This window comes from Lysinibacillus sp. BSL11, from assembly GCF_052928325.1.
In genome coordinates, this window is record NZ_JAVGCX010000001.1 from 461,374 (window position 1) to 519,044 (window position 57,671).

A 57,671-nucleotide genomic window follows, 5' to 3' on the forward strand; every position below is an offset into this window, starting at 1 on the left:
TTCAATACCAAAACGTTGTTCAAACATTTTACGAGGCATTTTACCTTTACGGAAACCTGGTACGTTAATTTGTTTTACAACTTTTTTGAACGCTTGGTCCATTGCTGCGTCGATTTCTGCAGCAGGTACTTCGATTGTAAGAGTACCGATATTACCTTCTTGTTTTTCCCATTTTGCTGACATGTATAAATACCTCCAAATAAATAATCAAGTTTAGATGTTAGACAATTCATTCGTAACTACGATTTTGACAACCATTTTAGTATAACATAGATGTGTATAGTTTCAACTTATTTCATACCTAATGTAGTTCTGTTAACTTTTCTAACATTTGTAAAAAGTCAATGATTTCATAGTCCATTTCTTGTACATTTCCAAGCATCGCTAAGACAAAATCAATATAACTATAGGCAACATCATCTGCTTCGAACGGGTGCCATTCAAATGGATACGTTACAATCGCATGCTTTGCCATTAAATATTGTACCATTTCTAACGTTGATGGGTCTTGTTCTAGCTTCAATTCTAGTATATTTTTTATTTCTCCATACTGCGGTAGCTGGTTAGGCAATACTAATTCAGTAGGATTAACAATTTTGGTTTGATTAAATTTGGCCACTGTAACATTGATAGCTACTTCTTGTTCTACTAATAATATGAGTGCTAGACTTTGGACAAACGGATGGATCGTGGAACATTCAATAATCTCTTTCAATGGCTCTTTTAGTTGTCTTACATTTGTATCCATCAGTCGATGTAAGCGAATGGATTGCTCATTTGGACTAAGTGCCCCAAATTTCTCAAGGTCATATTCCTGTTCTTCTATTAACCGTTGTGCATTTTCTTTTTTTTCTAGATTCTTAGACACTTCACTATTCAAATTTTTTAAACGTTCAAATTTTTCAATTTGATCCTGAGGCAAAACATTTTCTTCAAGTAGGGTTGTAATTAATGACTCTACTTGATGGTATTCTTTTAACTGCATGCATACGGTAATGTACAATTCCATGATTTCTACATAAAATGACGTACCCATTGAAAATAATTGCTCACAAACATTCTTAGTCTTGCTATAGTCCTTTAATTCATACAAGGCAAAAGCATAGGCACTAAGAGCAAGTTCATCTCCAGCTTCGTACACAAATGCCTTTTCAAAACTCGCCACCGCTTTTTCATACTGAAAATTTTCAGCAAACATATGTCCTTCACGTATTAAAGTTTGGACAGCGCCCGGAAAAACAACAACATTGTCATGTTTAATGACATGACGCTTTCTTTTTGTCATTTTTCTCACCTCTTTGTTCTAATTTTTCATTTCTGCTATTTACTAAAAAATCCACAAGTTTCTTGTTTTTAACAAAAAATTATTGCTTTTGCATTCATATTTTGTAATAAATTGTATTATAATTAGAATAGTCTAAAATTTATCACAATTCGCAGACACTCCCCCTTTGTTGTCTGCATCAAGAAAATCAAGTTCTTACACAAGGAGTGGAATCCATGCAATTACTTGATACAATTACAGAGTTTGATCATTGTATCTCATCTACATTCGAGGCATTATCGATTAAAGTCATTTCAATTTCTACAACGGACGGCCCTTTTCAAGATAAGCCGATAGAATTTGAACTTTTAACACGCACCAAAATTGATGTCTTCACACAAGAAGCCAGCACCTATATTTTAAAAATCCAAGGGTGTATTCCTGGATCTATTGCACTTGGTCATCAAAATGAGTCTCTTTCCATTATTCCTCAAAAAGTAAACATTGAATGTAACTACAAGCTGTTACATGTTGATAAAAAAGATATGCAGCAGATTTTACAGCATCCTGAACCAAATCGTCACTATAGTGAATGGCTCATTGATGCAATCAAAAATGCCAATATTCTTGTCGAGTTAAAGACAAATCAACACACGCTCACTGAATGGCCAATTGGCATTAAATCAGCAGTCATTATTTAGCTAGACAAAGACATACTTAAATAGGTATGTCTTTTTTATTGTTCACATTTTAGTTTTACCATTTAATTGCGTTTCTATCATAACAACTTTCTATAGTTTCTGGAAATAATATTGTAAAAATTATGTTTTAAAGAGGACATTCTAACTGTGCTTATTTAAAATGAAGGTTTCAAATTTATCCCTTCGAAATGAGATGGCGCTATAATATATAGTACAAAAATAAGTTGGGGGCTTTTTTAACATGGATATTAAAGAAACATTACAGTCTTTTTCAACAATGACACTGTCTGAGCGTCAGACATTTATGTTCCAGCATAGTGATTGGCTATTACAGGAGATGTTAACCCATATTGGCTCAGTTGATGCCGAATTACGAGACCACCTCATTTATCGCACCTTTGTTGATTTACTAAGTGATAATTTATTGAGTTCTCAACAACTTCAATATTTGTTTGATACAGTTACAGGTGAGGATTTTTTATATTTACATATCGGAGATAAAACAGAGGATAGTGTCTTTACTCGTTCGTTTTCCGCTTTACTAGTTGCAGGTCTTCTTGCAAAGGACGCTGAATTACTCGTTTTAAGAGAGGAAGACCTAGAAGTGTTCTTCAAAAAAATTGGCCGTTATTTGTTATTAGAACAGGATACGAGAGGATATGTTCAGGAAAAAGGTTGGGCACACAGTATTGCACATGGTGCAGATTTAGCTACAACAACAATAAAACATCCAAAATTCGATTTACAGTATGCACCATCCATTTTACATGCATTAAAACTTGTCACTTGGAAAGAAACAGTCTTTGTTAACGATGAAGAGGAACGTTTAATTAATATAGTGGATGCGTTATTACTTCGGAATTACTCAGAGGAAGCACTGATCGAATTTGTTGAGCAGGCTTTTGATAAATTCGAAATGCATTTAATGACACAAGGTTATAATGAGCTCTTCTTTAGTGGCAGAACTTGTACCTTAAACTTTATGAAAACACTGTATTTTTCTTTGAAAATGAATAATAAAGCTCCACAGCTTCAAAATACGATTTATGGACAAGTAGCCAAATGGCTGAAGCTTGGTAATTGACAGGTAATTTTAAAAATGCTGAATTACACCGCTTAATTCTTGATAACATAATTTTTTTCTAAAATACTAGCAAACTAAGAACGGTCTTAGTTTGCTTTTTACTTTTCAGATAAAACAAATGAAGTAAAAATATGGATATTAAAGAAAAACAGTTATTATATTAACATAATTAATATTTCACTCCATTTATTCCCTCCTTACTCATTCCTTTCATTGAAAATTCAACCTATTGTTTCCATAAAACGTCATTGCATCTACTCCTTTTTTGGATAAAAGGCAAATAAAAAATCCCAATAGGACTGGTATGACAATGATTTTATTACAAAACAGCGTCTAAAATGTGAAATACCATTTTTCACATTTTAAATTATTTACTTAGGTAAACATCAGGAATGCAGTATTTTCAACGTTTCCACAGTGTTTAATAAATAAAACCTATAAATACCAATACTAAAATAACGATTTTTGTTCAAAAAATGTTCAAATTCAATACCGCTATACTATCATTTTCATAACAAAATTATGTTTTTTCTTAAAAACAGGGCGTATAATCCAATGTGCAAACAACGAGAGAATGTGGCAATCGTAGTTAACCAAGTACGTATTTAAACGATTGTGCACATCATTGATTTTGCTAACGCTTGCATCAGATCAATCAACACTAGATATTATGTTTCATATTGAACCATGCCATTGTAATTTCTTATGTTGTTGATTGATACGCCAAGATAAAAGAGGTGACCTCAGTATCAACTATTTGTAAATGTGACACTGACAAAAAACACATGAATTTTATGAATAGCCGTTCTATAGAAAGGAGTCAAACATGAAGAAAAAATTAAGTTTAATGTTAGTAGCATTGAGTGCGATTGCTCTTCTTGCTGGATGTGAACCATTAACAGTGTTCAATCCAAAAGGACCTAATGCTGAAACATTATCAAACACAATTATCTTATCCATTATTACAATGGCCTTTATATTGCTAGTCGTGTATGTGCTTTTGGCTTTTATGCTTACAAAATATCGTGCATCAAAAGCTGCTGCAGATTATGAGCCTCCTCATGAAGAAGGAAGCCATCTGCTTGAAATTACATGGACAGTAATTCCAATTATTATCGTAGCATTTTTAGCTGTTGTAACAGTAAGAACAACATCTACAGTAGAAGCTCAACCAGCAGGTTATGACGATAAGGAGCCTTTAGTGATTTATGCATCATCATCAAACTGGAAATGGCATTTTAGTTATCCAGAAGAAGGTGTTGAAACAGTTAACTATGTAAACATTCCGGTGGATCGTCCAATCGAATTTAAGCTTTACTCATTTGGTCCAATTACAAGTTTCTGGATTCCTCAATTAGCAGGTCAAAAATATGCTATGAGTGATATGTTAACAACAATTCACCTTGCAGCAGATGAAGTTGGTTCATTTATGGGACGTAACTCCAACTTTAATGGACGTGGCTTTGCAGAAATGGAATTTGAAGCACAATCTATGACACAAGAAGACTTCGATAAATGGGTTGCTGATGTTAAAGCGAAAGAGGCACCATTAACAGAAGAAAAATTTGATGAGCTTTTAGAGGCAGAACATGTTGGTCGCCAAAGCTTCTCATCTACACACTTAGACTTTAGACCAGCTCCAATGGAACATGGTAAACACATGAATATGGATGAAATGGATCATGGAGATATGTCTGAAGAAGACATGAATAATGAACATTCTGGTCATTAATTTGATTTTAACGTTGAACGAATCGAGACATTAATTTTTAATTCTGAAAGGAGCGCATCCAATGAGTATGGAAGAATTATTCCATCCAATGCAAGAACCGATGATTTTAGCGGCAGCTATTAGTATCGTAGTTGGTGCAGTGGTTATCGTAGCAGGCCTTACTTATTTCAAAAAATGGGGCTATTTCTACAAAAACTGGCTATCAACTGTTGACCATAAAAAAATCGGGATTATGTATATCGCAGTAGCTTTATTAATGCTATTCCGCGGTGGTATCGATGCACTATTAATGCGTGCACAAACAGCCGTTCCAGATAACGGACTTCTTGATGCACAACACTATAATGAAATTTTCACAACACACGGTTTATTAATGATTCTATTTATGGCGATGCCATTTGTTATCGGCTTAATGAACATTGTCATTCCACTTCAAATCGGTGCACGTGACGTTGCTTTCCCACGTCTAAATGCTGTCAGCTTCTGGTTATTTGCAGCAGGTGCTGGTTTATTAAACTTATCATTCATTATCGGTGGTTCACCAGACGCTGGTTGGACAGCCTACTTCCCTCTTGCAAGTACGGAATTTAGTCCGACTGTAGGGAATAACTATTATTCTTTAGCCCTTCAATTATCAGGTATTGGTACTTTAATGACAGGTGTTAACTTTATCACGACGATCATTAAAATGCGTGCCCCTGGTATGACATTAATGAAAATGCCAATGTTTTCTTGGTCTATTTTAATTACAAACATTATTATCGTATTCGCGTTCCCAGTATTAACTGTAGCGCTTGCTCTGATGATGTTTGACCGTCAATTCGGCACAAAATTCTTTGCGATGCAAGACGGTGGTATGGATATGCTTTGGGCCAACCTTTTCTGGGTTTGGGGACATCCTGAGGTTTATATCGTTATCCTACCTGCTTTTGGTATTTTCTCAGAAATCATTGCAACATTCGCACGTAAAAACTTATACGGTTACAAATCAATGGTGATGAGTATGGTGGTCATTTCCCTACTATCATTCGTAGTTTGGGCCCATCACTTCTATACAATGGGTCATGGTGTAATGGTAAACAGTGTTTTCTCTATTACAACAATGGCAATCGCAGTTCCTACTGGGGTTAAAATATTTAACTGGCTACTCACAATGAGGCACGGGAAAATTCAATTTACAACACCGATGCTTTATGCACTTGGCTTCATTCCTATCTTCACAATTGGTGGGGTTACAGGGGTAATGCTAGCGATGGCAAGTGCTGACTACCAATATCATAATACGATGTTCTTAGTTGCCCACTTCCACTATGTATTAATTCCAGGTACAGTATTTGGTGTCCTTGCAGGTTACCACTACTGGTGGCCAAAAATGTTCGGTTTCCGTCTAAATGAAAAATTAGGGAAAGCTGGTTTCTGGTTCATTGCCATCAGCTTCAACGTAACATTCTTCCCATTATTCATTTTAGGTTTAGATGGATATGCTCGTCGTATGTACACTTATTCTGAGTCTACTGGTTATGGTCCATTGAACATGTTATCGTTCGTCGGTGCTCTAGGACTTGCAGTCGGTTTTGCTTTAATCGTCTACAATATTTACTACAGCTGGAAGCATATGCCTCGCAATGAAAAGGCAGATGTTTGGGATGGTCGTACACTTGAGTGGGCTACTCATTCTCCAGTACCAGAATATAACTTTGCCGTAGTGCCTACCGTTACTCGCTTAGATGAGTATTGGTTCGCGAAAAAAGAAGGTCGCGATATTACTGCAGGTACAATCGAAAAAATTCACATGCCAAATAATACAGGCACACCATTCTGGATGAGTGGATTCTTCTTCCTTGCAGCATTCTTCGCTGTATTCAATATGTGGGTGCCAGCCATCATTAGTATGCTTGGTGTATTTGGCTTCATGATCCATCGTTCTTTTGAAAAAGACCATGGTCGTTATATTTCAGTTGAGGAAGTTATGGCAACTGAGAAAAGCTTGAGAGGTGATAAATAATATGAAAATCGATTCTTCACTTCCATTAGAATATAGTACAGAGGAAAATCGCCTAAAAATCTTTGGTTTCTGGATTTTCCTTGGCGCCGAGATCGTGTTATTTGCCACATTGTTTACTGTGTATTTCACACTTCACACACGGACAGGTAGTGGCCCGAATGGTGCTGAAATCTTTGAGTTAACTCCTGTTCTATGGGAAACATTCTTATTATTAACAAGTAGTTTCACAATTGGTCTTGGTGTTCATGCAATGCGTATCGGTCGTAAAAAAGCGATGATGACATTCTTTATCATCACTCTACTACTAGGCCTTGGCTTCTTAGCCATTGAAATTGATGAATTTGTCACATATGTACACGAAGGTGCGACGATCCAAACAAGCGCATTCTTATCGTCCTTAATGACTTTACTTGGAACGCACGGTGCCCACGTAACATTCGGTTTCTTCTGGGGCGTAGCTATTTTAATCCAAGTAGCAAAACGTGGCTTAAACCCACAAACGGCTAATAAAGCGTTTATCTTCTCACTGTACTGGCATTTCCTAGACGTTGTTTGGATTTTCATCTTCAGCTTCGTCTACTTGAAAGGACTGATTAGCTGATGAAGGAATTATTCCCAAAACAACATGTGATGGGCTTCGGCTTCTCACTATTACTAACAATCGTAGCTTTAGCCGTTGTTAAATTTGATATGTCTCTTAATATGGCATTTGGAATTTTACTAGTAACGGCTCTTGCACAGGCAACTGTACAATTAGTATTATTCATGCATATCGGTGAATCTGAAGATAAAAAAACGTTATATACAACCATTTTATACTCAGTATTCGTAGGTGTTGTGACAATCATTGGTACATTATTTGCTATGATCTGGGGTTATAATTGATCCATTACACTACGGTGTAAGCAAAAGGCTGTCTGAACTTATCGTCCTTGTATGATAAGTTCGTGACAGCTTTTTTGTTTTATCCCTATTCATTTGGTAATTATCACGTTTACCACTTACAAAAGTAGGAATAATGTTATTTTTTTAATAAAAAAATAGTTCTTTTCTAACAATTTATGAAACTTTTCCTTTTCTAGTGCGTATAGTAGTAGATAGTGTTTTTTACCAAGAATAGGAGATGAAAGTAATGAAGAAAATTTTTAAAGTATTAGCAGTCGGAACACTAGCGTTGACACTTGCCGCTTGTAATTCAAGCGCTACGCCTACGAAAGACACAACTAATAAAAGCAAACTCACTTTAGAACAAGTGTATGACAAGGCAGTAGATCGCCAGGCTGATATTCAAAGTGCAAGTGCTAAAATGGATATGACACAGGTGACAAAGGTTGGGTCTGGTGAAGAAGCAATGGAGTTTTCAATCGACTCCAAAATGGAGATGGATATCATCGTTGATCCACTTGCAATGCATTTATCAGGATCTATGACAATGCCTGATATGATGAATGAAAGTGAAGAAACAATGGACATGCCAATTGAAATGTATATGAAAAAAGATGCAGGCTTATTTATGAAGGATTCGACAACAGACAGCTGGTTAAAGCTCCCTGATGAGAACTTTGATGCCATATTAGATCAAACGGCGGCTTCTGCTGATGCGAAGGAACAGCTAGAACAATTGAAAAAATTCATTAAGGACTTTACATTTGAACAAACGGATGATGAATATGTCCTTACATTAGATGCAAAAGGCGATAAATTCAAAGAGCTAATCGATTCTGAGATTAATAAGTCTATCCAAGAAATGGGTCTAGAAGAAAACCCAATGGATCAACTATCAATTGAAAAAATTAACTACGTGCTACACATCGATAAAGAGACTTTCGATACGAACAAAATGGATATGAATTTTGACTTAAAAATGGCCGTAGAAGGTGACGAATTGTTAATGAATACAAAATCAGTCGTTACGTATACGGAATTTAATCATCTAAAAACAATTGATATACCTCAAAGCATTATTGATAACGCTCAAACAATCCAATAATAAAAGAACCTGCTTGTCGACTAGCACAAGCAGGTTCTTTTACTCTAAACTATTTAACCACTAACGAACAATCAACACATCACAAAGCGCATGACGTACGACTTTCTCTGCCACAGAGCCTAACATCATTTTTTCCATACGATTTAACCCAGTTGCACCACAAACAATTAAATCAACCTGAGGTAATTGTGTTAAAATACCTTTTGGTGAACCTGTTTCTACAATGGATTCAACCTCTTTGACTCCTGTCTGTAACGCCTCTTTTTCTAGCTTTTCCATTTTAAGAATGTTTTCCTTCTTCAATTGCTCGGCATATTTTAAGTCATATGCTGAAACTGCTCCAAACGATTTTGTATCAATGACATTCACCAATTGCAAAATAGCATTGTGTTCCTTTGCTAATTGACTAGCTCTATCCAATGCTTTTAATGATTGTTCTGAGAAATCAATTGCTACTGCGATCTTAAGATAGTTTGCCATGTTTGTCCTCCCCATTCTTCCTACCATTCCATGTTTTCTCAAATATTATATCACAATGGCGTTCGATATAGTTTATCATCCTGAGGTTGTAGATTTCCACGACCATCTGTATTATTGCTAATAAAATAAAGAAACTTTTCATCCACAAAGACATCACGAATTCTACCAAATTCTGATAGTAATTCATTGTGTATGTTCTTATTTATATCAAAAGCTAGGACTGCTGTACCTCTTAGGGCAGCGACATATAATTGATCATTTACAATAGCAATGCCTGATGGAGCCCATGTGGTAGAAGCACCGGATGTAAAAAGAGGTGTTATCATCCCCTGCTCTTTCTCCATTCCTTCAATAAGAGGCCAGCCATAATTCTTCCCCTTCTCAATGATATTAATTTCGTCATTTGCTGCATTGCCATGTTCACTGGCATACATCGTACCATCAGTAGACCATGTTAAGCCTTGTGGATTTCGGTGTCCATAGCTGTATATATAGGATTGAGGAAAAGGGTTATCATTCGGTATGGAGCCATCCAAATTGATGCGCAAAATTTTTCCTTCTAAAGCCTTCACGTCCTGTGCTAAAGAAGGTTGTGTTGCATCTCCTACCGTTGCATACAGCTTTCCGTCAGGACCTATTTTCAATCGTCCACCATGATGATATGTACCACTCTTTATTCGATCCATAATAAGATCCTGTTCGATCCATTTATTATCGCTAAACGTTAACGTAACAATACGATTAAATTGTTCCTCTTCCTCGACATACGTATAATACGCATAGGCAACTTGACTGGTAGGAAAATTAGGTGCTAATACAAATCCCAACATACCCGCTTCTGGCGCAGTTGATAGCTCCTTTTTCAGGATAATCTGCTGCCTATCAACGCTCCCTTCCGCAATTTTTACAATACTGCCTGGCCTTTCTGCTATATAAAAGACATCTCCAATTTTTTGAATCGACCAAGGTGTCTGCAATTGATCTGCTAGTATTTCAACAGAGGAATTCATACCATCTATCGCGTGATTTCCCTCACTCTCTAACCTTTTATTGGTATTATTCTTCGTTGACGTACAAGCAACACATAGAATCATTGTTAGCAGTAATAAAGGCATGTAACGTCCCATGATTAATCATCCTCTCTTTTGTGAAAAATAGAAAGAGACGCCACCTAGACGCCTCTCTTACTTTTTATACTTTCAAGCAGGATTATTTCACCAAATGTTCTTGTTTTTTCTAACACCTCTAGAAAGGCTTCTTTACGATGGATGAGTCGTTCTTGGTGCAATTTCTGATAGGAATGCTGAAAATCATCTATAGCTATTTTATCCATAAACTCACCTCATATAGTAGTACATGCTAATACCATTATAATGTTGGAAAATTCTTACGACAATTCTATTTGTATTTTTGATTACATGTTCCCAAAATAACAAGGAGAAAAGACATATAATTTCTTGCAGCAGCCATTTAAATTTATCTAGCTAATGAATGAAAAATGGAAGTACTTTTTCTTCCACAGCTTGTTCACCTGCTTGAATCCATCTACTTTTATCATGAATGTATCCATCTTTATCAAGCGGGGTTTGAAATTGGCTAACACCAGTTGCATCTAGTAAGGAGCCCTCATCATAATCTAGACCAATATTCTCAACATGCTTAATGACAAATGGCTTTTGAAAACGAATTTGAGCATCTTCATTATCAAGCTCTCCTGATGTGACGATAAAAGGGACACGTAAATAAATAGTTTCTCCTGCCTCTTTCCATAATACCGAGTCAAAGCTACCTTTATAGTACTCCCAATTCCCGCCAATCGTGAAACCCCGATCGGCAATTTTATCTCGTAAATAGCCAAACCCTATCTCTTTTCCAACAATTTTTGATTCAAATTGTAACATTTTACATTCTCCTCCTTTCACTCGATAAAAGTTTAACCTAAAAGACGCTATTACAAACTAGCTAAAAGATCATTTTGTTTAACAAAAAAATCCCGAAACCTGAGTAAATTATGGTTTCGAGATTTTCGTAAATTTTTTATAAAGGCACTGAAATATTTCGATGTAACACATATTTAGCAGCTTCTACATACTCTTTGACAGCTCTTTGACTGACTGCAGCTGTAGGAACAATACTCTCAAAACCATGATAGCAGCCTGGGTATAAGTGGAATTCAACATCTACTCCAGCCTGACATAGCTTGGTTACATATTGCAAAGTCTCATCACGAAACGGATCAAGTTGACCAACACATGTATAAGTAAATGGTAAACCTGATAAATCATCCGCTCTAGCTGCTGCGGCATATGGTGATACATTGTCGCTACCATTTTCGCCATTCAAATACATTTCCCATCCCTTTTGATTGAGTGAGTGGTTCCAGATCATATGTCCCGTAATTTCTAATGAAGATGGGGTATTATTGCGATCATCAATCATTGGATAGAGCGGCATTTGGAAACTAAGCTTCGGATAATTTCGATCACGCGTAAGTAATGCAAGTGCAGCTGTGAGTCCACCACCAGCGCTTGCTCCAGCAATCCCTAAACGGGTAGGATCTATCCCTAATTCACTCGCATGATCTGCTACCCATTTTAACGCTGCATAGCAATCTTCAAGAGGAGCAGGATAAGGATGTTCAGGTGCAAGCCGATAGTCTACAGATACCACAACACAATTCGCTTCATTGACAAAGCGCTGACAAAGCACATCATCTCCCTCTGGTGCTCCCAAGACATAGCCACCACCATGAATCCATAGCAGGCCTGGGTATATTTCCTTTTGCTCTTTTGACTTATAAATACGAAGACGAAGAGAATGATTATCATCAGGCCCTTGAATGACTTTATTTTCTACTATAATGTGCTCTTCTATTGGAGTGGGTACAGCAACGGCTGCCATTCCTTCTCTTGTAGCTTGTACATTATCCAAATCTAATGAGGGAAAAATTGCTAACGTTTCTTTTAGTTCTGAATCAATACGATGTTCCATTAAAATCCTTCCTCTCTTATTTAAATGTTTTACGATGTTAAACCGCCATCAATTGTGACGACAGCGCCATTCACATAAGAAGCTTCCTGCGAAATTAAGAAAGCGATTACATTTGCGATTTCAGTTGGGTCTGCCAATCTACGTAATGGTCCATTTTCTTCTGGACTCGATGCCAATCCTTTTGTCATGTTTGTCCTCACGCCACCAGGACAAATTGCATTCACTCGAATACCTTTAGGTCCATATTCCATGGCTGCCGTTTTAGTTAATCCAATTACACCTTGCTTACTTGCCGCATAGCCACCTAGATAGGGCTGTCCCTGTATACCGGCTGCTGAGGATGTATTCACAATGACACCTGATTGCTGTTGCTCCATTTCTTTTAATAATTTAAGCCGAGAAATGCCCCTTTAAGATTGACTGAGATTACTCTATCAAACGTCTTCTCTTCTAAATCCCCCAGTAGTGTTGGTGGGCTTAATACACCTGCATTATTGATAAAAGCATCAATCCTGCCAAATGTTTCTTTTGCAGCGTCCACATATTTTTTGACATCATGGCTTTGTGAAACATCTGCTTGGACAAAAATTGCTTGTTGGTGATGCTCCTTAACAGCATGTAGTGTGTCTTGTCCACTTTTTTCATCAAAATCCACTAAAACTAATGCATTTCCCTTAGTGGCAAGCAATTTTGCAGTCTCTCTTCCAATACCACTTCCAGCACCTGTAATAATGACTACTTGTTGCCCCATATTGATATATGCTCCCCTCTCACAAACTATGATAGTATTTTAATTTCATTAACTTAAAGCCTTCATAATTGTTTTGAACCACCTCATTACAATGTTTTGTGTAATAATCAAATCCTCCTAGATAGATTAAAAAACTTCGAGGTTTGCCCTCAATATTGGCCCCGTATACCAAGAATCACCTTTGACGTAGAGTGTTGCATTAGCAACCTCTCGACAATGTATGCTCCAAGCTTCCTCTGCTTCTATAGTTGGTTCCACAAGGTTAATGTCATGCTCATGCAAGTAATTGGATGCACTCGGCAATCCATTCGACATGCTGCTCAATAGCAATCGGCATGTTGACAAGGACAGAAGGGCTTTCTGGTCCCGTAATCATAAATAAATTAGGAAAACCTGCTGCTGTGAGTCCAAGATAGATTTAAACAGCTGCCCCATCCTTCCATTTCTCTTTTAATGACACGCCCTTCCTTCCTCGGATATCAATCTTAAACAATGGCCCTGTCATGCCATCATAGCCTGTCGCAAAAATGATGATTTCTAAATCAAAATGGTTATCCGCCGTTTGAATACCTTCTCCTGTTATTTTTTGAATAGGTGATTCTTTAACATCAACCAATAAAACATTCTCCCTATTATAGGTTTCAAAATAATCGCTATCTAAAACCTGTCTTAGGGGAGCACGCTACTCCCCTTTTTTAGAAATCCACAATTTTCTTCGCTTTAACAACTTTCTTACCCCCAGTAGGCCTTCATTAAATCTATTGACCACGCTGGCTGTTTAACATCCTCTTTAGGTAAAAATTCTTTCATTACAGGCTTTATATCTAGTATAGGTGTGCCATCTATGGCGTCTAGCCCTTTAACGATTAATCCTCTCGATTTGACCTCTAACAATGCAACAATTGTACTTCCTAATTTATTAGGTCTATTCTTACCTCTTTGTGCAAAAATGCCGACCTCAGGATAATCATGATTATTTCTCGGATGTCTTGACTCATATTGAATTTGATCGTCTGTAACCTTATCAAAATAAAAAATAATTTCTAGATGAGAAAAATCTTCTATTCCTTTTAAGGACGCCTCTTGGATATGATCAGCAAGTTCAATAGTTGAAATAATCTCTCCCCAATGATCATATTTTATCATTTGCCGATTGTTACGAACGGTAGCGATTGATTGAATAGTATATTGCATGTCTTTTATCCCCCATCTTTTCGAATATCTACTATATGTCCTTTCATTCCAGTATAGACTAAATGGACAGAAAAAAAGATGATTAACGATGTTAATCACCTGACGTGCCATAATCCTTAATGGAAACATTCACTTCACATGTAATAGGAACCTCACTAAACGTTTGATCCCATTCTTTTTTTCTTTTTTGCCATACTTTCGGGTAATCGATTCTTAGTTTATTACCAAACCCAGAAACATCTGTTTGAAATTCATGTTGCGTTTTATCTAGTGCTTTCCTCACTAATCGTTCTATCTCTTTTTCAAATACTTTCTCTGCTTTTTTCAAAAATTGATTGTCAAATGCTTTATCGGAGAGAACCCAATGTTCAGCAATTCTTCCCTCTGATTGAATTTTTATCGTAAAGGAGATTTGATCGCCTTTTACATGTGGAATAATTTTACTTTTAGCTGAAATAATTTCATACACAATGGGTGCTCCTGACTCCTCATCAAAGCCTTTGACAAGTCCACCTTTCGCATCGCCAGACATCCATGCAATTCCTTCTAAGTCACTCTCATTTAAAAATCCTCGTAGCTTTTTGGTTTTTCCTTCAATGATAGCAGCGCCTGCAAATTTTACTTCTCCATTTTCCGTACTCACATTTTGCAATAAAAAGCTAGAGTCTGAATAAAGCTTCCCCTCTAGTTTGGCTACGGTCATCGGAGGCAAAATTTTAGTCGTCCTTTCATGTCCCTCCATCATTTCTACTAATTGAAAGGCAGGAATTTTAGTTGGTTCATTTGTTTCCAGTGCCTGACTTGCCTGATCCTGAGCAATAAAGAGCAGTCCACTCGGCCGTATTTCTAATTCTCTTAGAAAAAAATCCAACGTTTGCTGGAGATTCATAGTACTAGCTAATTCCTCACCAATAATAATTACTTTGGAATGTTCAGCAAAGGAACGTTTATCAACCTTTAATAGCATATTTCGTAAAGTTGGTAACACCGCATCACCTGTCTCAGAAACATTTTTATACGCTTTTTCTGGCAATGCTCCCTCTTTTGCTCCAGAAACCGTTGTCTCTGACGTAACAAATTGATTAGTAATTGTTAGCAGCAGTCTGTTTGCATACCTAGCATCTTGTTGCTCTTCAGAGGAAACATCACCCGTTTCTAAATCCAATGATGTACCTACAATAAGGCCTAAATCCTCAATCTCTTTACTACTCCAACATCCAGTAAGAAGTAAGGTTACCGTCGCAACTAGAAGTAAATGTACACAACAATGTATTCGCTTCATGCTTTCTTTCCTTTCAATTTCGAAATAAGGAGTAAGGTTATCGGTACTAAACCAAATAAAATTAATGCAGCATGACCAATCTTATCGCCAAATGTAAAAAGATCATTAATATTTTTAGGTGTCATCGCAATAATGTAGATAATTGGCAGTAATCCATATAAGAAAGGATGCATATTTTTCTTAAACAGATGGGCTAAGCCTAAAGTGGCGGCATAATAAGTAATCGTAAAGGTAGCAAAGATTTGCATAATCCAAATTACAAGAAGAAATGACTCAAAGCGTTCAAAAATTAAACCAGGGATTTCAAAACTTCGCATTAATTCAATCGTTGGCCAAGTCCTTGTCATAACACCTTCAATAGATAGAGCACCAATGACCATCACAACTGTGATGACATAAAAGAGCAAAGGTATGGCTATACCCGCCAGTACAACCTTTACGGCTTTTGATTTATCAGATGGGTACATAAATGCCACAAGTAGTAGCATAATTTCAGGCCCTAAAAATGCCAGGGTCGCTGTTTTTATTCCCTTTAACATCGGAACAACGCCCAGACCGAGTACTGGTCTCAAATTATCAATTTCAAAAATCCCTAAGCTTAAAAAAGCCACAAGTAAAAAAATAACAAAGGTAATAGGAAAAATGATTTCAAATAAGCGTGCGATTGTATTGATGCCACCGCTTATTAAGTAAAGCCCAACCCATAAAAAGGGCAAAATAATCGCCCAAGTGGGGGTCCCTTCTAATAAGAAGAGAGAGGTTACTTCAGCCATGATGCGAACTTCAAAGGCAGAAATGGTAAAAAAGTAGGCAATTACACACGCACTTATAAACCAGCCTAACCACTTCCCTATGATATCTTGATTATATTGATAAAATGTTTTGTCAGGGTATTGTTGGCTTAGCTTCACAATGATTACACCTGCAATCATTGCAACGACACCACCTAAAAATACACTAATCCAAACATCTGGCGTTTTTACTTTTTCAACAGATGCACGAGGTAAAGTAAGAATCCCAGTGGCAAGAATATAGTTAATAATAATAACAACTGCTTGTGACGTCGTTATTTTATCTTTCATACTGCTGTTCATGGCTGTTTTGCTCCCTTTCTCTTATTCCCCTTTGCGGACCGAATCTTTTGGCTTTAACAATTTAGGACGATGCTTCATCATCTTTAACGGCATTCGTACCATAAAATCTTTCCAATCACCTGCTCGATACGGAATAGTTGGGCTCAAATATGATACACCGAAGCTCTTTAGCTTTACTAAATGACTGCAAAGGAATAAGAAAAATAGAATGATGCCATATAGTCCAAATAAAGCTGCGGAAAACATCGCGACAAAACGTAACATTCTTAGCGTGATACCAGCATTATATTGAGGGATAGCAAAAGAGGAAATTGCTGTTAATGCAACCACAATGACCATGATTGGACTAACAATTCCTGCCTGTACGGCGGCTTCTCCAATAACAAGCCCCCCAACGATCCCCATTGTCGGACCAATCGGCTTCGGTAGACGAAGTCCTGCTTCTCGTAATATCTCAATAGCGACTTCCATAATGAGGGCTTCAATCAAAGCTGGGAACGGTACTCCCTGCCTTGTTGCCATCATGGACAGCGCTAGTTTAGTGGGAATTAAACCTTGATGAAAAGATACAAAAGCAATGTACAGGGATGGGCCAAATAAAGAGATGCCTGCAGCAAAATAGCGAAGCAAGCGAATAAGAGAGCTCGACAACCAACGTTCATAGTAATCTTCTGGTGATTGCAGTAGCATATTAAACGTGACTGGCACAATTAATACAAAGGGCGTTCCATCTAAAAGAATTGCGACTCGTCCCTCTAGTAACGCAGCAATAACCCGATCAGGACGTTCGGTACTCTGCACTTGCGAAAATGGACTGAGGTAATTATCCTCCATCAATTGCTCAATATATCCCGATTCAGCAACATCATCCAAATGGATTGTTTCAATTCGTTCCTTCACCTCTTTGACGAGATTAGGCTGCACAATTTCATCTATATAGGCTAAAACCAACTCTTTTTTCGTACGTTCGCCTACTTCCATCTCAATAATCGATAAATTTCGATTCTCACCATGCTGCCTTAATAAAGAGGTATTCACACTTAATTTTTCTGTGAAGCCCACCCTTGGTCCACGTACCATTGCTTCAGAAACAGGCTCCTCAAGATTTCGAGTTTTGCCATGTGCCGTGCCAATGATAAATACATTCTGTATGCCATCCACAATTAATACAGTGGAACCAGTTAATACTTTGCCAACAGCTTTCATGACTTTCGATTCCTCTAGCAGATCGCTCACTGGTAGGATTTCATTTCTAATTGATTGTTGTAGTTCATGACCTCTTAAAACAGACGACTTTCCTGTATGTCCATTCATTAATGATTTCAAAATATGTTTGTCAATTAATTCTTTATCGCATAATCCCTTAAGAAAAACGATTGCTGCACGATTATCCGTATTTCCTATTTGAAATTCTCTAAAATGAATATCCCAATTATGGCCAAGTTCTTTCCTCATTTGTAAAAGATCTTTATTATAATCCCCTGTAAATTGCTCTAACGTTTTTTGAACAGGGATGTGTACCCTCTCACCTTGTTCACTTTTTTCTTTCATCTCAATTTTGCCATTGCTCTTATTAATAAATAAAAAAACATGAAACAATTTATAAATTAAATATGGAATAAAAAATGCTAAAAAGCCTTGTAAAAAAACTTGCCAATGTGGCATGTAGGAAATCACCTTTTCCCACATATTGATCACCCTCTTTAGTACACTTGTACAGAGTATCTCTACATGTTTTTATCTTTATCTAAGCAGCAGTATTTTAAACTTCCAATCCTCAACATTCTTTCATAACAAGACACTAACATTCGGTGATCATAAAAAACCAGCCTCAAATGAGTACTGGTACTTATAAAAGCAATCTTTAGCTTATGGTATACTAGCTACTATGAAAAATTAGAAGGTGAAATTTATGCTAGAAGTCAGTGAAAGTAAATTAGCACAATATAGTCTGCATTTTTTGAGTGAGACGCTTATTTTAGGAGAAGAAGTTTTTACACAACCTGAGGTCATGTTAGAAGCAGCCTTTACACAGCTCGCTTTTAGTAAAATTGATTTGGAACAGCAATATGAATTTTTCCATGAAAGCACTATTACACTCAATGAAGTTTTTACGTATTCGAGAGCTATTTTCGAACAGGGAAGTAACTTCCTAGAACATTCACAAAATATTGCCAAGCACTTACATAGTGTGTCACAGCATCCTAACATTAAAAGCGGAGAACTGTTTATTGGCCTCTTTGAAAATTGTTTACTATTAAATGAGGCAAAAAAGATTATCGCTATTGTCAAAATTGATGAAAAAGAAATGTTTTTAGATGTGAAAAATGAACACAATCAAATGATCGTGAACGGCGTGGATGGCATTAACGTTAAGAAAATTAATAATATGGCTATTATTGTTGATATGGGACAGGATCAATCTCCTGCTGTTTATATTAAAACAAAACGTAAGGAAGATATTGTTTATTGGCAAGAACGATTTTTAAAAATTAAGGCAGCGGATGAGCATTATTATAAAACCAATTTAGCATTAACAGAATGCAAAAAATTCATTTTAAAGGAAGAAAATTATACAAGCACAGAAAAACTTGGGCTCTTGAATAAAACACTGGATTACTTTAGAAATGAAGAGGAATTTCAGGTAAATCATTATATTGAAACTGTTTTTGAGCAAGCGGACACTACTCAAAAAGATATCATCATTAATTCGGTCAAACCCTATGAGACTGTCATTTCTGATAGTGCGCTAGAAAAGGCTGAAAAGAAATACAAACGTAAAATCAAACTGGATTCCAATATTGAAATCCAAGTAAATATTCAACATATCGACCAAATAGATGAATTAATTGAAGTTGGCTATGATGAGGCAACAAATCGCAAATTCTATAAAATCTATTTTCAGGATGAGCAGTAGAAGAGCTTGGATTAAACGGATGCGTCTGCAAGCTATCTTACGAGATTAAACATTAGAATGACAGCGTCTCTCCTAAAATCTTCAATTAGGAGAAAAGAGCTTAAAATAGTATAAGCTGCAATAATGGCTATTTTCCAAAGACTTCAGATACTAAAACAGTGAGTCCTTATCATGAATCCTCCACTCTTTAATTTCTTGAAATTTTTTTCAAAAAGTTAAAACTTTTTCAATTGGTAAAGCGTCTAATAATTGGTAACAGAAGTTAACCCAAAGGAGAATTGATAAATATGAAAAAACCTGCTAAAAAAACATGGCTATTAGCTTCAGCATTAACACTTGGGATGGCTGTTTTAACACCGCTTCAAGCTGGTGCAACAGCTGTTGAAACAACAAATAGTGTAACAATTCAAATAGAACAAAAAATAACAGGTACCATTAAATATTTTGATGGCGGCAGCATTACCCTTAAAGGAACAGATGGAAAGAACTATTACATTGGTTTGCACAATTTCTCTGATAAGCAAATCGAGCAATTAAAGCTAGCGGAGGGGCAGGAAATTTTAGTTGAGGGTAGTATTGTGAAAGATTACTCAGATTTCTATACCTTTGACGTGTATAAAAAAAGCTTACCTAAAGAAGTAACAAAAGAAGAATTAGTCCAACTAGAAAAACTTTTTTCTGACATGAAAAAGGCTGAAAAAGAAGAGAATTATGAGGAAATGGAACGAATCTATGAGGCGATGGATAACATCACAAGACCTTATGAATTAGCAAATTGGCAGCCTGAGCCATTTGAAGAGTTTATCAATGAAGCTGCATTCGCTGAGAAAAATATCGTTATCAAAGCGCAAGATAAAGAACAGCTGAAAACACTTTATAGTAACTGGATTAAGTATGTAAAAGAAAATAAAACGGATGAGGCATCAGAAAACATTGATAAAATTTTTACAATTCTTGAACCTTATTACCAAGAATTATATCCACCATTAACTTTTGAAGAGTACATGGCAGATATGAACGTAGATGTAACAAAAGAGGAACTTGCAAAACTTAAAACGCTCTATGAAGAGGCACAAAAAGCTGAAAAAGATAAAGACGAAGAGTTGGCCATGAAGAAATGGGATCAATTCTATGAAATACTTCGCCCACACTTTAAACCTGTTCCCTTCGAGGAATATATGACAGATATCGAATTCAGCATTAGTAATGCGGATTACGCAAAATTAAAACAACACTATGAAGAAGCAGTTGCCCTTGAACAAAAGGGTGAAGATGATAAAGCAGGCGAGCAATGGGAAGCCTTCTACAAAATTTTAGATCCTTACTACGAAGCGAATAGAGAAATTCTCATCTCAGCATCTAAATTAACATTTAACGGCCAAGATTTTATTCCAGAGCCAGAACAAACTAAATAAAATTTCAAGGGCCCTCCTATTGGTTTTAGGAGTGGCCCTTTTTGAAGTGACAATTTTGTCATGTTATCCCTGAAATAGTCATGTTAATCGATGGTTTACCCTTATTTTTCTTGTTACAGTAAATCATGGTCACAAGCACATTACGATCTAAGGAGAAAAACAACATGACATTATTAACGAAGAAAACGGTGATGTTGATGGTAATGTTAGTATTTTTTACTTTCACACCCGAATTTGGACACGCAGCATCAAATGATACAATTAGTAAAATTGATCAGTTTATTGAGGAGCAGCAAACCATTAGTAAAATCCCAGGAATTTCAGTAATTATTGTTGATAAAGGGAAAACCGTCTATCAAAGGGGCTTTGGCTTTGCAGATACAAAAACAAAAACGCCTGTTACCTCTAATACCCTTTTTGAGCTAGGCTCGACGTCTAAAGCATTTACAGGCCTCGCTATTTTACAATTAGAAAAGCAAGGTTTGTTAAAACGATCAGATGATGTCCGAAAGTATATCCCTTGGTTATCATTAACCTATAAAGGCGAAAATCAGGCTGTGACAATACAGCAGCTAATGTCTCATACTAGCGGAATTCCCTCAAATTCCATTACTCGAATCCCAGAAAGCACAGCTGATAATGCCCTTGAATTAACAGTTAAAACACTGCTGGATCAATCTCTAAATCGTCAACCAGGTAGTTCTTTTGAATATGCAACCATCAACTATGATGTCTTAGGACTCGTCATTGAACAAGTGGCAAAACAGCCATTCGATCAGTATATTCAACAGAAAATTTTACAACCTGTTGGTATGAATCAATCTTTTGTAGGGATTCACCAAGTACATTCCAAACATATGGCTTCTGGCTATAAAATAGGTCTAATGAGAGAGCAGCGATACATACCACCTATCTATCGTGGCAATATCCCTGCTGGTTATCTGATCAGTAACGCTAATGATATAGCCAGATGGTTAAAATTACAGTTAGGAAACAGTGATATCTACTCAATCAGTAACAATTTAATTCAAGAATCCCATACTCCAGATCTAACAGTGGAGCCTTTTGATACGAATACTTACTATGCAAACGGTTGGGCCGTTGTGAAAAAGGACACAAAGTCATATATCTACCATGCTGGTGAGAATCCAACCTTTTCCTCATATTTCATTATGCAACCTGACGAACAAATTGGCGTGGCTATTTTAGCCAATATGAATACAAGCTCTACAACAGCGATTGGACAAGGTGTCATGGATTTATGGGAGGGCAAAACGATTGACATGCAACATATCAGCAGCTATCAAAAGCTAGATAAAATTGTGACAATCATCTGTGCTATCATCATCGCAATCAGCATTATTTTCTGTTATCTATTCGTTCAGAATATACGCAACCTCTATAAAAAACAACGTAGTATGGCAAAGCTAAATTACAAAAAAATATTGTTATTATCTGCCCATACTATACTTGTGGCGACAATGCTGACAGCAATATTTATCACACCTAACACAGTACTTGGCGGCTTAAATTGGACATTTATTAACGTATGGGCACCAACTTCTATTACATTCCTGTTGTATAGCTCCATTTCGGCCAGTCTTCTATATTTATTATTAGGCTTTATGATTATTGGTACTAAAAGGAAGAATTAAAATTTAATAGCTTAAAAGATATACAATTAATAGCCTTATCTTGATTGAATACTGCGTGAGATGAGCTAATGGTAAAGATGCTAACCTGTATAATTCATTGAAACTACATCAATGAATTGATTCCTTCAGCCTTTGGAAAGAAGTTGTAGGAACAGACCATATCATTTTAGAGAAATATTAATACTTGGGAGCGGAACAAGCTCTTTCCGCTCTAATGTTTTTTCGTCAACAATTCTTATAGTTGGTGTAATGATTAGCGTTCGAATATCAGAATCAGGTATAAAAACCTCAACATAACCATTTACTCGCCCAGAACCGCTTTTAATAGTTGTTGCTCCTACTTTTTCATATACATTTCCAAGATTATCTTCTATGTCTACCATTAAAAATTCTGTCTCCCAGTCAAGATTTCCCTCAAAATAAAGAGTGGTTATATATTTTCCCTCTGTTATTTGATTATAAAATAGCTGGTATTGATCATTACCAAATGGTATATTTACTTTTCTTGAATAGGCTTGGGTTGGTGTAAGTTCTAATTGAAAGTCCCAATCTCCTTCTACTAGAGTCGTATTTTTCATACCTATAAAATCTTTGGGACGCCAATGTACATTTATCGTTTCATCAATTACTTTGTCTGAAATTCTCGCCGTAAACATACCAATCCAAGTAGCATCATTCTTTTTAATGATTTGATGACTAAGTACGTCTAACTTGTTTCCGTTGACTTCTAAATCACCCTTCCAAAATAGAGGAGGATCATCTATCGATTCTTCATGTTTCATTTCATAACTAACCGATACAACAGTTCCATCGAAAAAAGCTTCAGCTACTTCAATGGAGGTTCCGTTACTTTCGTCTTTTTGATTGATGATTGATGCATGATCACTAAATACTTGTAATTGGGGATTATCATTGCTATTTAATAGTTGCTGTACAATTGGTACTCGATTAGCCACTACAGGTAGCCAAATGCTACTACTAGTAAAAATGAATGTGAGCATGGCGACTATACTAACCCATTTCCATTTTTTAAATACATACTTCTTGTTTGAAGATGACCGTAAAACACTTTTTTCAATATTAAACTTTTCCCAATCAGATAATTCAACTGGTTCAATCTCTTCAACATCTATTCCGATAAAATCCTTTTCGTTCATTTAGATACCTCCCAGCTCTTCTGTTAACTTTAACTTACCTCGATATAAACGATTTTCAACAGCTGATTTAGATAGACCAAATATCTCTGCGATTTCTCCGTTGGAATATCCTAAGTAGTATTTCAATAGAAAAATTTCCTGATCGTTTTTACTTAAATTTAAAATACTGATAAACAGTTGCTCTTTTTGTACTCTTTGTTCTACAATTCTCTCTGGAAGATCCTTGCTATTTGAAATTGATGAAAGTAACTCGACTGTTTTAGGCTTATTTTGAAGACTTCTATATGTATCAATCGCTTTATATTTTGCGATAACACCAATCCATTTTTTAAAATCAATCTCATCGCCAGTAAATTGAATACTCTTTTGCCAAATGGTTAGAAATACATCGTTGATACATTCTTCAATAGCTGTTTGATTGGGCTGTAACACTTTCACTACTATGGCTTTAACATAACCTCCATATTTGTTAATCACTTCTCTTAAAGCTTGTTCTTCCTTTTTTTGTAGCTGATTAATTAATGAATACACGAAGTTAGAAAACCTCCTTTCTTCTCTACAAGTAATAACGAGCGAATGAAAAAAAACTCTCACATTATTTAATAAAAAAATAAATGATTCCTTTCCACAACAGATTGTAGTTAAAAATAGAAACGGATTAACATAGACTTACTGTTTCAAACCTGTTCCACCATCATTCATCAAAAAATTGACAATAATGATGGAGTGGATTGACAACTAACCTTTAGTTTCATTCATATCAAGTGTTTAGTGATACGCATCCTTCACCCAAGATCCCTTTTAAAATTACGTAAATACGATTCATTAGACGAATACCCTTTTCTCTTTCAACGGCATTCATACAATAAACTGAAAGAAAGGAGAGATCTTGATGGGATACTTTGGAAATATGGGTAATTTCAATTGTTGTTATGGAGGCTATGGTAACGACTATAGCGGGGGTTATAACATGAGTTGTGGTATGGACTATGGCGGTAAAAATAATAGTTCAACATTCGTTTTAATCGTTGTGCTATTCATTCTTCTCATTATTGTCGGAGCAGCTTTCGTCCAAAAAGAATATTAATATTTATTGAAAAACATGTAAAAGGGATGATCTTCATTATTGGGAGCGAATAATAATGTCGATACATCATAGCAAAAAGGGTCACTCCCAGTCTAGTGGCCCTTTTTAAATCTGTATACCCTTTGCCTTGTTCAATTTTATATTTCTCATTTCCCACATTTTCTGTAATACACATCGTTAAAGAAATATAATAAGCCAACATTTTTACTCCCAGTTACGCCCCATATCTGCTTTTACATCATAAAATTTTTTAAAAATGAAACCAACTAAAGCCATGAATCGTAAACTTATTTAAGAAAGCCAGCACTTTTTTTGTAAAAGGGGTCGAGTAATGTGAAGAAGTGGTTGCAAGAAAGGAAAAACACAAGAAGAAGAGAGAAGAGACGTAATGATCAATATTCTTTAATTGACTTATTTCTTGACGTACTTGGTTGGATACCAGAATTGCTTTTCCTCCCATTTAGAATCATTTATTGGTTGTTGAGAGGGGTTGGAAGGTTTATTGGAGAAGGTTTTAATTAAAAGCTACTCAAAAGGAAATCATTTGAGTTTTTGAACCAATACGATTGAGGCAAGGGAAAATTTTGTGGAGCATTCAAAAGGGATAAAGTCATTTAGTTGAGGCGCTGACCCTATCCCTCTATAAGTGGCATTCTCCTTTAAAGTAGATTAATTAGAGATAAATGGTGATTTTTGTACATACTTTTGATTTTCTATTTGGTTAATGATGAATGTAGCTATATCCCGATTTGTTATCTTTGTACCTGGCATATCTCTAAGATTTTCCTTTATGAATCCTACTTCATTTCCCTCTACTATAAATGGAAGTCTAATTAGTGTCCATTTGATTACTTGATTATGGCTAAGTAGATGCCATTCTTTTTTCTTATCCATCATCATTTTTGAATAAATAATTGCAAATATCTTTGCACCTATTCTATTTATAATACTCTTTGTATCTCCAGCAATGGTTAGAGATCCACCCGTTACCCCAATATAACGATCCATATGTAAATCAGACATGACTCCCAATATATTTTCCGTTACTTTACTATAAATTGGTTTTTCTTTCATTGGTTGACCAAAAGTATTGATAACGATTTGACAATCTTTTAATAGCTTTTGAAGATCCTCGATATTTTGTACATTTCCTTCTATTACCTCAATCCTACTGTCTCTGAAAACTAACTTTTCTGGGTTTCTAACAAGCATACGTACGTGATATCCTTTCTCTAATGCTTTAGAAGCAATGTAACGCCCCGCTTTACCTGTTCCCCCAATAATTGCAATCTTTTTATAAACGTCCATGATGCCCTCCTGATTATCCTAATAATATGTATACGGGAAAATCATGGTTTAGATTCAATTATTCACGTCTCTTAATCAAACGAGATAAAGGAATAGTAATTTTGTTCATTCTAGCTAGAGCTTTTGTCTATACAAAAGAAAAAGAACCACTCCCTTAAAAGAAAATGGCACTTTCAACGCCTCATCGTACTTACTTGATAATACGCTTTTTAGGTGTATTCAACTTAACTCTTGTGTAAAAATATAGATCAGTGGTTTATATTATTTACTAAGTCTTTATTATAGGCAATCCACTTCTCCATTTCTCTCTCGACAGCTCGATTTTGCCATTCAAACCAAATACCTGTACATTCACTACAGTGACTATCGACACCCTTTTTTTCATGTGTATCTTTACATGTAAACACAGTCTTTTTACGACAACTATAACAGTAAATGACTATGTCTTTATAAAATTCCATCCCGATCAACTCCTCAAATTTACACCTATTTCTTTCCTTTTTTCATCTATATTATTCTTTATAAAGAAATAAGTAAGGATGATGAGTACCATCATGTTTGTTCCTCTCCTTACTAATAAAAGCGATTCAAACCCTTACTATTAGGATTTGAATCGCTTTTTCAGTTAGTCCAATTTTCTATTTGAACCTTAAGGAGAATATAAAATCTTGGTATTGCCATACTTATTCAAAATGACCAATAAAAAAGCAATTCAAGGTAATGGTATGATATCCTATAGACTTTGATATCGTACACAATTCCTTGAACTGCCTTAAATTATTTAGACTCTACATTCTCATCAGGAGAGTAATTATACTGAGAAGGATCAACTGGCGTATAACCTGTTGGCGTATAGAACCTCAATAAGTCACCATTTACGACTCTATCAGATAACGCCAATTTATGATCTACTTCATTTTTAACCGTCTTTGCTTCCTCTAATTGACTCTCGTCTAATGGTAAGCCTGTTTTATTATCATAATATTTTTCATTAATTGAATAAATAGTAGGACTGACAAAATCGCCATTTCTAAATGGAACAATTTCATCATGCTCTTCTGATAATAAGTCTGAACCAAATTGAACAAATTGTTGTGAATCAATTCCTAGTAAATGCAATAACGTTGGCAGTAGGTCTGTTTGGCCACCATAGCTATGGTTGGTACCACCTTGTATGCCTGGAACATGTATAAATAATGGTACACGTTGTAAATTAGCACTTTCATATGGTGTAATCTCTTTTCCAATGACTTGTTCCATCGCTTTATTATGATTATCGGAAATACCGTAATGGTCACCATAAAGCACAATCATTGAATGATCATATAAACCTGATTCTTTTAATTGCTGGAAGACCTGTTGAATTGCTTCGTCTGCATAACGCGCTGTTTGGAAATAATTATCAACGCTTGCATCTCCCGTATTGGCTTTATCAATTGTCACTAAATCTTGATTCATTTTGTATGGATAGTGATTTCCTACCGTAATTAATTTTGTATAAAAAGGTTGTGGTAAGGAGCTTAAAAGACTTTGAGATTGTTCAAAGAATGGTTTATCTAACAAACCATATTCAGCCATGTCCTCGGAAGTACCTGTGTTATAGTAACTAGCATCAAAGAATTTGTCGAATCCAAATGATTTATAAATCACATTTCTATTCCAAAAGCTTCCGTTATTACCATGGAATACAGCTGATGTATAACCATAATCTTTTAAAATACTTGGAGCTGCCTGATACGTATTTTGTGCTTTAGTAATATAAGCTGATCCTTGAGGTAACCCAAATAAAGAGTTTTCAAGCATAAATTCTGCATCAGACGTTTTCCCTTGACCTGTTTGATGGAAGAAATTATCAAAATACAATGTATTCTTATCTTTTGCTAATGAATTTAAAAATGGTGTTACTTCTTCACCGTTTAATTTATAGTCGATTAAAAAGTTTTGGAATGATTCTAAATGTAAATAGATAACATTCATTCCCTTAGCTGCACCAAAATATTGGGCATTCGGCTTGGCATAGTTTGATTTTGTATAGTTAATTACTTCTGTAATATCACTACTATCAGCCAAAGCTCTCTGAGAAGATGCTTTCATCGTTTCAACTGAGTCATAAATCGTATAGTTATACATTCCTAGATATTTCACAATATAGTTTCTATCAAACCCACGTGTTAAAAGTTGAGGACGATTAGATTCAGCTAGTCCTAAATTAAGGACTGATACCGCTAATGCAAAGGCAATGATTGCCATTCCTTTTTTATAGCCAAAACGCTTCGTATCTTTTAGGATTTTTTTAGAGAATAGTAGAAAAAGCATAACAAATACATCCACAAAGAATAAGATATCATAAGGTTTTAGCAAAGAAAGAACACTGCCGCCTAAATCCCCAAAGTTCTGCGTTTGGGAAAGTGTAGGTAATGTAATGAAATCACTAAAGAATCGGTAATAAACAATGTTGGCATATAAGACAATAGACATCAATGTGTAAACTACAACGAGTGATGTGTATTTTCTTTTTCCTTTAAATATAAATGAAAATCCTAGAAATAGCATTGCTGAGCCTAGTGGATTTATTAGTAAAAGGAATTGTTGAATGATTCCTTCTACACCTAAGTCAAATTGTGATAGTTGAGAGATGTATGTTTTAATCCATAACATTAATACTGCTACTATATAAATTCCTAAAAAGTTTTGTAATAGGTTATCTTTTTTATTTACTAGATTTTTCATTTTTGCACCTACCTTTTACTGATTAAATTAAAATCTAGATATATATACTGATAAGTACTGTATTGCACTTTATAAAATGTTACGTTACAATAGCTTTTTTTGCGACCAATGTATAGTACTCCCCATTTAAACTTCTGTCAAGTTGTTAGCTATTCTTCATATAAATATTTCTAATTAACCTAAATATTGTTCAAAAAATACCCAGTAAACATGAGTTTTTAACTAAAATTTACTGGGTATTATAAGCCATAATTAACCTTTATGAAATCTGCCCCGCAATTTTTCTCATTTGGCATCAAAAAATCTTCCATTCAAATGAATTGGAAGATTTTCTGGAACACTATTTAGACTAATAAACAAGATTCTATGACATCGTTTTCTAGCATTTATACATTTCTATAGAATCTTTCTATTTAGACGCTTCAATATTTATTTGAGCACTTACTGAATCTTTCAATGATGAAGAAAGACCTCGTCTGATTAAATTTGCAGAAACAGGCGCTCTCCCCATCTCCCTTGCCCAAATTGATAATTGTCCTATATGATGAATTTCATGTGCAATGGTATGACGAATTATTTCACCCCATGTATGTGTCTCCATACTACCATCGTCTAATGGAATATGAAGTATACGCTCTTCCATACTGTCATCCCATTGGTTTACAAAGCTTTCTACTTCTAAATAAAATGCAGCTTCCAATTTACGAACCTTTTCCAAGCTACTATATTCATCAAAGCTCTCCTGAAAATCAGTTTTCCCTTGCATTAGACGAATCCAACTCCATTCAACATCAATGATATGGAAAAGTGTGTGTAGTATACTGCCCATTCCACCAGTTCGGTTTTGCAAAAGTTCTTCATCAGTCAACTCTTCACACCAACGAAACCAGTCTTCCCTAACTAGCCAATTATATTTAAAAAATGTTTGCAAAAAAGCACCTCCGTAGTTGTTGAATATTATAACTCACAATTTCTTCATATAAAGTGAGGATTCCTTCTTTGCTCTTTTCACATATCTAAATAAGCACTAAAAGTAACATAAGTATAGCAACATTTCTAAGGTCAAAGTCTAGTAATCACCACTTCTGGTTACTATTATGAATTTTTCTATAAACGTAATCTGCGTTATCTAAGTTTTTCCAGCTACTAATAAAATTTAGTATTAGCATAAAAATTCCAAATAAAATAAATGCCACCATATATTTACCTATGAAAAATAAAACAAACGTTGCAACCAAAAGTAATATCATTAAAATTATTACAAGGATTTGTAATTTCCCCCTCTTCTTCTCATCCATCTGTTCAACCTCCAATGAAAGCGCCAGTACTTTTCTAAAATGTTTCCCTTGGTTTATTTTACCATAATATATGTTAATGCTCCATAATTAACCTTATCGAATTCATTTTTTTCTAAATAGTCAATTATCTAATATAACATCCCAACATCAGAATTTCCCTTACAGATTTCCCTTACATAATCTAGGGGTGATCTGAAATTTTAAGGATGAAATAGAAATAAACAAGGGATATTTTATAGGATAAGTTAAATAATATCTTGAGGAGGTGTTGACATGAAACGCGATAAAAAAAATACAGAGTTTGCAACAGACGAGCCAACAAAACAATCATTTGCTAGTGGAGCAGACCCAAAAAAACCTAATGGGCGCAAAGAATCTACTGAAGCCCCACGCCCACAACGAGAAGAAGACCTTATTATGGATGAGAAAAAAGGTAAGTCAACTTCATTATAATGTAAGACAAGTTAGTATTTTTGACCACTCTATTAGAGATGGTCTTTTTTAATTTTCTCCACATCATGTAACCCTATATAAAGATTGAGACCACCCATCATGGAGTGGTCTTTATTAGTTTCTTTAAAGGGCTCTGAAAACTTTAAAATCCACTATGTTGCACCTGGTGATAAAGACCACCCCTATATATTTCCACCAACTTTTGTTCCCATGAATATATTTTGTGGTATATGGCATTAGTAGATAAACTGAAAGATAACACTATTGTCTATTTATCCGCTTACTATAAAGTAAAAATTTTACATAAAAGAAATTATATATAGTGTTTATAGTTGTACTCTCCCCTTATTACTTAGCCATATAATCCCCTTCTTCACCTCTATCCATTTGATAAGCCCATTAGAAAGCTTTGTTTTACCAATGATAATTTTTCATTTTTTTTAAAGTGTAAAGAAAGTATTCCCAATTTTCTAATGTTGAAGGAATACTTAAATGTTCATTCGGCGTATGCACATAAAATATATCAGGACCAATAGAAATAGCATCTAAGTCTGGAATTTTATCTACTAAAATACCACATTCTATCCCGGCATGTACCGCAATGATTTCAATATCTGTACCATATTTTTCTTTATAAGCTTCTTCAAATAAGTTTCTAAGTTTTGATTCAGCACGATATGGCCATTCTGGATAATCTGAATCCGTAGACAAATCACCGCCAAGCATACCAGTGATTATCTGTGCCTGATTAATTATTGAGTCCTTTAGGCTTTTAATAGAACTTCTTGTTTCACTTTCATACTTTATCACTGTGTCGTATGTATTAACGACTCCTAAATTTGTTGAACTCTCAACTAGACCTTCAACTTCCGTACTTCTACTTTGAACACCATTTGGTATTAACATGAGAGCAGCAATAGCTTTCTCCTTTGTTGTTTTTGAAAAAACTTTTCCCACATTAGTTTCAATCGGTTCAAGTATGATATTTATTTCTGGATCGGAAATACGTAATTCATTTTTTAGTATTCTATTCCACATTTCTATTTTTACAAAGAATTTTTCAACTATATCTGGATGAAGTTGTATCATGACTTGTGCTTCACGGGGAATGGAGTTTACTTTTACGCCCCCATTAATTTCTTGTATAAAGTAAGAAAATTCATTTGATAGATCATATAGGACTCTCCCTAATAATTTAACGGCATTGCCTCTTCCTTTATCAATAGATATACCAGAATGTCCTCCCTGTAGCCCACAAATACTCAAATTGTACGTTACAGCATTTTCCGGAGAATTGTCCCAAACAATAGGGATTTTTTGAGTAACAATAACTCCACCTGCACTACTAACTAACAACTTTCTATCTTCCTCAGAATCAACATTAATTAGCAATTTACCTTCAAGATGAACTGGGTCGACTGCATGGGCTCCTCTCATAGTTGTTTCTTCTTCCGTCGTAATAAGTACTTCAAGAGAAGGATGAGGAATGTTAGAAGAATCCAACAAAGCCAGGGAATAAGCGACGGCAACCCCATTATCCGCACCTAAAGTAGTATCTGAAGCATATAGCATTTCCCCCACAATTCTTAATTGTAAAGGATCTTTATTAAAATCATGATTGTTGCCTTTGTTTTTTTCACAAACCATATCCATGTGCCCTTGAATAATTACAGTCGGTACGTTTTCATATCCGGGTGTAGCAGGTTTTTTAATAATTACATTTAATGCTGCATCTTGTATAACTTCAAGATTACGTTCTCTTGCAAAACGAACTAGGTAGTCGCTGATCTCTTTTTCATTTGACGAACCACGGGGGATATTAGATATCTCCGCAAAATAATGAAACACAGGATGTTTCGTTAATTCTTTCAAGCTATTATACATTTTACTCACACCCTTTTCGTTTTTTATGGTCCAAAGTTAATAACTACTGCGATAATCACAAATAATATTTCTAAAGTAAATATAAATAGGAAAAGTGGCCATAAAAATTTATACCAACGATCCATAGGAATACATGCAATTCCACATATTACAGCAACCGAATTTGGCCATATCATATTGGCGAATCCATCTCCCAACTGAAAAGCTAAAACTGCAATCTGTCTATTTACTTCAAGCACATCCGCCAGTGGGACCATAATAGGCATAGATGTCACTGCCTGAGCACTTGCCGAATACAAAAAGAAATTCAATATTGTTTGTAAAACCAACATAGCCGATGCTGCAATATGAGGGGATACTCCATCTATTGTTGATGCAGTATAATGAACAATTGAATCAATTATACGGCCATTTTCTAAAACGACTAAAACAGCATTAGCCATACCGATAATTAAGACACCAAAAGTTGCATTTTTACAAGCTTCAATAAAAACTTCGGATATTTGACTAAAATTCATTTTGTTTACTAATCCAATGACTATCATCGCGATGATTAAAACCCCTGCCAGTTCCTTAAGATACCATTGATATTTAGCTGTTCCAAATACAAGCGTACAAATTGTAAGTGCAAATAAAATGATGCTAATCTTATGTCGAGTTGTAAATTCCAAATTTACAAGGTTGTTTGAACTTACATTTGATAGAAAAGAAAAATTAACATCTTTCACAACACTCTTCTCAGGGTTTGCCTTTATCTTTCTAGCATAACGCATTACATAGGTAATAGATAATGTCATGAAACATATAAAAATAATCATACGAAAACCGATACCAGAGAACATGGGAACATCAGCAATACTTTGGGCAATTCCAATAGTAAATGGATTGGTCAAAGCTGCTGCGAATCCGGTAGCTACACCTATATAGACAACCGCCAGACCAACAATTGCATCATAGCCAAGTGCTATCATAATTCCCATCATTAGAGGTATATACCCATAGCTTTCTTCATACATACCAAAAGTAGCTCCCATGAGGCCAAACATAACCATGAATACAGGTATAATTAGTATCTCTTTTCCCTTCGTCTTTCGAACAAGCGCTCCAACTCCACTATTGAAAGCACCAGTTTTCGTAAGCATAAATATAAAGCCATACGAAAAAAAGACATAGAAAATAATTTCTGATCCCCGTAACATCCCTTCGTACATACTAGTAGTTATATCAAAAATACCGACTGGAGATTGCTCAACATGCTGATATGATCCTGGAACCACAACTTGTCTTTGTGTAACTGGATCATCCACTCGCTTAAATTCACCAGCTGGTATAATGTATGTTAATAAAGAAACTACGATAAGAATGATACCCATAATGACATAACTATGAGGCATCGAGATTTTGAATTTTTTCTTATTTGATTTCTGAGACTTAACCCCCGATAAACTTACTTCACTTTTCTCCATACTTTTCCCCCAATAATTAAAACTTTTCTATATAATTGTTCATAAATAGTAAAAGACTGTATTAATGTGTAAATAAAAGAACATCCAAACTGGATAGAAAACTTTTCAGTAAAAAGTGTTTATATGCACTTCGCAAATTGTTCAATGTTCATTTCTTGTAATATATACCTCCAAATATTATGTAAAAAATTTATAACATAGCTAAATGGAGGCTAGAAGGGGATTAAACACTTTCAAAACAACGATTCTTTGCTCATGAAAGGAAAGAATATTAATCCTCTTTTGAAGAATGGTCAATTTTCATATTATAAAGAACGATCGTTGTGATAATCGCACTAAAAATAATATAAAAAGAAGGTGCTATACTCATATTCGTTTTTTGAATTAGATAAGTCGAAATAAATGGTGCAGTTCCTCCAAAACAAGCAACAGCTACGTTATAACTAAAAGAAAGTGTACTATGTCGAACTTTCACTGGAAAAATCTCTACAACAGTAGCAACACCAGGTCCTGAATAAATGGCAATTAAAAGAGCATAGATAATCATAGCAATAACAATCAAAACTGAGTTTCCTGAAGCAATCATTTGGAAAAGAGGATAAATTAAAATCCCTAGTGATATCGATGACGTTAAGAGCAGTGGCTTGCGACCCACTCGGTCAGAAATATATCCGAAAATCGGTACAAAAAATAAAATGATTAAAGGTGCGATAATTTTCGCAATTAAAGACACATTATTTGGTAATCCGAGAACTCCAGTTAAATAAGAGGGAATAAAAGTTAGTAACCCATAATATGATACCGTCCAAAAGATCGTAAAGCCAATCCCTGTTAGCATATGTTTTTTTGTATTTTCTGAATAGTACAAAAATATTTTCTATAGATTTAACTTCGTTTTGTTTCGCTTGCTCAAACTGTGTAGATTCGCTCGCATTACGACGAATATAAAGTCCAGCTATTCCAAGCACTCCCGAAAGAATGAAGGGAATTCTCCATCCCCATGCTTCTAACATTGGAGCAGGCATTGTTGTCGTTAATATGACAAATAAAATAACCCCACTTAATGAACCGATTGAAACACTTACTTCTTGGAAACTACCCCAAAATCCGCGAGATTGTTTATTTGCTGATTCAACTATATAAGAGGCTGCTGCACCATATTCTCCACCAGCAGAAAAACCTTGAGATAGTCTTGCGAATACGAGTAAAATTGGAGCCCAAATACCGATTACTTCATGACTTGGAATCACACCCATTAAAAATGTCGCGAAAGTCATTATAAATATCGTTAAAGAAAGAGCTTTCTTCCTTCCCACTTTATCACCGTAACGTCCAATCACAAGTGCACCAACTGGTCGCATTAAAAATCCAACAGCAAATGTTGCGAACGTTTGCAAAAGACTGGATAATGAATCATCTGTTATAAAAACATTAGCTGCAATAAAAGTTGCAAAATAAGCATAAATACTATAGTCAAACCATTCAACGATATTCCCAATACTTCCAGCGAAAACTGATTTACGAATTTCCCTATTATTTTTCATAGTTGTAGTGATAATAAGAAAAACCCCATTTCTTTAGGTTTATTGTGAAGAGACATTGAAATTTTTTGAAGAGATTGATTAATTGATAAAATGAATACGTTATCATTTTAAAGATTGCTTAATGGAATTAATAATCCATTAAGCAATCGTTCACTGTTTTACCGTTTTTTAGAACTTTTTTCTTTTTTGACAATACACTTAAATCATCTAGTGGATTACTTGGTAATATAAGAAGGTCTGCTTTCCTTCCTACTGCTATTACACCTCGGTCTTTAAGATCAAGACACTCTGCAGCTACCCTTGTAGAAGCTTGAATCACTTGCATTGGTGTCATTCCGACATCCTCCATAAAAAGCAATTCATCAAAGTAAGCGTCAGGTCCAGTTACTGAAGATCCCGCATCCGTACCAGTAACTATTTTCACACCGAGGTCAATTGCAATTTTCATCATACTGCGATGTGGATCTAACACTTTTTCAGATTTAATTCGAACCCATTCCGGGACACGTTCATCATATGCTAGACGTTTGTATACTTCCAAAGTCGGGATTAAATAAGTTCCTTGTTCTTTCATTTGACGTAAAGCTACTTCATTTGCGTAAATACCATGTTCAATCGTATCTATTTTAACTTCTAAGCAAGTTAGAATTCCTTCTAGTCCCCCTGTATGGGCAGCAACTTTTCTATTACGTTTTTTTGCTTCTTCGACAACAGCTTGCAACTCAGATTTCGTTAACTGAGATGAACCTGGTTCTTCTCCAAAAGTTGTCATTCCACCGGTTGCCATTACCTTTATAAAATCAGCGCCATCTTTAAACAATTGTCTTGTTGCTTTTCTTGCTTCATGTGGACCGTCAATTTCTTTACAAATATGATACACATGTCCACCAGTCATTGATAAAGCTTCACCACAACAAATAATCGTTGGTCCCAAAAGCAATCCTTGATTAATCGTATTACGTAATTCAATTATTGTTCTGTGGATCGAGCCAACATCACGAACTGATGTAATTCCTAATGATAATGTTCTTAACGCATTGCGATAAGCTTTTAAAGCAATAAAACTATCATCTTGGTCATGCATAATAAATTCATCTTCTGCACTTCCATTCCAAATTAAATGAACATGTGCATCTATCAATCCTGGCATTACATACTGAGTTGAGCAATCTATGACGATATCATTTTTAGTAATTTCTACAGGTTCATTTGTCATTTCTATAATTATCTCGTCTTCAATAATAATATTTAAAGATGAAATGACTTCCTTCGATACTCCGTCAATGACATTAGCATGTTTCAAAATTGTTTTCACAAGTATCCTCCTCTAGACTAATCACTTAACTAATTTAAACGTACGTTAACGGAAATTCACTTTATACTTCCAAACATTTGTACTCAGATAGTTGAGGTAATCAATTAATCTGTGAATCTACCATTACACTAAGTTACCAATGGATAGATACTTTGTTTCCAAGTAAGGTTCAATACCTTCAATACCACCTTCTCGTCCAAGACCACTTTCCTTCATTCCCCCAAAAGGACTGTGAGCAGCAGACGGAGCTCCGTCATTCCATCCAATAATTCCGAAATCCAAGTGATCATGTAGGTACATACCAACTCGATAATCATTGGTAAAGAAATACGCTGCTAAACCATACGGTGTGCTATTAGCAATTTCAACAGCTTCTTCGATAGTTTTGAAACTGATAATTGGTGCAATGGGACCAAATGTTTCTTCTTGCATAATAGCCATACTTGCATCGATATTTTTCAATACTGTAGGATATACAAAAAAGGAACTTTGTTCTTTATTCACATCGTATTTGTTTCCTGTTAGCACTTCCGCACCTTTTGCTACCGCATCTTCGACTTGAGCAACAATTTTATTAAAGCCTTTTTCATTGATAATCGGGCCAATATCCACGTTAGTATCCATCCCATTTCCTACTGTCAATTTATTTACTGCTGCAGTTAACTTTTCAGAGAAGGCCTCGATAACGTTCTCATCTACAAGAATACGGTTTGCACAGACACATGTTTGTCCAGCGTTCCTAAATTTAGAAATAATCGTTTGACTGACTGCATAGTCTAAATCAGCATCCTCAACAATAATTAGTGGTGCATGTCCACCAAGTTCCATAGTGAGATGCTTAACTGTTTCTGCACTATTCTTCATTAACACTTTTCCAACAGGGGTTGAACCAGTAAACGTAATTTTGCGTATAAATTCACTATCCGTAAATAACTTCCCAACAACTGGACCTTGACCGTTTACATATTGGATAACATCAGTTGGAATACCAACTTCATGTGCAAGTTCTATCAGTCGCATCGTTGTTAATGGTGTTTCTTCTGCCGGTTTCACAACAAATGAACAACCAGCAGCTAAAGCAGGCGCTGCCTTTCTCGTCATCATAGCCGCAGGGAAATTCCAAGGCGTAATAGCAGCAACCATACCTATTGGTTGACGGCTAACTACGATTCGTTTTGTTTCAGAAGATGCTGGGATTGTTCGTCCGTAAATACGTACAGCTTCTTCCGCATACCAATCAATATAGCTAGTTGCATAATTAATTTCACCAACAGCTTCACTAAGAGGTTTTCCATTCTCTTTCGTAATGATTTCAGCAAGCTCTGCCTTATGTTCTTGGATTTTTCTTGCCCAATCCTTTAATAATCTAGAACGTTCATGTGCATTTACTTTCGCCCATTTCTTAAAACCGGTTTGACCATTTTCCAATATTAACTTAATTTCTTGTTCTGTATGACAACTTATTTCCTTTAATATCTCACCTGTAGCTGGATTCATTATTTTCAATGTTTCCATATCGCGGCACTTCCTTTGTTCGATTTAATTAAAAGCAACTTCCAAGATAGCCAATCCTTTATCAAGCTCTTCATCCGTAATGACAAGTGGAGCTAAGAAACGAATGACATTTCCGTTTAAACCTGCAGACAATAACAACAGCCCATTTGCATTTGCATACTTAACAATTTCAGCTGTTTTCTCTTTATCGGGTACTTTTTCGTTACAATTATTTACGATTTCTACTGCAACCATAGATCCCAAACGACGGATTTCTCCTACGAACGAATGTCGTTCAGCCAGTTCATGCAATTTGGACTCGATTTTTCCCCCCATATCTTCAGATTTAATAAGAAGATTCTCTTCTTCAATAATATCGATGACAGCTAGTGCAGCAGCACACGCAACTGGACTTCCTGCATATGTACCTCCTAATTCACCAGGGGCTGCGGCATTTAATATCTCCGTTCTACCGACAACACCACTTAAAGGTAGTCCTGCCGCTAAAGATTTCGAAACTGTTGTAATATCTGCAGCAATTCCAAAGTGTTCCATTGCAAACATTTTTCCGGTTCTACCAAACCCAGTTTGAATTTCGTCTGCTATAAAAACAATCCCATGCTCTTTGCAGAAAACACTTACAGCTTCCACAAATTTCTTTGGTGGAATTACAAAGCCACCTTCTCCTTGTACGGGTTCCATTACAACACACGCAACTGTTTCTGGAGCTACTGTCGCAATAAAGAAGTCTTTGAACTCTTGAATTACTCTATCAACATATGCTTCATCCGACATTTCACTTGGTTTGTGATACAGATATGGATAAGGAGCTTGATAAATTTCAGATGGGAAAGGGCCAAATCCAAATTTATAAGGCTTAACCTTACTTGTCATTCCCATTGTCATATTCGTACGTCCGTGGAATCCACGTACAAATGATACAACTGCTTGTCTTCCTGTATACTTTCTAGAAATCTTAACAGCATTCTCAACAGCTTCTGCACCAGAATTGAATAAAATTGCCTGTTTTTCAAAATCCCCTGGTACGAGCTCACATAGTTTTTCTGCTAGATTAATATACCCTTCGTACATCATTACATTAAAACCAGGATGCAAGAATTTTTCAACTTGTGAATTCACTGCAGCAGTCACTTTCGGATGACTATGCCCCACATTCAACGTGCCAATTGCACTCGCAAAGTCTATCCATTTATTCTGATTGACATCCGTAATTGTAGCCCCAAACGCATGGTGTGCTATGTTTAGATTTCCATTACTAACACCTTTAGGTACAAACTTTTTTCTTTTATTCTGTAATTCTTCAGTTAAATTATTTCTTAAATACACAATTATTCTCTCCTTCATTACAAGATACTGTAATTATGCAAATTATCTGATACAATGAAAAGTATCAGAAATCAATATTACAAGGTACCAGATACAGAAAGAAGGAATTAAATGTTTTTTCTAAAATCAGATATAACTGGTGATGATATACATATTTATCAACAAATTTGCATTGGAATAAAAGAACAAATATTATCAGGTGCACTTCTACCTAATGAAAAATTACCATCAAAAAGAAAGTTAGCTGACATGTTGAAAGTTAGCGTTAATTCGGTAACAAATGCATACGAGCAGCTTTTAGCAGAAGGGTATATCTATTCTTTAGAAAGAAAAGGGTATTATGTAGAAAATATAACTAAATTAGTTAAAAATAATAAAAATATAAACATATTCCCGAAGGATTTAAAAGAAGACTTTAGAAAAGAAGATGGTTGGCTATCCCTCTCACATATGACGTCGGATATCTCGGTTTTCCCTTTTAATGAATGGATGAAATGCCAACGTATAGCTATCCATAATCACCAAAATGATCTTGCAGAAATCGTCCATCCACAGGGGCCTTATTTAGTGCGAAAAACCCTCTCTAGATTGATTGCATTATCTCGCGGTGTGATTTGTGAACCCGAGCAAATTGTCTTTGGTGATAGTACCCAAACCTTAATCAGGAATCTTATTAGCATGCAGGAAGGCAATCCAATAGTTGCTGTAGAAGATCCGGGTTATTCCCGGTTATATACGATGTTAAAAATTATTACGAGCAATGTATTAACTATTGAATTAGATGATAAAGGAATCGATATCGAGAAGGTTGAGTCTTCAGGGGCAAAGTTCCTTTTTGTTACCCCATCACATCAGTTTCCAACTGGTATTATTATGCCCATCTCCAGGCGCATAGAGCTTCTAAATTGGTCTATACAAACACAGAATCGCTATATAGTTGAAGATGATTATGATAGTGAATTTAAGTACAAAACTGATAATATACCTTCATTACAAAGCTTGGACACTAATCAACGTGTCATCTATATCGGTACATTTTCTAAAACGATGTTTCCAGGAGTTCGAATTAGTTATATGGTACTACCACCTAAATTATTGAAAGAATATCGGCAGCAATTTTCAAACTTAATACAAGGTAGTAATTCTCTGGGTCTATTCGCCTTACACTATTTCATCGAACAAGGTTATTACGATCGACATGTTAAAAGAATGAATCTACTTTATGAAATGAAAAGAGATCTGATTATTAAAGAATTATATCTTCGATTTGGTGACGACATTCAAATAAAGGATGTTTCAGCTGGATTACATTTTCTAGCAAGATTTAAAACAAATAAAACCTACGAAGAAATTAAAGCAATGGCCATCCAAAGGAAGCTGGAGATTTATTCAATGAGACGGTTTATGCTGAAAAATAAATACCACATTAAAAATAAAATTGAGATCATTGTCGGATTCGCAACTATCGATGAAAAAGATATTGTTGATGCTGTGGAGAGGTTGTATCAAATCATTAAAGGATTTTAGTGAATTATAATAAAAAGAGGCGATACTTCGGAAAACTTTTTGGTTATTCGCAAATTGAAACCGTAAAGAAGCAGTACATCGCTACCTATATTGAAAAGCATATCTCAAAACAATTGACGCAGGCGTTGTATATATATCATGTACATCTGGTTGAATAAATAGTCTCAATAAAAAGAGCCATCACAAAAATTGTGAAGGCTCTCACTCAGAATTCTAAGTCTGCCCATCTAACTTTTTGCCCTTAGTGCAATAACAGTTACAAAACGACTTAGTAATACTTTTTCTTGTGTAGAAACTTTTCATTTTCTATCCTTTTCTAACATATTCTCAAAAAAAGGAAAAGCGCCTCAAACCCTTTATATTAAAGGATTTGAAGCGCTTTTCATTTGGTTCAAACTTAATCTATCTGAACCTTAAGACGTCCCAGGAGGGATTCGAACCCCCGACCGACGGCTTAGAAGGCCGTTGCTCTATCCAGCTGAGCTACTGAGACATGATGTCATTTCTTATGTATATCATAGGAAGGACAATATTTATTATATGTACTTTATAGCATAATGTCAACATTAATTTTACTATGCAGGCAAGGTTTGCCTCATATTTTTTATCGTATGTTGCTACAGCATCCATTATACCATTTCTTCACCCTCTTAACAGGACGGATAGCAAAATATTTGCTACACTATTGGCGATACAAAAGTAGGAGGTTTGTGGATGTTTAAAGATTTAGTCGTTATTGTCACAGGTGGTGCACAAGGGATTGGTAAGGGTATTACGCTTGCATATGCACAACAAGGTGCAAAAGTGGTGATTGCTGATTTGAATGCAGGCTTAGGTCAACAGTTAGAACAGGATATGCTTGCTCAAGGCTACTCTGCAATATTTGTTCCAACGGATGTGACAAAGGAACAGGATATCATTCATTTGATGCAGCAGGCTGTGGAGCATTATGGAACCATTCATATTTTAATTAATAATGCTGGGAAGTTCCAGCATCAATCTCCTTACGAGGTGACGTTTGATGAGTGGCAGGATTTGTTGCAGACGAATTTAACGGGTTCCTTTTTCTGTGCCAGAGAGGCTGCAAAAGTGATGCGGCATAATGCAAAGGGTGGTTCCATTGTTTCGCTGGCCTCAACGCGAGCTGAAATGTCAGAGCCTCATACAGAAGCTTATGCGGCTACAAAGGGAGGGATCATAGCATTAACACATGCTTTAGCGCGATCTTTAGGGCCAGATCAAATTACTGTGAATTGTATTTCACCTGGGTGGATTGAAACAGGTGATTATGAGGCACTACGGCCAATCGATCATGCGCAGCATTTGTCAGGAAGGGTTGGTCTGCCTGAAGATATTGCACAGGCTTGTCTCTATTTAACAAACCCTATGAATAACTTTGTGACAGGTATTAATCTTACAGTTGATGGTGGCATGACGAAGAAAATGATGTATGAGGCGTAATTTTGTGGTCTCTTCTTTTCTTTCTGGTTCTTCATACTCCGAGATTCCTTGGAGTATGCTACTGTAGGAGAAAGAACAAGAAGGAGTGAAGCCTTGTACCCCTATTCAAATGGTTTTTCATTAAGCCAGCTGTATCATGCCCCCTATACGCAGTATACGGCTCCGATTCGTCACTTTTTACAGTCAAATGATTACCGACGCTGTATTAGTAAAGCCGAAGCAGACTTTATGGCTATGAACCGTTTACTTTGGATGGAGCATGTAAATTGGACACGGATGACTATTATAAGCATTGTGTTTAATTTACCTGATTTACCCTTTGTGCAGCAGCGTTTGCTACGCAATGCAACCGATTTAGGAAATTGTTTACGCCCCTTTTACGGTGACTCCGTGGCGGATCGTTATGCAGCTTTAATTAAAGAGCATCTGGTAATTGCGGCTCAATTAGTGACAGCTGCTGCGAAAGGTGACGCTACCACAGCGGAAGCAAAAGAGAGGGAATGGTATCGTAATGCAGATGATATTGCTTTCTTTTTGCATACAATCAATCCATACCTAAGTAGAGAGGTAGTACAAAAAATGTTTTATACGCATTTAGCTTTAACGAAAAATGAAGCTGTCACGATGATACAAAAAGATTATCAGGCAGATGTAGAGGTATTTGATGAAATTGAAGCAGAGGCACTTGCGATGTCAGATATGATTGCCAGCGCCATCGTTATGCAATTTTGCTACCTCTTTTAATGCAAAGATCTTGGTGGATTTATGATCATTTTATGCTCTACTGCTGGAGGAAAAACTCTCGCCGTTTTGTTTTTGGCATAATGAGTACGAGGCTGCATGTCCTGAAGTTTCCCCTTCATAAAAGAGGCTAATGTATTGCTTTGAATCGTTACGTTGGCTCGCTTTAATTCCCATGGGGAGTGGTGAATATCAATGCGAAAAAGTGTATCCTTCCATTTCGCCCATGAATGGTAGCGCTCTACAATCCATCGGTCAAAACTAGTATTGGTCTTGTCTCCTATTGTATAAATAACCCTCAATCTTTCGTCACATGCTTTGTAATGGCTTGTGCATGAATAGTGATTCCCTCTTTGTTTTACTAGGATGTTGGAATGGCGATATGGCAAGCTACCTATTGCCGTGATTTTTGATAGGAAATAATTCGTCACATCTAAATGAAAAAAATAGATGCCTTTCATGCCGTTATACTCCACATATGTTCGGACATTCAATTGTAAATAGGTAGTCATCCCAGGAAGAGGTGGTAGAAAGCGTAGCCGATGTCGATAAACTTTAAAAAGGACAGCACTAAGCCAAGCATTTTGTTCAAAGAGATCGAGCTTCAGTTCTTTAGGTACATGTTTTTCGAGTTCTTGAGGGGCTATTGGCCAATGTAAAAATAGAACATCTTGCCATGTTTGAGTCATCATCCACATAGTAAAACTCCTTTCTAATCACTAGTTTTTCCTAGAAAGGAGTTCTTCAAACAAACGTCTATTGATCTTGCTCAGCAGACTCTATTGCGACATAACGATAATATAAGTTTCGTAATTCAGATTCTTTATATAAGCCTAAATGACTTTTAAATTGAGGATGAACCATTATTCCATGAGCACGTAAAACTTTGACAAACCAACCCTTTGAATACTTATGCACCGACCCTATTCTCCTTTATTTTTATTCATACATAGAATATGCGTTTGAATACGGTAGAGTGCCTTTATACAAATAAAAAACGAGAGAATAAATAGCTCTCGTTTTTACTTATGTGCCACAAAACGTATGATATGGTTGATTAGTGGGTTCAGGTAATGAAGCGTATTCTTGTTGTTCTTTCGTATGAGCATAAGGCTGAGCTAGGACTTTTAGTAAGTTGTTCATCACACTATAATCGTCTCGTTCTACAGCCGCTTCCAAAGCTTCTTCTACCCTGTGGTTACGCGGAATAACAGCTGGATTATGTTGACGCATTAATAGTTGTGACATGTCTTTTGTTTGCTGCTGTCTCGCTAATCGAGCTTGCCATTTGTGATGCCAGTCCATAAAAGCTGATGCGTTAAATAATGGGGAATCCTCCAATTGCTCAAACGTTAAGGCGATAAATGTATTCGTATAATCAGCTTGATATTGCTGCATAAGCTGAAGAAGCTCTTCAACAAGCTTGATGTCTTCTTGCTCCTCATTAAAAATGCCTAGCTTTGCACGCATTCCTTCCAACCAATTTTCTACATATAATTTCGGATACTGTTGTAGCGTTTCTTGTGCCAGTAGAATGGCTTTTTCTTGATCATCATCAATTAAAGGTAGTAAGGACTCTGCTAAGCGCGTTAGATTCCAGCCAGCGATATTGGGCTGATTTCCATAAGCATAACGTCCTTGGCGATCAATCGAGCTAAACACAGTCGCTGGATCATAGATGTCCATGAATGCACAAGGACCATAATCAATGGTTTCACCGCTAATGGTCATATTATCAGTGTTCATGACGCCATGAATAAAGCCCACTAACTGCCACTTTGCTATAAGGGAAGCTTGTTTCTTTATGACTTCATTTAACAAATAAAGATAACGATTTTGATTGCCAATATTAGCTGAGTAATGTCGTTCTATTGCATAATCAGCTAAGAGCTGTAGCTCCTCCTCTGTCCCCCATTGCGCAGCATATTGAAATGTCCCTACCCGCAAATGACTACTTGCAACTCTTGTGACAATAGCGCCTGGTAGTTCCGTTTCTCGAATAATCATTTCACCTGTAGTGACTACTGCTAGACTACGTGAAGTGGGGATCCCTAGTGCAAACATCGCTTCACTAATAATATATTCCCTTAGCATTGGACCTAATGCAGCTCGCCCATCTCCACCCCGAGAATAAGGTGTTCTACCTGATCCTTTTAGAGCAATATCATACCGATCATTTTGAGGTGTAATTTGCTCCCCATATAATAGAGCTCTACCATCACCTAGCATATTAAAATGACCAAATTGATGCCCTGCGTATGCCTGTGCAATCGGTTCGCCACCTTCTGGGATTGTATTACCAGCTAAAACGGCTAATGCTTCCTCGCTCTTTAAAGCCTGAATGTCTAATCCAAGTGATGCTGCAACTGACTCATTTAATAAGATCAATTCGGGTGAACGAACAGGATTTAACGATATGTCGGAATAAAAAATACTTGGTAGTTGAACGTAACTATTATTAAAATGCCAGCCAATTGTTTTTTTCATGTTTTCTCCTTTATTGCCTTTACGATTTATTTTTGCTATTTCAGCATGAATCATTCATAGGCAATTTTACCATTATCAGTAGCCCAAATAAAAATCCGCATACTTTACTAGTTATGCGGATTTTCTCTATTATTGTCGGTCAAATGTATATGTAGCCATACATTGATTATCATCTGTCATGCAATCAACTTTAAAAGATGTCGCATTGATTTCCACAACAGCAAAGCTTTTCTCTTTACGACCACGTGGTTTTAATAAGCTTCCTGGATTTAAAAATAGGATATCATCCATCATTTCGGCACCAAGAATATGTGAATGACCAAAGCAAACGATCTGTGCACCTACTTCTTTAGCCCGATAGGATAATGATAAGATGGAATTTTTCACATTGAATAAATGACCGTGTGTCACAAAAATCTTTACATCATGGACAGTGAAAATTTCTTCTTCAGGGAAAGCTTTCTCACGATCACAGTTTCCACGTACTTTTTTCAATCCTTCTAATGCCTCATGTGAATAGGGGAGTTCACTATCTCCACAATGAACCACAATATCTATTTCAGGATAAAAACCTTTAACCTTTTCGATGACATGGCTATCGCCATGTGTATCGCTCATAACAAGCATTTTCATGGATATCACCTCTTATTTGATAAGATTCGGTAATTGCTCCTTTAACTTGCGAATTGCATTGCCTCGGTGAGAAATAGAACCCTTTTCCTCTGGTGAAAGCTCAGCCATCATTCGATCTAAGCTTGGCACGAAAAAGATTGGATCATAGCCAAAGCCGTTCGTTCCACGCTTTTCATGGGCAATGACGCCTTCACATGTACCAAATACCGTTGTTGTTGCGAATTCAGGTCCTGCAATTGCAATACAGCAGCAAAAACGTGCTGTACGTTTGTCATCTTCCACACCTTGTAAATTTTCTAACAGTTTAATCATGTTTGCTTCATCGTCATGGTCACCAGCATAGCGAGCGGAGTACACACCTGGCTCACCATTTAATGCATCTACTGCTAAGCCACTGTCATCTGCAATAACAATGGTACCAAGCTCCTTCGCCAATGCTTCTGCTTTTAAGATGGCATTTTCTTCGAATGTTGTTCCTGTTTCTTCTATTTCCATATCTGGTGCTACTTCAAACATTGTTACGACCTCATAACCAAGTGGTCCAAACAATGCTTCAAAATCTTTTGCTTTTCCTTTATTTTTTGTGGCGATGACTACTTGTTTCATATTATTGATTCCCTCCAACCCTGTGTGCCAGTTCACCAAGCGTTATTTTTTGAAGCTCAACTAATTGTTGTATGCCTTTTTCACCTAATGCTAACAATTCATTTAGTTCTTCACGAGAAAAGGTAGCTTCCTCACCAGTACCCTGTAATTCAACAAATCGTCCTGCGCCTGTCATCACAATATTCATATCAACAGCTGCAGCCACATCTTCTACATAATTTAAATCAAGAATAGCACCTTGTTCTTCGACGATCCCAACACTTGTTGCTGCCAAAAAGTCTGTTACTGGGAATTTTTCAAATGGCTTTTCTTCAGCAAATTTAGCAATGGCCTGTGTCATGGCAACAAATGCTCCCGTAATGGATGCTGTACGAGTACCGCCATCTGCTTGAATGACATCACAGTCAATCCATACAGTACGTTCGCCTAGCGCCTCTAAATCGACTACAGCACGCAATGCACGCCCAATCAAACGCTGAATCTCCATTGTACGACCATTGACTTTCCCACGAGAGGATTCACGTGGTGTACGTTGAGCGGTTGCACGGGGCAACATGGAATACTCGGCAGTGATCCACCCTTTCCCTTGCCCACGTAAAAAACCAGGTACCTTGTCTTCAATCGTTGCGGTGCAAATTACTTTTGTATTACCTACTTGAATTAATACGGAGCCTTCAGGGTGTAATAGATACTCACTATCTAATTTCACAGGTCGTAGCCCATCTGCATTTCTACCATCAAATCTTGTCATATATTTCGTTCCTCCTAAAAACTTTCGCGCCCTCATCTTATCATAATTTATGCCATCAAAAAAGTCCTCGGTGGCTTATGTACAATGCCGAAAACGGCAAAAATCAGCCTAGCCTGTTGCTAAGCTGATTTTTTACTTTAATGTGATACGTTTTATGTCGAGAGTACCTTGCTCTAACCAATTCTCAGCAATCGAACGGAAAATTGGAACAGAACCAGTTGCAAAAAATCTATGAGCAGGCACCGCATTTGCATTTGCTAAAGTGCCATTATACGCTAACATTTCCTGTACATCCTTTGCTGTTTCCTCCGCAGAAGATAAAACATTCACATCTTCTCCGACAACAGCTTCAATTTGTTTTTGTAAAATAGGATAATGTGTACACCCTAAAATAACCGTATCAAATTGTCGATTTTTCAACGGCTTTAAGCCTTCTGCTATTAAATTATTTGCAAAGTCACCTTTATATTCGCCACTTTCTACAAGTGGTACGAATGTGGGACAAGCTAGTGGAATAATATGTGTCGACGTATTGAGTGACAATAAGGCTTCTTCATACGCCCCACTTTTAATTGTTCCTTCTGTTGCAAGCACAACGACTTCATGTCGCTTCGTTTTTTTTACAGCTGCACGTGCGCCAGCATTGATAACACCTAGTACTGGAAAAGGCATATTTCTTTGTAAACTTTCGAGTGCTACTGCAGTCGCTGTATTACAAGCTATAACGAGCATCTTAACATTCATTTTTTCGAGTGCTTTTGCCATTTGCCAAGTAAAATTCCGTACTTCCTGACGACTTCTTGGACCATACGGACACCTTGCTGTATCGCCAATATAATAAATCGTTTCGTTTGGCAATCGCTTCATGATTTCTTTTGCTACGGTTAAACCGCCTACTCCTGAGTCAATAACGCCTATCGGGGCATTCATACTTTCCGCCTCAATCCTGTTTCATGTGTACATGTAGTTTTTCTAAGTAGCTTGATAATTGCGCGACTTCTTGTTCATTAAAACCAACAAGCATCTCTTGCAAATATTGCTGTCTTTTTTCAATAACTTCTTGAATGATACGTTCGCCCTTTTCGAGAAGATGAACGACAACAACACGGCGATCATTTTCATCACGCACACGCTTGACTAATTCATTTTTCTCCATTCGGTCCACTAAATCTGTTGTTGTGCTAAAAGCTAAATATAAACGGTTTGATAATTCGCCAATTGTAATATCACCAAGCTCTTCTAACCACTGTAATGCAACAAATTGTGGCGGCGTAATCGCATAATCGGAAACAATTTCTCTTCCCTTTTGCTTCACGATGGCCGCTATATAGCGTAATTCCTTTTCAACCGTTGCAACGGTTTCAGGTGAGTGCTTTGTTACTTCATCCGACATATAACTATTTCACTCCTAAAAATACGTTGAATAGTTCTATTTTGTCGTTTTTTTCACGAAATAGCAAGTGTCCATTAGTCTAATTTAAATTCTTCCAAGCGTAACAGCTCAATTAACGCCTGAGATCGATTCGTTACACCTAGCTTTTGAATTGTATTGGAAATGTGATTTCGCACTGTTTTTTCACTAATACCAAGCTGCTCTGCAATATCTCTCGTTGTTTTTTCAGCTAATAAAAGCGCAAATATTTCACGTTCTCGGTTTGTTAAAAGAGAACGATGATGAGAGCCATTCATTCAGTTACACCCTCCTCCCCCGCACGTATTGTAACTTATGTTAAGGGGCAGGAAGCGGTGACGGCTATTTGCATGATTATTCCATGTTTCCTTAAAAATTTCGAAAATTACATTGTTACATTCATAAATTTTACGTAAAAAGTAAAACCTACTATTTCAATGAATTTACATATACTTATATGTTGAACTAGTGAGGCAGAATGGCCAACTGAATGAATTTCGTTTTTTCTTCCTCTGAAATCGGCACACTTTTACCTGTACGAGGATCCATTTGCACAATTGTTCCACGACCAGTGAAACAGATTTCGTCCTTTTGATTTTTTGCTAGATAGTGAATGTCCATCGATGAATTCCCAACTTGCGCAATTTTTGTATAGATTCGTAGTACGTCATCAAAGAAAACCTGCTTTACATAATCACATTGTAAATCGGCTACAATTGGTATAGATTTCACATTCTCTTCTCCAACTGAGGGCATTGAAATTCCTAAATGTCGGAAGTAATCAATTCTTGCTTGCTCAAAATATGTAAAGCTAATCGTATTGTTCATATGACCATACATGTCTGTTTCTGAAAATCGAACTCGTACCTCACTAAAAAATGAAAAACCCTTTTCCCACTCTTGAAAATTATCGATATAATTTGCCTTCATGATATACCATCCCCTGTCATGTAATTGCCCGTCTTTTATCAATCGACGGCAAACAAAATGAATACTTATTCATTATAAAAGAAAATGCTATATTATCATAGAAAAAACGCGAATAAACAACTTGATAAATTTCATTTCTATAACTATAAAAAACTCCCTCACACGAAGTGTAAGGGAGTTCCGCTTGTCCGATATTAGTCTACGTAGTGGTCAGAACCGAAGAAGTTACGGAACATTTGCACTGTAGTTGCACGGTTTAATGAAGCGATGGATGTTGTTAAAGGAATACCTTTTGGACATGCAGCAACACAGTTTTGAGAGTTACCACAGTTCGCAAGGCCACCGTCACCCATAATCGCATTTAAACGTTCATCTTTAATCATAGCACCAGTTGGGTGAGTGTTGAAAAGACGTACTTGTGATAATGGAGCTGGTCCAATGAATGAAGCCTTTTCAGACACGTTTGGACATGCTTCCATACATACACCACAAGTCATACATTTAGATAGTTCATAAGCCCACTGACGTTTACCTTCTGGCATACGTGGACCTTCACCTAAATCATACGTACCATCGATTGGTACCCATGCTTTAACTTTTTTAAGAGCGTTGAACATACGTTCACGGTCAACTTGTAAGTCACGAATAACAGGGAATGTTTTCATTGGCTCCAATTTAATCGGCTCTGTCAATTGGTCTACTAGTGTAGAACATGATTGACGTGGACGGCCATTGATCACCATTGAACATGCACCACAAACTTCTTCTAAACAGTTCATATCCCATGATACTGGTGATGTGTTTACACCATCTTCAGTAACAGGATTTTTTTGAATTTCCATTAAAATTGAAATTACGTTCATACCATGACGGTAAGGCACTTGGAATTTTTGCCAGTAGCTATTGCCGCCCTGTGTATCTTGACGTAAGATTTCCACTTTGACCATTCTTCCAGTATTAGCTGCGATTTGCATAACTTTTAGTCTCCTTTCGCAGAGTAGTCGCGTTTACGTGGTGGGATTAATGAAACGTCGACTTCTTGGTACGTGATGATTGGATTACCAGTAGCTGGGTCAAACTTCGCCATTGTTGTTTTTAAGAAGTTCTCGTCATCACGGTTAGGGAAATCTGGTTTATAGTGTGCACCACGAGATTCATTACGTAATAGTGCACCTTTTGTCATTACTTTTGCAAGCACTAACATATTTTTAAGCTGACGCGTAAAGTGAGCGCCTTGATTGCTCCATTTTTGCGTATCATTGATGTTGATGTTATTCCAGCGCTCAGTAAGCTCATCAAGTTTTTTCAATGTATCTTCAAGCTGATCATTGTAACGTACTACAGTCATTGTAGCAGTCATCATTTCACCAAGCTCTTTATGCAGTAAGTAAGCGTTTTCTGTGCCTTCCATTTTCATGATAGCATCCCATTTCGCTTGTTCCTCTTTTACACGAGCATCGTAAATCTCTTGTGGAAGATCTTCAGCATGCTTTTTAAGGTGTTTTACATAGTCTACTGCGTTTGGTCCTGCAACCATACCACCGTAGATAGCAGACAATAATGAGTTTGCACCAAGACGGTTTGCACCATGTTGAGAGTAATCACATTCACCTGCTGCAAATAGACCAGGAATTTCAGTCATTTGATTGTAGTCAACCCATAATCCACCCATTGAATAGTGAACTGCTGGGAAAATTTTCATTGGTAATTTACGTGGGTCATCCCCTACGAATTTTTCGTAGATTTCGATGATACCACCAAGTTTAACGTCCAATTCATGTGGATCTTTATGTGAAAGATCTAGGTATACCATGTTTTCGCCATTGATACCAAGTTTTTGGTTTACACAAACGTCGAAAATTTCACGTGTTGCAATATCACGTGGTACTAAGTTACCATAAGCTGGGTATTTTTCTTCTAAGAAGTACCAAGGTTTACCGTCTTTATAAGTCCAAATACGACCACCTTCACCACGAGCTGATTCTGACATTAGACGGTTTTTGTCATCTCCAGGAATCGCTGTTGGGTGAATTTGAATGAATTCACCATTCGCATATGAAGCACCTTGTTGATAAACGATAGAAGCAGCAGAACCTGTGTTAATAACAGAGTTTGTTGTTTTACCGAAGATAATACCAGGGCCACCAGTCGCCATAATAACAGCGTCTGCACGGAATGATTTAATTTCTTCTGTACGCATATCTTGCGCTACGATACCACGACAAACGCCGTCTTCATCGATAATAACACCAAGGAATTCCCAGTGTTCATATTTATTTACTAAACCAGCTACTTCATGAGAACGAACTTGCTCATCTAGCGCATATAGTAATTGTTGACCAGTTGTTGCACCAGAGAAAGCTGTACGGTGCATTAAAGTACCACCAAAACGACGGAAATCTAAAAGTCCTTCTGGTGTACGGTTGAACATAACACCCATACGGTCCATTAAGTGAATAATGCCAGGTGCTGCATCACACATACCTTTAACAGGTGGTTGGTTCGCTAGGAAGTCCCCACCATATACTGTATCATCAAAGTGGATCCATGGAGAATCCCCTTCACCTTTAGTATTTACCGCACCATTAATTCCGCCTTGCGCACAAACAGAGTGTGAGCGTTTTACAGGAACTAATGAGAATAAATCAACTTCAGTACCAACTTCAGCTGCTTTAATCGTTGCCATCAGACCGGCAAGACCACCGCCGACAACAATTATTTTGCTTTTCGCCATGATTATTTCTCACTCCTCTTAAAAAATTGCAATGATTGCATGTGCTCTATCGTAGCTTCTATGGAATTATACGAAAGCTAAAATAGCAGCCACACCAACTACACTTAGAATTACGAAAAGAATGTTTGTTACGTAAGTAGCGATCTTTTGAGACTGAGGAGATTGTGTAATACCCCAGCTTACTAGGAATGCCCATAAACCGTTAGATAAGTGGAAAGTTGCTGATAAAATACCAACAATGTAGAATCCAAGCATGAATGGATTAGCAACAATATTCGCCATCATGTCGTAATCAACGTGTGTGCCAAGTGCTTTTTGAATACGAGTTTGGAAAATATGCCATGCAATGAATATCACTAAGAATACACCAGTAAAACGTTGTAAAGAGAACATCCAGTTACGGTACGTGCTGAAACGTCCTGTGTTTGGTGTAGCAGTGAATGCAATGTAGACACCATAGAATGCGTGGAACATTAATGGAATATAGATGACAATCCATTCAACTAGGATAAGGAATGGAATCTTTTCCATTACTGCGGTAGCATCGTTGTAACTTTCTGCCCCGCCTGTTGCTGTAAAGTTAATGAACAGGTGCATCGTTAAAAACAGACCTACTGGAATGATCCCAAGTAGAGAATGTAAGCGACGCCATAAAAACTCTCGATCTTTCGACAAGACTGTTACCCCCCTTAGTACTTAAAATAGCACAACAAAAGAAGTCATCATTTTGTAAATGATACTTCATTGACTGTGTATTTCATCATGGTACAATATTATGACATGTTTATTGTACTCTCAAGAGCTACGAGCGTCAAGGCAACTCGGAGTTTTTCATAGAGCTTATTAAAGAACTAATCTAGTACATGATGCGTCGTTTTTTCTCGAAAAATCTATCATTACTTTATTACCGTTAAATTTTAAGAAAATTCTAAGAAAGAAGGATAACAATGTTAAACACTCCATCTCCTACAATCTCATCATTTGGCTATGAGATCATTCGTGATCATATTCTATCTTCTATACTCGGTAAACATGAAGATGACGTCCTTTATTGGGCAGGTAAAGAGCTTGCTCGCAAGTTCCCATGTAAAAGTCAAGATGAACTTATCGCATTTTTCGCAGATGCCTGCTGGGGTACATTAGAACTCATAAAGGAATCAAAAGATGGGCGTATTTTCCAGTTGACAAATGACCCTGAAATTCTGCAAATAAAGCAGCGTAGCTTTAAACTTGAAGCAGGATTTATAGCAGAGCAAATTCAACTAGCTAAAGGCTACCTGACAGAATGCTATAGTGAAAAACGGGAAAAGCAACAATACGTCATGTTTACAGTCAAATGGGACGTTAAAGAACGTATTATGAATACCATTCCCTCAGAATAATTAAAAAGGATTGTCTCCCATTAAAGAATGGGATGACAATCCTTCTTTTTTCTTCCTTTTATTTCGGTCAATTACATAAAATGCTGTTTCTTCTATTATTATATGTAAAGTGCTTGCTCTAAATTAAACTCATCATGGAGAGCATTAGCTGCTTGGATCATATCATCCTGTGGTACAACAACAGACACTTTTATTTCAGAAGTACTAACCATTTTTACAGGGATATTTTCGCGACGTAACCGATCAAACATACGAGCGGCAACGCCTGGATTGGAAGCCATGCCTGAACCAATAATGGAAACTTTCGCTAGTCCAATTTCGAAGTCAGCAAAACTAAATCCAAGTGATAATTTACTATCCTCTAAAACACGTAATGCTTCCGCAAATTCCTCTTTTAAAATGGAAAACGATACAGTTGGCTTCAATCCATCAATAATGGCTTGGACAATAATATCAACATTAATACGGTTCTCTGCAAGCACCGTAAATATATCTGCTAATGAAGCATTGGAAAAAGCATCATACCCTACTGTTAAACGAATAATATCTGATTCAAATGCAACACCACGAACGACTGAATTTTTTTCCATTTCCACTTCCTCCTTCAATAAAGTGCCTACTGATTCTATTAAACTGGAACGTATAATAACAGGCATTTGAAATTTTTTTGCTAACTCCACCGCACGAGGATGTATGATATGAGACCCTAAATTAGATAACTCCAACATTTCATCATAGGAAATTTCCTGTAGCTTTTGGGCATTTGTAACATATCGTGGATCTGCTGTATAAACACCATCCACATTTGTATACATATCTACTCTCTCCGCTTCCAATGCTATGGCAAGTGCAACAGCAGCTGTTTCAGCTCCACCTTTCCCAAGCATGGTGATATTGTGCTCTTCGTCAATCCCTTGTTCTCCAGCAATAACCACAATTTGTCCCTGTGCAAAGTGTTCTTCCATTCGATTAATATCTATATAGTCGATACGAGCATGCCGATACATACCATCCGTATGTATACCAGCTTGCCATCCCGTTAGAGACACAGCCTCATAGCCTGCTTCCTGCAAGGCGATGGCAAATAAAGCACTTGATAATTGAGAGCCAGTTGACAACACTGCATCTAATTCTCTTTTTGACACATCGTCAGTTAGTTGGTGTACCATCAATTTCATCTCTTTCGCAGTGTGTCCCATTGCTGCAACGACCACTACTACATCAAATCCTTTGTCCTTTTGAGCAATCGCTTTCCTAGCAGCCTCTTGGATTTGTTCAGTAGAAGCTAATGCAGCTCCTCCAAACTTCATCACGATTTTAGCCATTTCTTTCGTTCTCCCTTCCAGTTCATATATTTTACAAAATCATGGGGTGTAAAACAGTTTCTGGAAAACCAAAAGGCAGCCTCCACATAAAGTGAAAGCTGCCTATAACATGTACAATAATCGTAACTTGCGCATGTGTGATAGCTCTCCGAAACGTTTAGAATCGACAGTCTTACATTTCTTAAATGCAAAACCAGTACAGCAATGGAACAACAAAACTGTACTTCGGCAAGCTCCCCTTTCACACAATATCTCTGGACTTGTCCATCCTCCATCGTGTTACTCTTGAATCTTGCACCTCTATCATCACTTTAAAGTGAATGTATTCAATTCATTAAGCCTTAGCGTAAACGAATTAGTCACGCAGTTGACTCTCCATAACATTGAAAACAATGTTATGGATAACCATAGCACATACCTATTCCTTTGACAATGATTGTTGCTGAAAATAGCTAAAAATTTGGCTTGCTAAATTAGCGGGCATCCCAGCCTCCTGTAATGCTAGCTCGCTCGCCTCTCGAATTTTTTTGACTGAACCAAAATGTTTAAGCAGCTGTTGCTTTCGTTTTGGTCCTACCCCTTCAATATGATCTAATACAGATTGAATGGCATGTTTCTCATGCTGTTGACGCAAGAAGGTAATAGCAAAGCGATGGACTTCGTCTTGAATTCGTTGTAATAAATAAAAGCCATCACTTGTACGTTTTAAGCTAATCACTTCCGGTGGATCACCAAACAAGAGCTGAGATGTATTATGCTTATCATCCTTGGCTAAACCAGCAATCGGTATAACAAGACCAAGCTCATCTTCTAGTACTTCACGGGCTACTTCCATTTGTCCCTTACCACCATCAATTAAGACTAAATCTGGTAATGGTAGTCCTTCCTTTAAAACACGTATATAGCGACGACGTATAACCTCCTGCATTGCACCGTAATCATCATGCTTGGCTGCTGTACGCGTTTTATATTTTCGGTACTCCTTTTTCGCAGGCTTCCCATCAATGAAAACAACCATAGCAGATACTGCATCCGTTCCATGCATATGACTATTATCAAAAGCTTCAATTCGTAAAGGTGTACTAATACCCATTGCTTCACCAAGTGCCTCACAAGCACCAATCGTACGTTCTTCCTGACGCTCTATTAGCTGGAATTTAGCTGCCACAGCAATTTCAGCATTTTTGGTAGCTAATTCAACCAATTCCTTCTTTTGACCTCTTTTCGGTGTGAGCACTTTAATTTCTAATAATTCTGTTAAGATAGCTGCATCAATGGCTTGTGGAATAAAAATTTCTTTTGGCTTAATATGCTCTGGCTTTTCATAAAAGCGCCCAACAAATGTTAAAAATTCTTCCTCTGCATCTTGATAGATGGGGAAAATTGAGACATCACGCTCAATCAGCTTTCCTTGGCGCACAAAGAAAACCTGAACACACATCCATCCTTTTTCAACAGCATAGCCAAATACATCTCGATTTGTTGTATCACTTGAAACTATTTTTTGTTTCTGCATAACCGTATCAATATGGGCAATTTGGTCTCGGAATTCCTTCGCTCGTTCAAATTCCAGGTTTTCTGCAGCTGCTAGCATTTTAACTTCAAGCTCTTTTTTGACTGCCTCCACACCACCATTTAAAAACTTCGTCATATCCTCAATCATTTCTTGATAAACCTGACCATCAATTTCCTTCACACAAGGTGCTAAGCATTGACCCATGTGATAGTACAAGCAAACCTTGGAAGGTAATTGAACACATTTGCGCAGCGGATACAATCGATCCAATAGCTTTTTCGTTTCACTTGCTGCATAGGCATTCGGATAAGGGCCAAAATATTTAGCCTTATCCTTTTTTACCTTCCTTGTCGTAATCAGACGAGGATGTTTTTCATTCGTAATTTTTAAATATGGATAGGTCTTATCATCCGTTAACATGACATTATATTTTGGATCATGTAATTTGATGAGATTCAGCTCTAAAATAAGTGCTTCAATATTTGATGACGTCACAATATACTCAAAATCTTCTATTTCACCTACAAGC

58 protein-coding genes, 1 tRNA gene, 1 pseudogene and 1 riboswitch (2 of these 61 only partly in view) are annotated in these 57,671 nt (G+C 36.5%); of the genes and pseudogenes, 17 read left to right on the top strand and 43 right to left on the bottom strand.

Annotated elements, in window-relative coordinates; all coding sequences use genetic code 11:
- Positions 1–183: the beginning of a trigger factor gene (gene tig, locus RCJ95_RS02300; protein ID WP_221680897.1), read on the bottom strand. Its footprint begins 1,107 nt before the window's first position; 183 of the gene's 1,290 nt are visible here — the first part of the coding sequence; it begins with the start codon at positions 181–183; its stop codon lies beyond the left edge, outside the window.
- Positions 184–301: 118 nt separating this feature from the next.
- On the bottom strand, positions 302–1,285 hold the full coding sequence (locus RCJ95_RS02305; protein WP_313150598.1) for a hypothetical protein: 984 nt from the start codon (positions 1,283–1,285) through the stop codon (positions 302–304).
- A gap of 215 nt (positions 1,286–1,500) precedes the next feature.
- Here RCJ95_RS02305 and RCJ95_RS02310 point away from each other — a divergent pair, with 215 nt between their 5' ends.
- The 7 genes from RCJ95_RS02310 to RCJ95_RS02340 all read left to right on the top strand — a co-directional run bounded on the left by RCJ95_RS02310 (position 1,501) and on the right by RCJ95_RS02340 (position 8,776).
- Positions 1,501–1,965 carry a hypothetical protein gene (locus tag RCJ95_RS02310; protein WP_066036516.1) on the top strand — a complete coding sequence of 155 codons (465 nt, stop codon included), beginning with the start codon at positions 1,501–1,503 and terminating at the stop codon, positions 1,963–1,965.
- Between the two features lie 241 nt (positions 1,966–2,206).
- Positions 2,207–3,049 carry a DUF2785 domain-containing protein gene (locus RCJ95_RS02315; protein WP_446721845.1) on the top strand — a complete coding sequence of 281 codons (843 nt, stop codon included), beginning with the start codon at positions 2,207–2,209 and terminating at the stop codon, positions 3,047–3,049.
- Between the two features lie 826 nt (positions 3,050–3,875).
- Positions 3,876–4,781: a cytochrome aa3 quinol oxidase subunit II gene (gene qoxA, locus RCJ95_RS02320; RefSeq protein WP_221680900.1), complete on the top strand. Its 906-nt coding sequence runs from the start codon at positions 3,876–3,878 to the stop codon at positions 4,779–4,781.
- 61 nt (positions 4,782–4,842) lie between these two features.
- Positions 4,843–6,786 carry a cytochrome aa3 quinol oxidase subunit I gene (gene qoxB, locus RCJ95_RS02325; protein WP_221680901.1) on the top strand — a complete coding sequence of 648 codons (1,944 nt, stop codon included), beginning with the start codon at positions 4,843–4,845 and terminating at the stop codon, positions 6,784–6,786.
- A gap of 1 nt (position 6,787) precedes the next feature.
- Positions 6,788–7,387 (top strand): cytochrome aa3 quinol oxidase subunit III, encoded by a 600-nt coding sequence (gene qoxC / locus RCJ95_RS02330; protein WP_004226587.1) that lies wholly within the window; start codon positions 6,788–6,790, stop codon positions 7,385–7,387.
- A complete protein-coding gene (gene qoxD / locus RCJ95_RS02335) occupies positions 7,387–7,671 on the top strand; it encodes a cytochrome aa3 quinol oxidase subunit IV (protein ID WP_004226585.1) in 285 nt (94 codons plus the stop codon). Before qoxC ends, qoxD begins: the two co-directional genes overlap by 1 nt.
- A 247-nt stretch (positions 7,672–7,918) precedes the next feature.
- Entirely contained in the window at positions 7,919–8,776 is an 858-nt protein-coding gene (locus tag RCJ95_RS02340) for a DUF6612 family protein (protein ID WP_255601140.1), read from the top strand.
- Between the two features lie 60 nt (positions 8,777–8,836).
- Here the strand turns inward: RCJ95_RS02340 and RCJ95_RS02345 are convergent, their stop codons facing one another.
- The 11 genes and pseudogenes from RCJ95_RS02345 to RCJ95_RS02395 all read right to left on the bottom strand — a co-directional run bounded on the left by RCJ95_RS02345 (position 8,837) and on the right by RCJ95_RS02395 (position 18,257).
- Positions 8,837–9,256, bottom strand: coding sequence for a universal stress protein (locus tag RCJ95_RS02345; RefSeq protein WP_221680903.1), 420 nt, complete (start codon positions 9,254–9,256; stop codon positions 8,837–8,839).
- A 50-nt stretch (positions 9,257–9,306) separates the two neighbouring features.
- The gene (locus RCJ95_RS02350; protein WP_446721846.1) at positions 9,307–10,383 is read right to left on the bottom strand and encodes a PQQ-dependent sugar dehydrogenase; all 1,077 of its coding nucleotides are present in this window, start codon (positions 10,381–10,383) and stop codon (positions 9,307–9,309) included.
- Between the two features lie 44 nt (positions 10,384–10,427).
- Entirely contained in the window at positions 10,428–10,589 is a 162-nt protein-coding gene (locus tag RCJ95_RS02355) for a hypothetical protein (RefSeq protein WP_004226572.1), read from the bottom strand.
- Positions 10,590–10,740: 151 nt separating this feature from the next.
- Positions 10,741–11,157: a YugN family protein gene (locus RCJ95_RS02360; RefSeq protein WP_202341304.1), complete on the bottom strand. Its 417-nt coding sequence runs from the start codon at positions 11,155–11,157 to the stop codon at positions 10,741–10,743.
- Between the two features lie 136 nt (positions 11,158–11,293).
- Positions 11,294–12,247, bottom strand: a complete 954-nt coding sequence (locus RCJ95_RS02365) for an alpha/beta hydrolase (protein WP_221680905.1) — start codon at positions 12,245–12,247, stop codon at positions 11,294–11,296.
- Positions 12,248–12,276: 29 nt separating this feature from the next.
- Positions 12,277–13,004: pseudogene (locus RCJ95_RS02370) on the bottom strand (SDR family NAD(P)-dependent oxidoreductase).
- A 412-nt stretch (positions 13,005–13,416) separates the two neighbouring features.
- Positions 13,417–13,614 carry a hypothetical protein gene (locus RCJ95_RS02375; RefSeq protein ID WP_257520279.1) on the bottom strand — a complete coding sequence of 66 codons (198 nt, stop codon included), beginning with the start codon at positions 13,612–13,614 and terminating at the stop codon, positions 13,417–13,419.
- A 116-nt stretch (positions 13,615–13,730) separates the two neighbouring features.
- Positions 13,731–14,192, bottom strand: a complete 462-nt coding sequence (locus RCJ95_RS02380) for an SAM-dependent methyltransferase (protein ID WP_446721847.1) — start codon at positions 14,190–14,192, stop codon at positions 13,731–13,733.
- Between the two features lie 91 nt (positions 14,193–14,283).
- Positions 14,284–15,474: a Ger(x)C family spore germination protein gene (locus RCJ95_RS02385; protein ID WP_257520281.1), complete on the bottom strand. Its 1,191-nt coding sequence runs from the start codon at positions 15,472–15,474 to the stop codon at positions 14,284–14,286.
- The gene (locus RCJ95_RS02390) at positions 15,471–16,568 is read right to left on the bottom strand and encodes a spore germination protein (protein ID WP_221680909.1); all 1,098 of its coding nucleotides are present in this window, start codon (positions 16,566–16,568) and stop codon (positions 15,471–15,473) included. Before RCJ95_RS02390 ends, RCJ95_RS02385 begins: the two co-directional genes overlap by 4 nt.
- 21 nt (positions 16,569–16,589) lie before the next feature.
- The gene (locus RCJ95_RS02395) at positions 16,590–18,257 is read right to left on the bottom strand and encodes a spore germination protein (RefSeq protein ID WP_257520282.1); all 1,668 of its coding nucleotides are present in this window, start codon (positions 18,255–18,257) and stop codon (positions 16,590–16,592) included.
- 223 nt (positions 18,258–18,480) lie between these two features.
- On the opposite strand from RCJ95_RS02395, the gene RCJ95_RS02400 reads away from it, so the two are divergent.
- The 3 genes from RCJ95_RS02400 to RCJ95_RS02410 all read left to right on the top strand — a co-directional run bounded on the left by RCJ95_RS02400 (position 18,481) and on the right by RCJ95_RS02410 (position 22,555).
- The gene (locus RCJ95_RS02400; RefSeq protein WP_221680911.1) at positions 18,481–19,485 is read left to right on the top strand and encodes a nucleoid-associated protein; all 1,005 of its coding nucleotides are present in this window, start codon (positions 18,481–18,483) and stop codon (positions 19,483–19,485) included.
- A gap of 287 nt (positions 19,486–19,772) precedes the next feature.
- Positions 19,773–20,900, top strand: a complete 1,128-nt coding sequence (locus tag RCJ95_RS02405; protein ID WP_312128310.1) for a hypothetical protein — start codon at positions 19,773–19,775, stop codon at positions 20,898–20,900.
- A 164-nt stretch (positions 20,901–21,064) separates the two neighbouring features.
- On the top strand, positions 21,065–22,555 hold the full coding sequence (locus tag RCJ95_RS02410; RefSeq protein WP_446721848.1) for a serine hydrolase domain-containing protein: 1,491 nt from the start codon (positions 21,065–21,067) through the stop codon (positions 22,553–22,555).
- A 161-nt stretch (positions 22,556–22,716) separates the two neighbouring features.
- On the opposite strand, the gene RCJ95_RS02415 is transcribed toward RCJ95_RS02410, so the two are convergent.
- A complete protein-coding gene (locus tag RCJ95_RS02415; protein ID WP_446721849.1) occupies positions 22,717–23,712 on the bottom strand; it encodes a DUF4179 domain-containing protein in 996 nt (331 codons plus the stop codon).
- Positions 23,713–24,243, bottom strand: a complete 531-nt coding sequence (locus tag RCJ95_RS02420) for a sigma-70 family RNA polymerase sigma factor (RefSeq protein ID WP_221680915.1) — start codon at positions 24,241–24,243, stop codon at positions 23,713–23,715.
- A 361-nt stretch (positions 24,244–24,604) separates the two neighbouring features.
- Here RCJ95_RS02420 and RCJ95_RS02425 point away from each other — a divergent pair, with 361 nt between their 5' ends.
- Entirely contained in the window at positions 24,605–24,799 is a 195-nt protein-coding gene (locus RCJ95_RS02425; RefSeq protein WP_004226543.1) for a YjcZ family sporulation protein, read from the top strand.
- A gap of 333 nt (positions 24,800–25,132) precedes the next feature.
- Positions 25,133–25,321, top strand: coding sequence for a hypothetical protein (locus tag RCJ95_RS02430; RefSeq protein WP_221680916.1), 189 nt, complete (start codon positions 25,133–25,135; stop codon positions 25,319–25,321).
- A gap of 147 nt (positions 25,322–25,468) precedes the next feature.
- Here the strand turns inward: RCJ95_RS02430 and RCJ95_RS02435 are convergent, their stop codons facing one another.
- The 5 genes from RCJ95_RS02435 to RCJ95_RS02455 all read right to left on the bottom strand — a co-directional run bounded on the left by RCJ95_RS02435 (position 25,469) and on the right by RCJ95_RS02455 (position 30,135).
- Positions 25,469–26,107 carry an NAD(P)H-binding protein gene (locus RCJ95_RS02435; protein WP_312128302.1) on the bottom strand — a complete coding sequence of 213 codons (639 nt, stop codon included), beginning with the start codon at positions 26,105–26,107 and terminating at the stop codon, positions 25,469–25,471.
- A 248-nt stretch (positions 26,108–26,355) separates the two neighbouring features.
- Entirely contained in the window at positions 26,356–26,568 is a 213-nt protein-coding gene (locus RCJ95_RS02440) for a hypothetical protein (RefSeq protein ID WP_112118074.1), read from the bottom strand.
- A 316-nt stretch (positions 26,569–26,884) separates the two neighbouring features.
- Complete coding sequence (locus tag RCJ95_RS02445; protein ID WP_257520285.1) at positions 26,885–28,837, bottom strand: LTA synthase family protein; 1,953 nt, start codon at positions 28,835–28,837, stop codon at positions 26,885–26,887.
- Positions 28,838–29,246: 409 nt separating this feature from the next.
- On the bottom strand, positions 29,247–29,768 hold the full coding sequence (locus RCJ95_RS02450) for a DinB family protein (RefSeq protein ID WP_221680919.1): 522 nt from the start codon (positions 29,766–29,768) through the stop codon (positions 29,247–29,249).
- A gap of 145 nt (positions 29,769–29,913) precedes the next feature.
- Positions 29,914–30,135 carry a hypothetical protein gene (locus RCJ95_RS02455; RefSeq protein WP_257520286.1) on the bottom strand — a complete coding sequence of 74 codons (222 nt, stop codon included), beginning with the start codon at positions 30,133–30,135 and terminating at the stop codon, positions 29,914–29,916.
- Between the two features lie 273 nt (positions 30,136–30,408).
- Here RCJ95_RS02455 and RCJ95_RS02460 point away from each other — a divergent pair, with 273 nt between their 5' ends.
- The gene (locus tag RCJ95_RS02460; protein ID WP_257520287.1) at positions 30,409–30,588 is read left to right on the top strand and encodes a hypothetical protein; all 180 of its coding nucleotides are present in this window, start codon (positions 30,409–30,411) and stop codon (positions 30,586–30,588) included.
- Positions 30,589–31,002: 414 nt separating this feature from the next.
- On the opposite strand, the gene RCJ95_RS02465 is transcribed toward RCJ95_RS02460, so the two are convergent.
- The 7 genes from RCJ95_RS02465 to gabT form a co-directional block, all read right to left on the bottom strand.
- Entirely contained in the window at positions 31,003–32,472 is a 1,470-nt protein-coding gene (locus RCJ95_RS02465; protein WP_257520288.1) for an aminoacyl-histidine dipeptidase, read from the bottom strand.
- Positions 32,473–32,495: 23 nt separating this feature from the next.
- Positions 32,496–33,938, bottom strand: coding sequence for a YfcC family protein (locus tag RCJ95_RS02470; RefSeq protein ID WP_221680922.1), 1,443 nt, complete (start codon positions 33,936–33,938; stop codon positions 32,496–32,498).
- A 271-nt stretch (positions 33,939–34,209) separates the two neighbouring features.
- Positions 34,210–34,776 carry an MFS transporter gene (locus tag RCJ95_RS02475; RefSeq protein ID WP_446721850.1) on the bottom strand — a complete coding sequence of 189 codons (567 nt, stop codon included), beginning with the start codon at positions 34,774–34,776 and terminating at the stop codon, positions 34,210–34,212.
- Positions 34,673–35,482 carry an MFS transporter gene (locus RCJ95_RS02480; protein WP_446721851.1) on the bottom strand — a complete coding sequence of 270 codons (810 nt, stop codon included), beginning with the start codon at positions 35,480–35,482 and terminating at the stop codon, positions 34,673–34,675. The genes RCJ95_RS02475 and RCJ95_RS02480 overlap by 104 nt, the downstream gene beginning before the upstream one ends.
- A gap of 127 nt (positions 35,483–35,609) precedes the next feature.
- Positions 35,610–36,797, bottom strand: a complete 1,188-nt coding sequence (locus RCJ95_RS02485) for a metal-dependent hydrolase family protein (protein WP_446721852.1) — start codon at positions 36,795–36,797, stop codon at positions 35,610–35,612.
- Positions 36,798–36,920: 123 nt separating this feature from the next.
- Positions 36,921–38,312 (bottom strand): NAD-dependent succinate-semialdehyde dehydrogenase, encoded by a 1,392-nt coding sequence (locus RCJ95_RS02490; protein ID WP_221680924.1) that lies wholly within the window; start codon positions 38,310–38,312, stop codon positions 36,921–36,923.
- A gap of 24 nt (positions 38,313–38,336) precedes the next feature.
- Positions 38,337–39,638, bottom strand: a complete 1,302-nt coding sequence (gabT, locus tag RCJ95_RS02495; RefSeq protein ID WP_257520290.1) for a 4-aminobutyrate--2-oxoglutarate transaminase — start codon at positions 39,636–39,638, stop codon at positions 38,337–38,339.
- 111 nt (positions 39,639–39,749) lie between these two features.
- On the opposite strand from gabT, the gene gabR reads away from it, so the two are divergent.
- Entirely contained in the window at positions 39,750–41,165 is a 1,416-nt protein-coding gene (gabR, locus tag RCJ95_RS02500) for a MocR-like transcriptional regulator GabR (protein WP_221680926.1), read from the top strand.
- 419 nt (positions 41,166–41,584) lie between these two features.
- Here gabR and RCJ95_RS02505 read toward each other — a convergent pair.
- Positions 41,585–41,658 (bottom strand) — tRNA-Arg (locus RCJ95_RS02505).
- A gap of 221 nt (positions 41,659–41,879) precedes the next feature.
- On the opposite strand from RCJ95_RS02505, the gene RCJ95_RS02510 reads away from it, so the two are divergent.
- On the top strand, positions 41,880–42,626 hold the full coding sequence (locus tag RCJ95_RS02510; RefSeq protein WP_312128262.1) for an SDR family NAD(P)-dependent oxidoreductase: 747 nt from the start codon (positions 41,880–41,882) through the stop codon (positions 42,624–42,626).
- Positions 42,627–42,719: 93 nt separating this feature from the next.
- A complete protein-coding gene (locus RCJ95_RS02515; protein ID WP_221680936.1) occupies positions 42,720–43,370 on the top strand; it encodes a hypothetical protein in 651 nt (216 codons plus the stop codon).
- On the opposite strand, the gene RCJ95_RS02520 is transcribed toward RCJ95_RS02515, so the two are convergent.
- From RCJ95_RS02520 to RCJ95_RS02580, 13 genes are all read right to left on the bottom strand, one after another.
- Entirely contained in the window at positions 43,367–44,065 is a 699-nt protein-coding gene (locus tag RCJ95_RS02520) for a YqjF family protein (RefSeq protein ID WP_312128260.1), read from the bottom strand. The genes RCJ95_RS02515 and RCJ95_RS02520 overlap by 4 nt on opposite strands.
- 58 nt (positions 44,066–44,123) lie before the next feature.
- Entirely contained in the window at positions 44,124–44,285 is a 162-nt protein-coding gene (locus tag RCJ95_RS02525; protein WP_257520321.1) for a YflJ family protein, read from the bottom strand.
- Positions 44,286–44,393: 108 nt separating this feature from the next.
- Entirely contained in the window at positions 44,394–45,854 is a 1,461-nt protein-coding gene (locus tag RCJ95_RS02530) for a protein adenylyltransferase SelO (RefSeq protein ID WP_312128258.1), read from the bottom strand.
- A 129-nt stretch (positions 45,855–45,983) separates the two neighbouring features.
- Positions 45,984–46,487 (bottom strand): metallophosphoesterase, encoded by a 504-nt coding sequence (locus RCJ95_RS02535; protein ID WP_221680939.1) that lies wholly within the window; start codon positions 46,485–46,487, stop codon positions 45,984–45,986.
- A 12-nt stretch (positions 46,488–46,499) separates the two neighbouring features.
- Positions 46,500–47,093 carry an XTP/dITP diphosphatase gene (locus RCJ95_RS02540; RefSeq protein ID WP_221680940.1) on the bottom strand — a complete coding sequence of 198 codons (594 nt, stop codon included), beginning with the start codon at positions 47,091–47,093 and terminating at the stop codon, positions 46,500–46,502.
- A 1-nt stretch (position 47,094) separates the two neighbouring features.
- Positions 47,095–47,844, bottom strand: coding sequence for a ribonuclease PH (gene rph / locus RCJ95_RS02545; protein WP_221680941.1), 750 nt, complete (start codon positions 47,842–47,844; stop codon positions 47,095–47,097).
- A gap of 132 nt (positions 47,845–47,976) precedes the next feature.
- Positions 47,977–48,774 (bottom strand): glutamate racemase, encoded by a 798-nt coding sequence (gene racE, locus RCJ95_RS02550; protein WP_004226440.1) that lies wholly within the window; start codon positions 48,772–48,774, stop codon positions 47,977–47,979.
- A gap of 10 nt (positions 48,775–48,784) precedes the next feature.
- Positions 48,785–49,237, bottom strand: coding sequence for a MarR family winged helix-turn-helix transcriptional regulator (locus RCJ95_RS02555; RefSeq protein ID WP_016991542.1), 453 nt, complete (start codon positions 49,235–49,237; stop codon positions 48,785–48,787).
- A 74-nt stretch (positions 49,238–49,311) separates the two neighbouring features.
- Positions 49,312–49,533: a helix-turn-helix domain-containing protein gene (locus tag RCJ95_RS02560; protein ID WP_004226437.1), complete on the bottom strand. Its 222-nt coding sequence runs from the start codon at positions 49,531–49,533 to the stop codon at positions 49,312–49,314.
- Positions 49,534–49,720: 187 nt separating this feature from the next.
- Entirely contained in the window at positions 49,721–50,185 is a 465-nt protein-coding gene (locus RCJ95_RS02565) for an acyl-CoA thioesterase (protein ID WP_221680942.1), read from the bottom strand.
- Between the two features lie 194 nt (positions 50,186–50,379).
- Positions 50,380–51,159, bottom strand: a complete 780-nt coding sequence (gene sdhB, locus RCJ95_RS02570) for a succinate dehydrogenase iron-sulfur subunit (RefSeq protein ID WP_004226431.1) — start codon at positions 51,157–51,159, stop codon at positions 50,380–50,382.
- A gap of 5 nt (positions 51,160–51,164) precedes the next feature.
- On the bottom strand, positions 51,165–52,919 hold the full coding sequence (gene sdhA / locus RCJ95_RS02575; RefSeq protein ID WP_004226429.1) for a succinate dehydrogenase flavoprotein subunit: 1,755 nt from the start codon (positions 52,917–52,919) through the stop codon (positions 51,165–51,167).
- A gap of 66 nt (positions 52,920–52,985) precedes the next feature.
- Positions 52,986–53,594, bottom strand: a complete 609-nt coding sequence (locus RCJ95_RS02580) for a succinate dehydrogenase cytochrome b558 subunit (protein WP_004226428.1) — start codon at positions 53,592–53,594, stop codon at positions 52,986–52,988.
- A gap of 272 nt (positions 53,595–53,866) precedes the next feature.
- On the opposite strand from RCJ95_RS02580, the gene RCJ95_RS02585 reads away from it, so the two are divergent.
- Positions 53,867–54,301 (top strand): YslB family protein, encoded by a 435-nt coding sequence (locus RCJ95_RS02585; protein WP_004226426.1) that lies wholly within the window; start codon positions 53,867–53,869, stop codon positions 54,299–54,301.
- Positions 54,302–54,399: 98 nt separating this feature from the next.
- Here the strand turns inward: RCJ95_RS02585 and RCJ95_RS02590 are convergent, their stop codons facing one another.
- Both RCJ95_RS02590 and uvrC read right to left on the bottom strand, forming a co-directional pair.
- Positions 54,400–55,626, bottom strand: a complete 1,227-nt coding sequence (locus tag RCJ95_RS02590) for an aspartate kinase (protein ID WP_446721853.1) — start codon at positions 55,624–55,626, stop codon at positions 54,400–54,402.
- 133 nt (positions 55,627–55,759) lie between these two features.
- A riboswitch (Lysine riboswitch) is annotated at positions 55,760–55,937 on the bottom strand.
- 107 nt (positions 55,938–56,044) lie between these two features.
- Positions 56,045–57,671, bottom strand: partial view of an excinuclease ABC subunit UvrC gene (gene uvrC / locus RCJ95_RS02595; RefSeq protein WP_237898408.1) — the 3' portion only. Its footprint extends 164 nt past the window's final position; 1,627 of the gene's 1,791 nt are visible here — the last part of the coding sequence; the start codon falls outside the window, past its right edge; its stop codon occupies positions 56,045–56,047.

Bases quoted from the DNA above. Each gene is read 5' to 3' on its own strand.
- RCJ95_RS02415 (WP_446721849.1), bottom strand. From the start codon at position 23,712: ATGAACGAAAAGGATTTTATCGGAATAGATGTTGAAGAGATTGAACCA.
- RCJ95_RS02385 (WP_257520281.1), bottom strand. From the start codon at position 15,474: ATGAAGCGAATACATTGTTGTGTACATTTACTTCTAGTTGCGACGGTA.
- RCJ95_RS02360 (WP_202341304.1), bottom strand. From the start codon at position 11,157: ATGTTACAATTTGAATCAAAAATTGTTGGAAAAGAGATAGGGTTTGGC.
- qoxD (WP_004226585.1), top strand. From the start codon at position 7,387: ATGAAGGAATTATTCCCAAAACAACATGTGATGGGCTTCGGCTTCTCA.
- RCJ95_RS02565 (WP_221680942.1), bottom strand. From the start codon at position 50,185: ATGAAGGCAAATTATATCGATAATTTTCAAGAGTGGGAAAAGGGTTTT.
- gabR (WP_221680926.1), top strand. From the start codon at position 39,750: ATGTTTTTTCTAAAATCAGATATAACTGGTGATGATATACATATTTAT.
- qoxC (WP_004226587.1), top strand. From the start codon at position 6,788: ATGAAAATCGATTCTTCACTTCCATTAGAATATAGTACAGAGGAAAAT.
- RCJ95_RS02395 (WP_257520282.1), bottom strand. From the start codon at position 18,257: ATGTGGGAAAAGGTGATTTCCTACATGCCACATTGGCAAGTTTTTTTA.
- qoxA (WP_221680900.1), top strand. From the start codon at position 3,876: ATGAAGAAAAAATTAAGTTTAATGTTAGTAGCATTGAGTGCGATTGCT.
- RCJ95_RS02410 (WP_446721848.1), top strand. From the start codon at position 21,065: ATGACATTATTAACGAAGAAAACGGTGATGTTGATGGTAATGTTAGTA.
- RCJ95_RS02460 (WP_257520287.1), top strand. From the start codon at position 30,409: ATGAAACGCGATAAAAAAAATACAGAGTTTGCAACAGACGAGCCAACA.
- RCJ95_RS02535 (WP_221680939.1), bottom strand. From the start codon at position 46,487: ATGAAAATGCTTGTTATGAGCGATACACATGGCGATAGCCATGTCATC.
- RCJ95_RS02400 (WP_221680911.1), top strand. From the start codon at position 18,481: ATGCTAGAAGTCAGTGAAAGTAAATTAGCACAATATAGTCTGCATTTT.
- RCJ95_RS02365 (WP_221680905.1), bottom strand. From the start codon at position 12,247: ATGGAACATCGTATTGATTCAGAACTAAAAGAAACGTTAGCAATTTTT.
- sdhB (WP_004226431.1), bottom strand. From the start codon at position 51,159: ATGCAAATCGCAGCTAATACTGGAAGAATGGTCAAAGTGGAAATCTTA.
- RCJ95_RS02470 (WP_221680922.1), bottom strand. From the start codon at position 33,938: ATGGAGAAAAGTGAAGTAAGTTTATCGGGGGTTAAGTCTCAGAAATCA.
- RCJ95_RS02390 (WP_221680909.1), bottom strand. From the start codon at position 16,568: ATGAACAGCAGTATGAAAGATAAAATAACGACGTCACAAGCAGTTGTT.
- RCJ95_RS02440 (WP_112118074.1), bottom strand. From the start codon at position 26,568: ATGGAATTTTATAAAGACATAGTCATTTACTGTTATAGTTGTCGTAAA.
- RCJ95_RS02530 (WP_312128258.1), bottom strand. From the start codon at position 45,854: ATGAAAAAAACAATTGGCTGGCATTTTAATAATAGTTACGTTCAACTA.
- RCJ95_RS02540 (WP_221680940.1), bottom strand. From the start codon at position 47,093: ATGAAACAAGTAGTCATCGCCACAAAAAATAAAGGAAAAGCAAAAGAT.
- RCJ95_RS02480 (WP_446721851.1), bottom strand. From the start codon at position 35,482: ATGAAAAATAATAGGGAAATTCGTAAATCAGTTTTCGCTGGAAGTATT.
- RCJ95_RS02310 (WP_066036516.1), top strand. From the start codon at position 1,501: ATGCAATTACTTGATACAATTACAGAGTTTGATCATTGTATCTCATCT.
- RCJ95_RS02560 (WP_004226437.1), bottom strand. From the start codon at position 49,533: ATGAATGGCTCTCATCATCGTTCTCTTTTAACAAACCGAGAACGTGAA.
- RCJ95_RS02455 (WP_257520286.1), bottom strand. From the start codon at position 30,135: ATGGATGAGAAGAAGAGGGGGAAATTACAAATCCTTGTAATAATTTTA.
- RCJ95_RS02490 (WP_221680924.1), bottom strand. From the start codon at position 38,312: ATGGAAACATTGAAAATAATGAATCCAGCTACAGGTGAGATATTAAAG.
- RCJ95_RS02425 (WP_004226543.1), top strand. From the start codon at position 24,605: ATGGGATACTTTGGAAATATGGGTAATTTCAATTGTTGTTATGGAGGC.
- sdhA (WP_004226429.1), bottom strand. From the start codon at position 52,919: ATGGCGAAAAGCAAAATAATTGTTGTCGGCGGTGGTCTTGCCGGTCTG.
- RCJ95_RS02435 (WP_312128302.1), bottom strand. From the start codon at position 26,107: ATGGACGTTTATAAAAAGATTGCAATTATTGGGGGAACAGGTAAAGCG.
- RCJ95_RS02355 (WP_004226572.1), bottom strand. From the start codon at position 10,589: ATGGATAAAATAGCTATAGATGATTTTCAGCATTCCTATCAGAAATTG.
- RCJ95_RS02510 (WP_312128262.1), top strand. From the start codon at position 41,880: ATGTTTAAAGATTTAGTCGTTATTGTCACAGGTGGTGCACAAGGGATT.
- RCJ95_RS02340 (WP_255601140.1), top strand. From the start codon at position 7,919: ATGAAGAAAATTTTTAAAGTATTAGCAGTCGGAACACTAGCGTTGACA.
- RCJ95_RS02475 (WP_446721850.1), bottom strand. From the start codon at position 34,776: ATGCTAACAGGGATTGGCTTTACGATCTTTTGGACGGTATCATATTAT.
- rph (WP_221680941.1), bottom strand. From the start codon at position 47,844: ATGACAAGATTTGATGGTAGAAATGCAGATGGGCTACGACCTGTGAAA.
- RCJ95_RS02555 (WP_016991542.1), bottom strand. From the start codon at position 49,237: ATGTCGGATGAAGTAACAAAGCACTCACCTGAAACCGTTGCAACGGTT.
- RCJ95_RS02305 (WP_313150598.1), bottom strand. From the start codon at position 1,285: ATGACAAAAAGAAAGCGTCATGTCATTAAACATGACAATGTTGTTGTT.
- racE (WP_004226440.1), bottom strand. From the start codon at position 48,774: ATGAATGCCCCGATAGGCGTTATTGACTCAGGAGTAGGCGGTTTAACC.
- RCJ95_RS02590 (WP_446721853.1), bottom strand. From the start codon at position 55,626: ATGGCTAAAATCGTGATGAAGTTTGGAGGAGCTGCATTAGCTTCTACT.
- qoxB (WP_221680901.1), top strand. From the start codon at position 4,843: ATGAGTATGGAAGAATTATTCCATCCAATGCAAGAACCGATGATTTTA.
- RCJ95_RS02405 (WP_312128310.1), top strand. From the start codon at position 19,773: ATGAAAAAACCTGCTAAAAAAACATGGCTATTAGCTTCAGCATTAACA.
- RCJ95_RS02445 (WP_257520285.1), bottom strand. From the start codon at position 28,837: ATGAAAAATCTAGTAAATAAAAAAGATAACCTATTACAAAACTTTTTA.
- RCJ95_RS02465 (WP_257520288.1), bottom strand. From the start codon at position 32,472: ATGTATAATAGCTTGAAAGAATTAACGAAACATCCTGTGTTTCATTAT.
- RCJ95_RS02345 (WP_221680903.1), bottom strand. From the start codon at position 9,256: ATGGCAAACTATCTTAAGATCGCAGTAGCAATTGATTTCTCAGAACAA.
- RCJ95_RS02380 (WP_446721847.1), bottom strand. From the start codon at position 14,192: ATGCAATATACTATTCAATCAATCGCTACCGTTCGTAACAATCGGCAA.
- RCJ95_RS02315 (WP_446721845.1), top strand. From the start codon at position 2,207: ATGGATATTAAAGAAACATTACAGTCTTTTTCAACAATGACACTGTCT.
- RCJ95_RS02520 (WP_312128260.1), bottom strand. From the start codon at position 44,065: ATGTGGATGATGACTCAAACATGGCAAGATGTTCTATTTTTACATTGG.
- RCJ95_RS02585 (WP_004226426.1), top strand. From the start codon at position 53,867: ATGTTAAACACTCCATCTCCTACAATCTCATCATTTGGCTATGAGATC.
- RCJ95_RS02350 (WP_446721846.1), bottom strand. From the start codon at position 10,383: ATGGGACGTTACATGCCTTTATTACTGCTAACAATGATTCTATGTGTT.